This window comes from Actimicrobium antarcticum (assembly GCF_039536745.1).
Lineage (GTDB): Bacteria > Pseudomonadota > Gammaproteobacteria > Burkholderiales > Burkholderiaceae_D > Actimicrobium > Actimicrobium antarcticum.
Window position 1 is genome coordinate 385009 of record NZ_BAAAZE010000005.1, and the last position, 57671, is coordinate 442679.

A 57671-nucleotide genomic window follows, 5' to 3' on the forward strand; every position below is an offset into this window, starting at 1 on the left:
GGAACCAGCGAGATGGTCGTGCTCGCTTTGCGCGAGAAAACTTCCTCGTCGTGATCGACATCGAGTTCAAAACCAACGTCAAAACCAACATCAAAACCAACATCAAAACCAACATCAAAACCAACGTCAAAATCAAAACCTACAAAGCTTTTACAAGCCATCGCTCTCGCGCAAAGCGAGCCTGGCCTTGATCAAATAACCAAGGCTGGGTTTGGTTTTGACCTTGAATTCCGCATAAAAGGCCGCTGCCAAATACCGTGTCCGGGCAGGGGATAAGAGGGCCGCACTGTCTGAGCGTAGCGAGTTTGCGGCCCTCCCCCTGACCGGGCACGGTATTTGGGAACCCGCAGGGCAGCGGTCTAGCGGTCGCCTTTTTCTTGGTTACTGCTTTTTGGCGAAGCAAAAAGAAGTGACCGGCTGCCGGGCCGCACCCGGCTTGCCTCCACGGATCGCAACCCGTTTTAGCTACCGCAGCCCGCAGTCCGCAGCCCGCAGACAGCAGTCCGCGCGTCGTGGTGACTGGCAAAGCAACCTGACGCATGTTGGGCTTCGCAGCCCAACCTACGATTCTGGTGTTCGCACAGGACGGAGTTCGTAACCGGTGCGCACGTTGGGCGACGTACCCAACTGCGAATTCAGCGCACGAATGCTTCAACGTAGTAGTGCGATAACCCTTAAAATCTGGCCTTCAATTATTTTTATGCCACCACATCCGGCCCGCCCCATGAACTTTGCTCCCCGTTACACACGCACCGCCATTTTGCTGCACTGGCTCATCGCCCTGCTGATCATCGCCGGCTTCTGGCTTGGCCTGGTGATGACCGATATCCCCGGTTTGACAATGACGAAGCTGAAGTACTACTCGTGGCACAAGTGGATCGGCGTGACCGTCTTCATGCTGGCCATCGTACGGGTGGCGTGGCGCGCAACGCATACACCGCCGCCGACGCAGGCTCTGATGCCGGCCTGGCAGGAAAAAGCAGCGCACATCACGCACTGGTTACTGTACTTCCTGATTTTTGCGGTGCCGATCTCCGGCTACTTTTACAGCCTCGCCGCCGGCGTACCGGTGGTGTACTTCGGCGTGATTCCGCTGCCGGTGCTGATCGAAAAAAACGAGGCACTCAAGGAGGTGCTGGTGCTGGTGCATCTGACGTGCAATTACACGATGGCCGGGCTGGTTGGCCTGCATGCGCTGGCGGCCCTCAAGCATCAGTTTTTTGATCGCGATGGCACACTCGCGCGGATGCTGCCGTTTCTTAAATAATGTGCGATAGACTTCAACCAACCAGCGTCATCAACTTTCCGGGAATTTCCATGCGCGCAATTGAATCATCCGCAATCTTTCTTGCACTCGCCATGCTGTCGGCCTCGGCCATGGCCCAGGTCGATCTGGTCAAAAGCACCGTCTCGGCAACCGCCAAACAGATCGGTGTACCGATCGAAGGCAAGTTCAAGAAGATCAGCGCCACCATCAATTTCAACCCGGCGCAACTGGCCCAGTCCAGTGCCAGGGTCGATATCGATGTCGCCAGTTATGACATGGGTTCGCCCGAGTACAACAAGGAAGTCGTCGGCAAGGATTGGTTCAATGCCGCCCAGTTCCCGAAAGCCAGCTTTGTATCGGGCGCAATTACGACTGCCGGCACCGGCAAGTACAACGTCGCTGGCAAGCTGACCCTGAAGGGCAAGACCACCGATGTCGTGATTCCGTTCACGCTGAAAACCGAAGGCGCGGCGCAGGTGTTCGATGGCGTGCTGCCGATCAAGCGCACCGTCTTCAATATCGGCGACGGCGAATGGAAAGACACCTCGGTGGTCGCCGATGACGTGGTGATCAAGTTCCACATCGTGGCCGCATCTGCCAAATAATTGTTTTCTCGCTATGATGCGATTCCACCCATCAAAGGATGTTTCATGAAAATTTTTGCCCTCGCCGCCGTTTTGTCGCTGGTCGCCGCGTCCACCTTTGCCGCACCAGCCAACTACAATCTCGACCCGTCACATACCTACCCAAGTTTTGAAGCAGACCATTTCGGCGGACTGTCTAAATGGCGCGGCAAGATTTCAAAATCCAGCGGCAAGGTGATGCTGGATCGCGAAGCAAAAACCGGTACGCTCGAGGTCACGATGGACATGGACACCATCGATTTCGGCATGAAAAAAATGAACCAGCACGCCACCTCCGCCGAGATGTTCAACACCGAGAAATTTCCGACCGCGACCTACGTCGGCAAGTTCACCAGGTTTGATGGCGACAAGCCTACCGAAGTCGAGGGCCAGTTGACGCTGCACGGCGTGACCAAGCCCGTCAAGCTCACCATCAACGAATTCAAATGCATCATGCACCCGATGCTCAAGCGTGAAGTGTGCGGCGCCGACGCCTCGGCCTCGTTCAATCGCGCTGACTTCGGGGTCGACTACGGTGCCGCGATGGGCTTCAAACAGGACGTCAAGCTGGCGATCCAGGTTGAAGCGGTCAAAACGGAGTAGGTTGCCGGCAAGCCGGATCAGCTGTAGCGATCCGGCCTGACAGCATCGCCACCATGAGTGAACTGAGATACCTGAACGGGTATGCGGAAGAGATTTGTCTGCAGGTGCAGCACCTGATCAGCAACGACAAACTCGCCCCGCATCTGCAAAAAAAATACGCCGGTCCGCACGATATCCGTACCGACAAGGCGCTCTACCAGTATGTGCTGGACCTGAAAAACACCAGCCTGCGCAATGCTGATCCGATCGACAAGGTCGCCTTCGACAGCAAGATCCAGGTACTCAAACATGCGTTGGGTACCCATACGACGATTTCGCGCGTGCAAGGCGGCAAGCTCAAGGCCAAACGCGAGATTCGCGTCGCGACGCTGTTCAAGGAAGTGCCGATCGAATTTCTGCGGATGATTACCGTGCATGAACTGGCGCATGTCAAAGAGCGCGAGCATGACAAGGCTTTTTACAAGCTGTGCTGCCACATGGAGCCGAATTATCACCAGTACGAATTTGATTTGCGGCTGTACATGACCTATATGGATACTTCAGGTAATCGTCTCTGGTAAGTCTTCGGTAGTATTTTGATAATTCGTCACGATGCGCCGGCGTGGCTATTTAATGACTGTACTATTGAAGTGCCGTAAAGCTTGGCTTCACAATTTGTGGTTGAAATGACTGCACAACCAGTCGTTATGGCCATTCTTATCGTGCTACTGGAGATTGTCATGACTACCAGCACCCCCGGTTTTGAATTTAAACTTCCCGTCGAAGGTATCGACGTTACCTATCTGGTGAGCCCGGATATCGCCGATGATGGCAGCTTGCGCAAACTGACGATCTGGAATCATGCGTCCGCTGCGGACAGCATCGCCGATATCGCAATCAGCCCGGAAATATTCAAGCAGTTTGCGATGCCCAATGTCGAGACGGTGTGCCGGATTGCGATTGCACAGGCCGCCATCGAGGGTGCGTTCTCTCAGGTGGGCGCCGCCAATCTGATGCTGGATTTTGCGATCGAGCCCTGGGAGGGGGAGCTGGCACCCGTTTAAGGCGAGGGGCGGCAAACCCGCCCTTGATTATTGAACTTCAACCGGGCCGATTGCCGCCTGGCTGCGCGACACATGAGGTGGTTTGACCGACACGCTTATCCCTGGCGGACATGCTGCCTACTCACTGCGCAACCGTTGCGCGGCCAATTCCACACCATCCATGTTCAGCGTTTCTGCTGGCGGCATTTCCTGCAAACCAAACGAGACTTTCAACCCCGCTGTCGGCGTGTCCGGCACGATCGGGGCGAGCTCGCTCACCACTGCAGCAACAGTCGGTTTTTGCACCATCAGCGACCAGCCACCAACGCTGGCACACAGCATCAATCCGGCCACCACCACGCCGCGCGTACGGGCGCTGATGCTGCGACGCGTCGGTGCCAGCGGCGGTGCATCGGCGAGCAGGGCTTCAGCGCGGATGCGCCAGTCTTCCAGCCCGGTGCTTTCCTCGGACAGACGCGCCAGCAACGCGCGGGCGACCTGTTCCGATTCGAGATGATGGCGGGTGGCTGCCTGCTGCGCGACCCGGGCGTGTTTTTCTGCCGTAACCGCGCAGCGTTCTGCATCCAGAATCGCGTGTTGGGCGACATTGGTTTGCTGGCGTGCTGCAGACAGTTCCTGTGCGAATGCTGCGGCCTGCCGTGCCAATGCGGAATCGGCCTCCGCTTGCTGTTGCGTTAGCTCTTCGCGACGGATCTGCTCTTGCACAGCTTGCCGGGCTCGTTGACTGGCGAGTTCTTTTTGTTTGTCTTGCAGCGTCATTATGGCGAGCTGCTGTTCGGCGGCACTGGCCTGACGGAGTTCGCGTTCGACCTGCGCATGCAGGCGTGCCAGTTCCGCTTGTTCCAGCAAGATGGTGGCGCGGGTTTCGGCCTCGCTGCAGGCTTTTTGTTCGGCGTCGATCTGTTCTTGCGCTGCGTCGAGTGCCGCACGGGCAGCTGCGTGGCGGGATGACTCGAGTTGCTGCTTTTTTTGCAGGATGGCGTTGGCGTTCTGCTCCATGTCGGCCCGTTCGGACTCGATGCGGGCCAGTTCGGCAGCGGCGTCGGCCTGACTCCGGGCGCTGGCAGCGGCGGCAGACGTCAGTTCCAGAAAACGTTGTTGCGCATCGCGCGCTGCTTCGGCGGCGCTGCGTTCCTGTTGGCGCGCTTGCTGGTTGGCAGCGGCCAACTTGCCTTGTTCTTCTGCTGCCTGCAGGCACGCCTCGGTATCCGCGCAGGCAGCTTGCTCCGCTTCCCATTTTTGTCGGGACACGTCGAGCAAACGCTGGCTGGAGAGCTGGCGCTGGCTGGCGGCTTCCTGCTTGCGACGAATCAGAACCAGTGCCTGCTGTTCGGTCTCGGCACGCTGGCGTTCAATGGTTGTCAATGCAACGGCGTCACGCGCTTTTTGCAGCGCATATCGGGCGGTCAGGCGCTGCAGTTCGGTGCTGGTCGCCAGCTGTGCGGTGGCATGGCGGGTGGCGTTGGCTTCGGCATCCTTGGCTTGACGCAATTGACATTCTGCGTCGCTCTGTTCGCGCAGCAGCTCGGTATGTTGCTGTTCTGCTTGCAAGCGCATGCGTGCTGCGTTTTCTGCCTGCCGGGCCGCGATCATTTTCTGGCGGGTGACCTGCACCGTGTCGGCATTGACCTGCGCGCACGCGCGTTCAGACTCCAGTTTTTCTTGCACCAATGTCAGTGCCTGTTGTTCGATCTCCGTGCGCTCCTGCTGGAGCCGTGCCAGTTCCACGGCGTCACGCGCAGTAGCCAGCGCAGCCTCGGCAGCCTGGTTGCGCGAGTTCGCCTCGGCCATTGTTTGGGCCAGCGTTACCTGGCCGGCACGCAGTTCGGTTTCCTGCAGCTGTCGTGCGGTCATGCTTGCCTGTTGCAGCGCGCGCAGCATCTCTGTCTGCTGTTGCTCTGTCATGGCCAGCGCGTCCGCTTCGCACTGGGCGGCTTGCGCTGCTTCGCGCTTTATTTGCATGGCGCTGATGGCCTGGGACTCGGCCGATAGCCGGGCGTGCTCTGCCTGCGCGAGTTCGACTTCTTCCTGCGCTTTCAGGGCGGCGACGCGCGCTGCTTCGTGCTGTAGTCGGGCCTGTTCGGCTGCGGCGGCCAGTCGCTTTTCTTCGGCGTCATTCTGACGTGCCGCCATCGCGGTTGCAGCTTGTTCGGTCTCTGCCAGGCTGATCGCCAGCGCTGCGCCGCGCTGTTCTTCCGCGCCACGCGCGGCGGCTGCCTGCGTCGCCTGCTGGTCTGCGGCGGCGCGCTGGCGCGCTTCGTCGCTGGCCCGGGTTTCTTGCAGCAGACGGGTACGTGCCTCGGCGTCGGCCTGATGTTCGGCTTCGATGCGTTCGACTGCGGCGCTCTGGAGTGCGCGTTCGACTTCCAGGCGGCTTTCGGTCGCGGCATGGATCTGTTCTTCGGCATCGCGGCGGGCCCGGACCGAGACCAGCGCCATGTCTTCGGAATGCGCGCGGCGCACTGCGACGTCGTGCAGTTCCAGTTCGGCTTGCAGGCGCAACTGCAGCGACGCCAGCGCACGCTGTTCGGATTCGGCACGGGCCAGCGCGGCAGCATGCTGTTCCTGTTCGATCACCGTGCGCACGCGGGCTTCTTCGCGCGCCTGCACTTCCAGTGGTGCGCGACGCAGCATGGCGGCCAATTCGTCGGCTTCGGCCTGTTCGCGCTGGGTGGCCAGTTCGAGCACTTCGCTGCGCGCTGCCACCAGCATTTCGGAGGTCATGCGGGCGCTGTGCTCGCGCCGTTCCAGGTCGCGTGCGAGTTCGGTGATCCGGACATCGGCGCGGACCCGGCTCTCGGCTTCCAGTTGGGCGCTGTGCAGTGCGATCTGGCGTTCGGAGGACAGGTTACGCGTCTGGTCTGCGGTTTCGGCGAGTTTTTCGGCAGCGACGCGGGCCTGATTGGCGAGTTCGGTATCGGCGGCCAATTGCTCGACGGCGCGTTCGCGTGCTTCGCGCTCGGCACGGGTACGCGCTTCAGCGGCAATCGCGGCCTGGCTGTCGGCGTCGGCACGGGCGCGCAATGCACTGGCTTCGAGCAGGGCGGCGGCGGTGCTGGCGTCGCTGGCGAGGCGGGCGTCCCGTTCGGCCGCCAACAGGCTGTGACCGGCGGCGATGGCCAGTTCTGCGGAGCGGGCGCTGGCCTGGGCTTCGGCGCTGGCGGCGGCGTCGATACGGGCGCGGTCTTCGGCCATGGCGCGGGCGCGCAGTTCGGTACGAGCACGATTTTCGGCTGCCATGGTTGCGCTGGCTTCGGCTTCGATGCGATTGATCGCCTCGCGGATCGATTTCAGGTCGATGGCGGTGTTGCCGTTCATGGGGTCGGCCGAGCTCATCATGCTGTCTTGACGCCGATCGTCCCCGGAATAACCCGATTGCAAGGAAAGATCTTTTTGTGTCGACTGATTTGATTCCATGAATGACTCCCCGAGCTACCACGTTGGATTACCTGTACCCCGATTATTGCTGTTCGGGAGCGCTGGCAAGGGCCGGAGAAGAGGGTGTAAAGCCGGTCAGTTCGGGATACTGCGATCCTGCTCATGACAGTGCACGCGTGCAGTGCGGCCCGATGATGGCCGGATCGACGGGCTACTGGCATGATGCGCATACAGGCACCGCAACAGAGGTCACGATGACACGGCAAGAAAGTTCGAAACACGGGCTGGCCCGCCCCGGCATCGCCGCCGCACTCGGCGCGGCATTGCTGTTTGGCGCCGCGACGCCGGCCGCCAAATGGCTGCTCGGCAGCGTCGGCCCGTGGATGCTGGCGGGCCTGCTTTATCTCGGTTCCGGCCTCGGCCTGATGTTGTGGCGCCAGTTGGTGCGCGCGCCACGGGTGCACCTGCCGGCGGCCGAGCGGCGCTGGTTTGCCGGTGCCATTCTGGCCGGTGGCGTGATCGGCCCGGCCCTGCTGATGCTGGGGCTGACGCGCCTGCCGGGAGCGACGGTGTCGCTGATGCTCAATGCCGAAGCGGTATTCACCGCGCTGCTGGCCTGGTGCGTCTTCCGTGAAAACGTCGACCGCCGCATCGCCTTCGGCATGGTCGCCATCCTCGCCGGGGCGTTGCTGCTGAGCTGGTCCGGCACGACCGGCTTGCCCGACCTGTGGCCGGCGCTGGCGGTGCTGGGCGCGTGTCTGGCCTGGGGTATCGACAACAACCTGACGCGCAAGGTCTCGCTGACCGATGCGACCTGGATTGCCGGGGTGAAGGGACTGGTGGCCGGTCCGGTCAATCTCTGCATTGCCTTCGGGCTGGGTGCGTCGTTACCGGCGGTGTCGGTCTCGGCGGCGGCGATGCTGCTGGGGTTGCTGGCGTATGGCGTCAGCCTGAGCTGGTTCGTGGTGGCGCTGCGGCATCTGGGCAGTGCGCGTACGGGTGCGTATTTTTCGGTGGCACCGTTTTTTGGCGCGTTACTGGCGGTGCTGGGCGGCGAGGCAGTCACGCCGGTCTTGCTGGTTGCCAGTGTGCTGATGGCGATTGGCGTGGTGCTGCATCTGACCGAACGCCATGCTCATGCCCATCGACACGACGTGATGGCGCATGCGCATCGTCATACGCATGATGTGCATCATCAGCATGGGCATGCGCAGGGGGAGGTGGTCGGCGCGGATGGCAGTCATAGCCATCCGCATCGGCATGAGGAGCTACTGCATACCCATGCGCATTTTCCGGATGCGCATCATCGGCACGGGCATGAGTGAGGAGGGGGCGTGTCAGGGGATCGGTGCGCGGGCGGCAAGTTGTTCGACTGTTGAGCGGGCTGGTCGGATCGGGTTTTTTGCCATGTCCACTGCAAACTGCAATTCCCGCAATTGCGCCTCGGAGTGAACGAAGTGCCGACCCCGGTCACGCCGGCCCCGACTGATGATATTGGCTAGCGCAACATCGGTGTCGTCATCGGGTCTTGCCAGCGCCTCGCGGTAGGCAATCAGGGTGGCATTGCGGCCGATGCCAGCGTAGCTGATGGCCATCGGGTCGGGTTGGGTGTCGGGAAAGATCGGTGTTTGTTCCGGTTCTTTTGCCTGCAGTGCCATGGCCAATTCATGCTGTGTTTGTTTGTGGAAATCCATCAATGCGCTGGCACGCCGGATCTCTTTTCCTTTGAGTACGCTATTGGTGAATTGCAAACCAACTTGCGTGATCAGCATAGTTTTTATTTTGTTGGTTTTAAGGTCACGAGCGGTGAGCTGGTAGCAACAGTGGTCGCTGGGTTCAGCAGGACTTATTTTTCTTAGTTCGTGAATAAGGAAGCGGTCCGCCAGCATAAAATTTCCCGGACTGTCAGGCTTCCAGCCATTCAGTAGTTGATCGAGGATGCTGCGTTCTTTGGCGGGCTCCATGGCCGGATCGTTTGTATGGGCATGCGCTTTACGCGAAACAAATTGAAATAGACCATTGCCGGATTCGAGGCCTTGTATCAGGAATCTTTCACTAAATTCAAATTTCTGCGGTGATTGACCTGCAATAGCAATTCTTTTGAGTGGCTGTTCTTGTTTGTCGGCAGCTGACCGTGCCGGTTGGGGAGCAAATTCAATTTGATTGGCATGCATGTACTTTATGGGCTTATCACCTTCGCTGTCCGTCGTGTCTACATGAACAGCAGTGTTTTCCGGGCAATCGACGCCACTAACATTTTCACCGACGTTATCAAGAAACGTCTGTTTTGGAAGTCGTAACCCCCGTAATGTGTTCCATAAGTTAGCGCACCGTACAAGTAGCAAATTCCTGCCAGGGGAGTTTGGTTGGGAAGCAGTTTGGTCGTTTGACGCACGATGCGACCGGGGCGAAGTGGATGCGAGTCTGAACATAATAGTTTTCCGAGAAGAGTGTTGGGTAATTCGTTCCAATGTCGGTCCCGAGACGATCCTTCGTCGTGTACGGATTTGGGCAGATGGCGATTGTAGTGATCCTGCGATAGCCAAAGAACAGGCCAGTGCCTGAACTTGTCAATCACATCCTCGGGACGCAACGAGCGGCCCGAACCTTGTTGCAGGGCGTGGTCAATGTCATGTGCCAGTGCCGATCCATTTGCTGCGGCCATGCGCCGATGACCAGACACGACATGGCGAATGTATGAGCAGGATTGATCTGAACGAACCGGGATCGATTGCCGTGATCGCGGTCGCACTCCGGGTACGTTGCCTTGGCTATAGACATGTCGATTCCGGAACTTCCTCACCGCATTGGTCAGGAAATTATCGAAACTGTTCGTGAGTGCGCGTTTGTTCGTATCGGTTCCAAATTATTTTTTTACGTGTTGCAGGGGTCGCGGATTGGGCTTTTAGCAGGCCTTGCAATGACTCTTTATCAAATTATTTATGTGCTGTCCGAGCACGACATTGCTCGACGATTCCGATGCTTCTGCCAGATTGTCATGTTGCCCCGAGGCTGCCATTCGGTACTGCCCGCATAAGCACATGCCCTTTAAATGGTTGGTGATGTCACTGCATGTCTTTACACTCTGGCCCTCGCGAATACGTTCGCCATCGACTTCAAGGAAATTCATGCGCGCACCCTCCGTAAAAAAACTGGCTAGCCTGGCAGCAGCATTGCTGTTGTCCGGCCTGGCAATCCAGGCCAGTGCTGCAGACCTGCTGGCGACCGTGCAGGCACGCGGCACGTTGAAAGTAGCCGTCGAAGGCACTTATCCTCCGTTCAATTTCAAGGACACCAAAACCCGCGAACTGAGCGGTTTTGAAATTGATGTGGCGCGCCTGCTGGCGGCAAAGATGGGTCTCAAGCCCGAGTTTGTCAGCGTCGAATGGAGCGGCATTCTGGCCGGTCTGTCCGCCGGCAAGTACGACGTGATCCTGAATCAGGTCGGCATCACGCCGCAGCGTCAGGCCAGTTTCGATTTTTCCGAGCCGTACACCCGGTCGAGTGCGCAGCTGATCGTGCGCAAGGACGAGAAGCGGACCTTTGCCAGTCTCGATGACCTCAAGGGCAAGAAGCTCGGCGTCGGTCAGGGCACCAATTATGAAGAGCGCGCCAAGGCAGTCGCCGGGGTGGAGGTCAAGAGTTATCCGGGCGCTCCCGAGTATTTGCAGGACCTGGCCGCTGGCCGGGTTGATGCAGCGCTGAACGATAGTCTGATGGTGTCGTACCTGTTGAAGGCGTCGCCATTGCCGATCAAGGCCGGTGCGCCTATCGGCGAGGTCGCGCAGATGGGTATTCCGTTCGTCAAGGGCAATCCGCAATTCAAGGCCGCGCTGAACACGGCGCTGGCGGCGATCATTGCCGATGGCAGCTTTGCCAGGGCGTCGGTGCGATGGTTTGGCATCGATGTCAGCAAGGCACCGATCGCGAAGTAATTTGTTGTTGAAGCAGGTTGCAAGGCTCCCCGCACATCGCTGCGGGGATTTTTTTTATGGGCGACTGGCGTGGCCGGAGACATTATGAACCTGATCGAACTTCTGACCCTGGCTGCACCGGTCATGCTCAAGGGCGCGCTGTACACGGTGCTGTTTGCCGTGGCTTCGATGGTGGGTGGGCTGGTACTTGGCACGTTGCTGGCGGTCGCACGCCTGCTGCCGTGGCGCGTGCTGCAATGGCCTGCCGCGACGTATGTCAGCCTGATTCGCGGGACGCCGCTGCTGGTGCAGGTGTTCCTGATTTATTACGGATTGCCGGGTATCGGTGTCGAGTTTTCTCCGGTCAGTGCCGGCATTCTGGCATTGAGCCTCAATGCCGGCGCGTATCTGTCCGAGAGTCTGCGCGGAGCGATCCAGGGAGTCAGCAACGGCCAGTGGTCAGCCAGTTACAGCCTGGGCCTGACCTGGCAGCAGGCTCTGCGCTACGTGATTGCGCCGCAGGCATTGCGCATCGCGGTACCCTCGATGAGCAATACGCTGATCAGCCTGATCAAGGACACCTCGCTGGTGTCGGTGATCACGGTGACCGAGCTGATGCTGGCCACCAAGGAAGTCATCGCCACGACGTTTCGGCCGTTGCCGTTGTATGTTGCGGCAGCGCTGTTGTACTGGTGCTTGAGCCTGTGTTTTGAAGTGCTTCAGCGGCGCATCGAGAAGCGCTTGCAGCGGGCGCATGTCCAATAGCGCGAGCAGAGGCTCAAGTGTAAGCAGTTTTTTTAAAGCGGGATTGCCGAGCGGAACTAGGTATAGTGCAGTCACAGTCACATCAACCGGGAGCAACCAATGAAAAAAATACTTTGCGCCGCAGCCGCCATGCTGGCGATCAGTTCGGCGATGTACTTGCCGACACAGGCAATTGCTCAGGTCAGCGTCAATATCTTCCTCGGTGAAGCACCGCCGCCAGTGCGCTACGAACGGGTTCCTGCGCCACGTAATGGTTATCTGTGGGCGCCGGGCTACTGGAACTGGAATGGCAACCAGCATGTCTGGTCCAACGGTCACTGGGAACGCAATCGCGTCGACTACTTTTATTCGCAGCCGCAATGGCGCCAGGAAAATGATGGCTGGCGACTTGACCGCGGCGGATGGAAGCAGGACAAGAAGCGCTACAAGGAAGAGTACAAGCGCGAACACAAGAAAGACAAACACGATCACCACGATGACGACCGGGGTGATCGGGATGACAGGGACGGTCATGGTGACCGTGGTCACTGCCCACCGGGTCAAGCCAAGAAAGGCAACTGCTGACGTTGTTTCTTGCGGAAGGACGTCGCAATTTCGGCGACGTCTTGGCGACTTTCACCGTACCATTTCTCGCGTTATGTTCGGCAACGAACAGTTCTTCAGATTTCCGGCGAGCATAATATTTCCACAGCCACACGATCTGGCGTTCGCGAAATCAGACCCTGGCTCACGTGATTAAAACAGGTCGGGTTCACCATGTGGGTACCTTGACCTGAGTGCACGCAACCACCTGTCATTCACACCGATGCGAGTGGCAGATTCAATCGACAACAATTTAATTTTTCACAACTTACCAAAGAGGACTTCACCATGACATCCATTAAAAAAACGATCGCTGTTTCCTGCGCTGCTGCCATCCTGTTCTCGCTGGGTGGTTGTGCCGGTATGTCCAACCGTGACAAGAACACGGCAGCTGGCGCCGGCATCGGTGGCGTTGCTGGCGCGGTGCTGACCGGCGGTAGCGCAATCGGTACCGTTGGCGGCGCAGCAGTCGGCGGCGTGATCGGTAATCAAGTCGGCAAGTAAGTAAAAACTAACGGCCGGGGTCCGGTTTATTCCGGCTCCGGACCGCGATGATCAAAGCGCTTCAGCACGTCGAGTTTGACGATCTGGAGCGCTTTGTCATTGGTGCTCTCAAGGACGACCAGTGGCGCCATGCCAGCCTGGAACGCTTCTTTCCAGCGCAGCGCACAGAGACACCATTGATCGCCCGGCTTAAGTCCTGGAAAACGCCACTGCGGTTGCGGCGTCGAGAGGTCATTGCCACGCTCGCTGCTGAACGCCAGGAATTCGGCGGTCATGACCGCGCAGATGACATGGGTGCCGCTATCTTCATCATTGGTCTTGCAGCAGCCGTCACGGAAGTAACCGGTCAACGGGTTGAATGAACACGCTACCAGCGGTTCGCCAAGGACGTTGCGGGCAGGTGGTAAGACAGGAGTGGGCATGGTGTTTTTCCGGGTTGGACAATGTGCGTAAGGTCCACAGACTAACAGGTATGGCGATGCCGATTTGCGTCGGTCAGCTTTGCCCGATTCCTGTGCCGGACCAGGCCAGAGCTGGCACGTCGGCTGGATGATTCCTGATGGTCTGGCAAGCAGTGCATAATCGCCAGCTGCTTACCACTTTCATCGGAGTTGTCGATCATGTTCCACCGCGTTCTCCCCGTATTTCTGGTGCTGGGTGCCAGCCTCGGTATGAGTGTCGACCACGATGCCGCCGCCGCAGACGCCTTCAATCCACGCTGGAATCTCACCGACCTGTATCCGGCAGTGGGTGACTGGCAGGCCGATGTCGCGAAGGCCGACGCGCAGATCGCCGCGTTCGCCGGTTGTCGTGGCCACCTTGGCGACAACGTCCGCCGCTTTCGTCAGTGCCTCGATTTGCGTGCCGACCTGAACAAGCGGTATGACCGCCTCGCGCTGTATGCCGGAGAAACGCATGCCGAAGATACAGGTGCCACGACCGGTCTCGAACTGGTACAAAAAGCCGAGGTGCTGGGTTCCCGACTGGAAGAGGGCACGTCATTTTTCCGGGCCGAAATCCTGGCGATAGGCGCAAAAAAAATCGGTACTTTCCTGGCCGCCGACAAGACATTGAAGCAGTACCGGCAACCACTCGACAATTTGCTGCGCGCTGCACCCCATACACTCGATGCCAAAGGCGAAGCGCTGATCGCCAATTTCGGGCTGACCGGCAATACTGCGCAGTCGGTGTATTCGATCCTGTCGAACGCGGACATGCCGTGGCCGAAAGTGACGCTGTCGGATGGCAAGGAAGTCACGCTTGACCAGTCCGGTTACACGCGCTATCGCGCCGTCGGCAATCGCGACGATCGCAAGAAAGTATTCGATGCATTCTGGGGGAAATGGCACGAGTTCGAGCGCACTTTTGGCGTGACATTCTACGAGCAGCTGAAGAAGGATTCGGTCGATGCCAAGGTACGCAACTATCCCGATTCCATCACCAGAGCGCTCGATGCCAACAAGATTCCGGTAGCGGTCTACAACACGCTGATCGAACAGACCAATGCCAACCTGCCGACGCTGCATCGCTACTTCAGGCTGCGCGCGAAGATGTTGGGTCTGACCGAGATGCGCTACTACGATATCTATCCGCCGCTGATCAGCGGCGAGGCGACGTACCCGATCGAACAGGGCATTACGCTGATGCAGGATGCCGTCAAGCCGCTAGGCGCAGCCTACGGCGCGGCATTGGCGAAAGGCGTTGCCAGCCGCTGGATGGATGTCTATCCGCGACCGCGCAAACTGTCTGGCGCGCACATGGCCGGGGACGCCTATGACGTGCATCCGTTCATCCTGCTGAACTACAACAATGACTATGAAGCGGTGTCGACGCTGGCCCACGAATGGGGTCACGGCATGCACACCTGGCTGGCCAATGCGGCGCAGCCGTATGCCACGGCCGGCTATCCGATCTTCACCGCCGAGATTGCCTCGACCACCAATGAAAGCCTGTTGCTGGCGCACATGCTGGCAATCTCCAGAAGCGATGACGAGCGTCTGCTGTACCTCGGTTCTGCGCTGGAAGGTTTGCGCGGCACGTTCTTCCGGCAAGCAATGTTTGCCGAGTTCGAGCGTGACGTGCATGCCCGCGTCGACAAGGGTGAAGCGCTGACCGGCGAAGGCCTGACCAGAATTTATGGCGATATCCTGCGGCGCTACCATGGCGACAAGGAAGGCATCGTCCGCATCGACGAGGTGTATGCCACCGAATGGGCTTACATCCCGCATTTTTATAATGCGTTCTATGTGTTCCAGTACGCTACCTCGATTGCCGCAGGATCGCTGTTTGCCGATGCGATTCTCAAAGGCGAGCCGGGAGCGCGCGAGAGGTATCTCGATGTGCTCAAGGCCGGCAGTTCGGCGTATCCGTACGAACTGGTGAAAGCGGCCGGTGTCGACCTCGCCACGCCGGCACCGTATCAGGCGGTGGTGCTACGGATGAATCGCATCATGGATGAAATCGAAGCGATTCAGGCGCGCCGCGCCCGCTGATCCCTGTCGAGCAGGATGCAACCATGAAAAAAGCCGGTGCAGCGTATTGCTGTCCCGGCTTTTTTCATACCCCGCACAGTGCTTACAGCCGCGTCGGCAATTCAATCTTCACGGTCGTACCGCCAGCCGGATTGGTAAACACGCTGGCGCTGCCACCCAGAAACGAGGCCCGTTCGCTCAGGCCGCGTATGCCGTAAGTGGTCTGGTTATCCAGCCGTTCCGGCGGAATACCGATGCCATCGTCGCGCACCACCAGTGCTGCCTGATCTTCATCGACATCCAGAATCACCTCGACCCGGCTGGCTCTCGCATGCTTGGCGACGTTATTGAGCGCCTCCTGCAACATCCGGTACAGCGTGATTTCCAGCTTGTGCGGCAGTTGCACCTCCTCGTCCGGAAGGCTGGTCTTGCAGGTGATGCCGGTGCGCTGCTCGAACTCGTCCATCTGTTCGATGATGCCGGCTTTCAGGCCGAACAGGTCCAGCATGATGGGCCGCAAGCCGATCTGGATGCGCCGTGTGGTGGCCACCAGTGCCGCCACCAGCGTTTTGACGCGCGACGCCTTGTCGGTCCAGGCCGTTTCGTTCGGCAGCACTTTGTAGATGCTGTCGAGATGCATGTTCAGCGACGTGAGCGACGCGCCCATGTCATCGTGCAGCTCGCGGGCGATGGTGCGTTTTTCTTCCTCGCGGACGGTTTCCAGATGGTCGGCCAGCTTGCGCAGTGCGGTGGTGCGCAGGCTGACGGTCGCTTCAAGTTCGGCTTCGCGCTGCTTGAGCTGTTGCTCCATTTCCTTGCGCGTGGTGATATCGGTACTGATGCCGACCAGCCCGCGCAACTGTCCCAGGCTGTCGAACCAGGGCGTTTTGGTCGACGTGTAGGTGCGTACGCCACCGGGCAGGTGCAGGGTTTGTTCGATGGTTTCCGAGACACCGGTCTGCATGATGCGCTGGTCTTCGATGTCGATCTGGTCGGCTTCGGCGGTGTCCGGTATCAGCTCGCGGCTGCTGTGAGCCAGCGTTTCCTCACGGCTCTTGCCGATCCAGCGCAGCGTGGCCGGATTCGCAAAAATCATCTTGCCAGCGCGATCCTTGACGAAAATCGGATCGTCGGTGTTGTCGCTGACGGCAATGAGCAAGGAGCTCGCTTCGGCAAGTTCGCGGGCACTTTGCAGACGCGCCCGGTATTCGTTGTTGACGGTGGCGGCAGTGCGCCAGAAAATCATCAGGATGACGCCGCAACTGAGCAAGGTGAGGGTCGGCGCAACCATGGTCGGTTCGTAGAACCCGAGCAGTGCGCCGCGGTTGACCAGCCAGTGCAATATCACCAGCACCAGCAGCGTTAGCGGCAACGAGCGGCGCAGCATCTGTCCGCCCGGCACGTTGTCAGTGATGATGGCCATCATGCTGCGGCTAGGTTGCGACAACAGCACCCCGGCACCAATTGCAAGTGACACCACCGCCGGCAGGAACGGCACAGCAAGCGGATTGCCCAGCTTCGCCATTGCGCCAACCTGGTACGCCAGCCCGGCCAGCGGTACCAGATTCAGCGAGATCAGGCTCAGTGCCAGGAACTCGGCCGGTGCGTGCCGGTTACGGGTACGAAATTCTTGCAGCATCAGCGCGCATCCGCCTAACGCCGTCGAAAACGCGACCACAGGATGCGTCATGCTCGTATCCGATCCCGTAATGGCGAAGGATAGTTGCCCAAGCACTGCGTTGATGGCTTCGCCGAACAGCGACAGGCCCTGCGCGATCAAGGCCACGCCCAGCAGCGCCATGAGCGTCGCCGGTATCTGCGCCAGCAGCCCGCGCAGCCACGACCGCTTCAGTGGCAGGCACTGCAATGTCAGGCTCAGGCCGCCCAGCAGCATACCCAGTGCGACTATCGAGTTCATCAGGCGCAGCGTGGGTACGACGATGCTCGCCAGCGCGCCTGCACCCACCAGCATTACAGCCAGTCCGATGCCCAGCGCGATCCTGCGACAGCGCAATGCCAGCGCCGACTGACTGCCGGATTGCAGCTGCGTCAGTTCCTGATTCAGCAGTTGTTCCAGCCCGCTCAGGCTATTGGTTTGTAATGTCACTGAAGTCCTTCGAAGCAGAGGCTTCATCGTGCGTTGGATATCTCCGGATGTCCCTGTCGGGAATCAACGGTACGTGGTGAGGCGTTTGTTCAAGGGTTGGTCAACGGGTCGGGGGAGCGCGCCGGACAACGTCATGGTGCGCGCTCGGCGGCGTTGATGCTGGTCGCAAGCTGCCGGCTCAAGCTCGCTAGCGCACGGTCGTGTGCCGCCGCCAGGTCCTCGTAACCGGCACCTTGCACCGGTTCGCGCCACGCCATGCTGCCCGCTTGCAGTGACTTGCCATCACGCCGGATTCGCCAGCGGGCTTCCAGTTCAACCGCCTCGCCCAGTGTCGAATCGAAGCGCAGTATGTCTATCGCCACGCTGTACCGGGCCGGCGCGGTGGTGCCATCGAGGGTGCTGCTGACCTGCACATCCTGCCACTGCCGTTTCAGGTTACTGCCGATGACGCGCGGGATCGCGCTGCGCAAGGATTCTGCCCAGCGCCGCGCTTCCATCAGACGTACCTCGTTGGGGCCGGACCTTAGCACCAGTTGTGGCCGGTCGACCATTTCCGGCAAGTTCACCGGACCGAGCCGGATGCTCAGGGCGCTGTTGCCGGGCGCAGGCGGGCTGCCATGAGCAACCGCGTCGAGCGTATAAAAGTGTTCGGCGGGCGGGCTGGCACAGGCGCACAGCAGTGCGGTAGCAGTCAGCACGATGACGCGCACAGAGGTTTTCATGGGGCTTCCTTTTTCCCGCGCAGCAGCGACTCGGGATGGCGTTCCAGATAATCGGTCAGCGAGCGCAACGCCTGTGCCGCGCGGCTGATGTCGCGCAGGGTGGTGCGCAGATCTTGCTGCAGCGGTGCATCGCTGGCCAGCATCTGATCGGCGCTGGCGATGGTCTTGCGGACCTGCTCGAGTGTCGAACGTGCTTCGGGCGCCAGTTCGGTATCGAGCCGTCGTACCAGTGCATCGGTACTTTTCAGGGTGGTGTCGAGCGACTTCACTGCGGTCCTGACATCGGCGGCGATCTGCTCCATCGGTACCTTGTCGAGGCGGCGCGCAATCCGGCTGAGGATCGATTGCAGTTCTTCCAGCGTTCCAGGCACGGTGGGCAGCGTGATCGGTTCATTGCGCCAGTCGATTTTTGTTTTGGGCGCATCCGGGAAAAAATCCAGTGCCACGAATAACTGGCCGGTCAGCAGGTTGCCGGTTTTCAGTTGCGCGTGCAATCCATGCTTGATCAAAGCGTCGATGACCCGCGTAATATCCTCGGGCGCCGTACTGCTTGCGCCTTTTCGGTTACGCGATTGCAGGCGCTGCGGATAGAGATTGATCTCGACCGGAAAGCGGAACAGGCCGGTCGCCTTGTCATAGTCGAAGCTGATGGCAGTGACTTCGCCCACCGGTATCCCCCGAAAATCCACCGGTGCGCCCGGTGCCAGGCCGCGTACCGATTCGTCGAAATACAGCAGCGCCTTGCGCACCACGGTATCGGCATGCTTGAGTGCACTGTCGCGATTGCCATACAGCGTGAAGCGCGCATTGACGGCGGCTTCTGCAGTTGCCGCAACATCCTCCGGTGCGCCGAAGCTGACCCCGCCGGATAAAATCGACGCCAGCGACTCGGTGGCCAGCTTCACGCCATTGGCGTCCAGGCTGAGCTCGACGCCACTGGCTTGCCAGAACCGCGTGTTGGTCGTGACAAACTTGTCGTAGGGCGCATTCACGAAGACCTGCATGGTCACGCCAGCACCATCCTTGTCGAGTTCATAGGCGGCGATCTGTCCCACCTGGATATGCCGGAAAAAAATTGGCGCGCCGATGTCGAGCGAGCCGATCTGTTCGGCGTGCAGCACGAACTGTCGTCCCGCCAGCCCGGTCAGCACGAACGGCGGCACATCGAGTCCGGTGAATTCTTCCCGGCTGGTTTCCGACTTGCCGACATCGACGCCGATATACGAACCCGACAGCAAGGTACCCAGTCCCGAGATTCCACCGGCGCCGACGCGTGGCCGGACTATCCAGAAACGGGTATCGTCCAGCAGAAAACTGTCGGCGTTTTTCACCAGCTGGGCAGCGACGATGACTTCCTTGCGGTCGGGTGACAGCGTGATCCGGCCGACCGTGCCGATATCGACATCCTTGTACTTGATCTTGGTCTTGCCGGCTTCCAGTCCTTCGGCGCTCTTGAAATTGATCGTGATGCTCGGCCCGCGTTCCAGCAACGCCTGTACCAGTATCGTGCCACCAACCAGCGCGGCAACCAGCGGCACCAGCCAGATCAGCCAGGGTGACCAGTGCCAGCGCGGTGCCTGCACGGCCAGGGGTACCGCGGCCTTGTCGATGTCGTTGTCGTTGACGGGTTCAGTCATGCTTGGTCTCTGTCTCAGTGTTTGTTGTGTGTTCTGTGTCGATGTTGTCCCAGATCAGGCGCGGGTCGAAACTGCCTGCGGCCAGGATCGTCAAAACCACCACCGCACCGAACGCCGCCGCACCGGGGCCGGCCTCGATGCGCGCTAACGTCTGCATTTGCACTAACGCCGCCAGCAGCGCCACCACATAAATATCCAGCATCGACCAGCGTCCGATAGCCTCGACCAGCCGGTACAGCCAGGTCCGTTGCAGTGGTTGCCAGGTCGAGCGCAATTGCACCGATAAGGTCAGTAACGTTAGTGCGAGCAACTTGAACAACGGGATCACCACGCTCGCCAGAAACACCAGCATGGCCAGCATGCGGGAGCCCGAAACCCAAAGAAACACGACACCGCTCATGATGGTATCGGCCTGAACCGAAAAGAACGAGCGCGTTTCCATGATCGGCAGCAAGTTCGCGGGAATGTACAGGATATAAGCGGCAAGCAGGAAAGCCCAGGTGCGGGCAACGCTGAAACGGATCCGTGCATGCAATGGCGCCGCGCAGCGCGGGCAGTCGCCATCCTTGCGATGACGGGCCGGCCGGCACAGCAAACCGCAGGCGTGGCAGGACAGCAATCCTTGCGATGCAGCGGTCATGACCGTGCCGGATCGCGGATCAGCCATACGGTCGCAAGCCCAGCCACAGATCACGCGGATTAAAAAAATGCGCGGCGGCCGATAACGTGAACATCAGCGCCCCGAACGACCACAACGCGACGCCCGGAATGACCGTGGCAGAGGTTGCCAGTTTGACCACCGAGACCAGCAAGCCCAGCATGAACACCTCGACCATACCCCACGGACGGATCATCTGCACAAAACGGAAAGTCGCTGCCACACCCGGCACGTTCGCTCCCAGCTTGAGCGGCACCAGAATGTAGAGCATCGCCGCCATTTCCAGCGCAGGCACCAGAATCGTCGTGGCCAGCACCAGCAACGCGACCGAGATCAGCTCTTGCGACGCCAGCGCCGTGACCGCGCCAAACAGCGTGGTCGACCGGCTGCTGCCTTGCAGCTCCAGGCGCAGCAACGGAAACACATTGGCCAGCAAGAAAAACAGCACGCTGGCCAGCGTGAAGGCCAGCGTGTAATCGAGTCCGTGCAGGGTTTGCCGATACAGCTGTGCGCCGCATCGACTGCACAGGGCGATGGCATGGGGCGCAAGCGCAATCTCGTGCTGCAACTGATCGCATTCCGGACAGGCGATCAGAGTCTGCGCAGCCATGGTGCAAGCGTCGGATCGGGGGAATGGCGGGGATGGCGGGTCGGGAGGGAGCATGGGCAAGCCGCGGAGCAAGATTGCCAAATTATACTGAGGCACTGAAGTACGTCAATGCTCGCAAGCAGGGAGTCAGCGGGTGCTGCGTTTTATCTTGGTGCCGTCCGAGTTGGTATCGTCATGGCCATTTTCCTGTTCATGACTGGTGCTGCCCCGGCCAATCGACAGCACGCCGGCAGCCTCCGATGCGACCGGCGCGTTGAACTGGTCTCCGCGTCCCAGATTATGGATGCCCAGTGTTTTCAGTTTGTAGTACAGCACATGCGGCTCCACGCCCAGTTCCTTGGCCGCACGCGACACATTGCGCTTGCAGCGTTCCAGCGTTGCCACCAGCAAGGTGCGCTCGAACTGCTGCAGCATTTCCTTGAGCGAGCCATCGCGATGTTTCGCCATCTCGCTACCGATCACCGGAAAGCCCAGTGCATAGCGCTGCGCGGCGGCGCGCAGCTCGCGAATGTTGCCTTCCCAGCCATGCGCCAGGATTTGCGCCTCGATGCGCGGATTGACATCGGCGCCCGGTGGCATGTTGAACTGGCGCGCGGCATGGTCCACATAACGCCAGAACAGGTCCAGTGCGCGCTCGGGTTGCGAGCGCAGCACCGGCAATGCCAGCTCCACCACACTCAGCCGGTAATACAGGTCATTGCGGAATTTGCCTTCTTCCACCAGTTTTGCCAGCGGCACCTTGGTCGACACGATCACCCGAAAACTCAGTTGCCGGAATACCGTCGAACCAACGCGTTCAATGCCCCGATCCTGCAACACACGCAGCAACTTCGCCTGCAAGGTCAGCGACATGCTGTCGATTTCATCAAGGTAGAGCGTGCCGCCATTGGCCGATTCGATGCGCCCGGCCCGGCTCTTGGTGGCGCCGGTGTAGGCACCGGCATCCACGCCAAACAGTTCGGCTTCGGCCAGCGTCTCGGGAATGGCCGGGCAGTTGACCGCGATGAACGGGCCACGCGAGCCGGAATGATCATGGATGTAGTGCGCCATCCAATCCTTGCCGGTACCGGTTTCGCCGACCAGCACGATATCGACATCGGTACCGGCAATGCGACGAGCAGTGGCATAGACGGCGTGATTGACATCGGCGATCACGGGCGTGGCGTGCGACGACTGGTTGGCAAGGGCAGCCGGTGTGGCATGGACCGGTGACGGGCGCGGTGCAGTGGCAACCGGCTGGTAGTCTGCCATGCCCATGAGCTGCTCGTCCGGCTCCGACAGCGACGCAGAATTGAGTAACTGCTGCAGCACTTCTTGCAGTCTGGCATCGCTGGACGGAATGCTGATCGCCCGGCATACGCTGGCGGTCGCGACACAGGTTGCATAGTCGCTGCCATCGACCAGCCGCACCAGATTGGTCTGGGTCGGGGCGCCGATACGACCGCACTGGGCGATAATTTTTTCAAACTCGGCATCGTCCTGACAGATCAATATCCGTACATCGGGTCGCAGCGTGATTTCATGGGACACCTCGGCAACCGGAATTCTTCGCAGCTGCACCGACATTTCTCCTGCATTGCGCAGCAAACGATCCAGTAGCGACGGGGAAGCGATGCACAGCAACAGTGAGTTGTTGAAAAGCGCCATGAATTACTCTTTCGAATGCGGTGCCGGGTTAGGGTGTCAGTGCTGGTCGGCGCTTGGTTAGAGAACGTCGGCGTCGACTTGCGCAGGGGACGGGCAGCTCACGCTGCCCGATTACGCTGCCTGGTTTTCTTAGATTAACTTATGGTTACAATTCCGCAAAGCAATATGCTTGGGTTGTCACTGGGGTGTTGGTTTGCGGAGGTTTGGTGGGGGAATTGGGGCGGATCATCCTGACTGTATTGTTCGGACGATCCTGACTTGTCAGCCCCAGAAACCTTTGTTCGTCATGGTCGTTGCCTGAACTTTGCTGGTGCTTTGAAAGCTGCCTACAAAATTCATTTTTTTTCCTTCTTCGAATGAGCTTTTCTGAATACTGAACAAAAAGCGCTCGCTGTAGCTGTTCTTGTTATTCAAGAGTGATTCGGCCGCGGCATCGAAGACGGCTGCCTGATTTTGATGTGTGAGCTCAGCTACCTTGCGCGACATAATGGCTAAAGCGCGGTAACGATTGATTTGCTCGGTAATATCCGGCTTCATTTCCAGATATTCAATGTGATAAATATTTGGATCGGCATTGTCAGCGGCTTCCTTGAGCAGATCTCGAACGACTTCTCGCTGTTCGTTAACTACTTCGATCCGATCTGCAGCTGCACGGCCGGGTTCTTTCGTCTCGGGATTGTACTTGACTGGGTTCTTAATTTTTGCAAAAGCATGTGACCACCTGGTCAAATTTTCGGGCTGTTTTACTTTGTCGATAAAACTTTTAGCATTGGCATGACTAATCACCATATAGGTCCGGGGTTGCAGCACTCCGTTAAGTTCGACCGTTCGAATATCTGATGTAACACCTGCCCGGAAGACTTCCGCCTCAGCCGATACCAACTCGGCAGCCGTGAAGCCCACCTTGGCCAGTGCCGGATCGTTACCTATTTCCGTGTTTTGAAGGCCCAGCGTTGCAGAAGCCTGCAATGTGCCAACGACGCTATAACCAGTGCTGATAAATCGTGATCTCAATGCACCCGTGAGTTCCTCCTGATGCTGAGTCTTGACTGTTTGCGACGTACCCGCGGTACCGCTAAGTGCTGCCCCGCCGATTCCATCAGCATGGATACCGCCAATTCCGCTGATCTGTTCTGAGATCCCGGTCGTTCGTGTACCGCTATTTTTCTTGTCAATCCATGACACTGATAATGCGGTCCCGTCCTCACCTTCGAGTAGTTGCTCCAACAAGGTTGAATTGGAGTAATTCTCGAGCATGCCATCCGGAATTGCCGTGTCCCCGCTAGGAGAGCGGCGCCCCTTCATGACTTTTTCCACCAGTTCGCTGAGGTTCTTCGTCATGGCTGCATCTCCGGCGACGCCGGCCACCTGATCCACTCTGCCGGTAATGTCACCACCAAGACGATCCAGTCGCAAGCCCACACCCTCGAACTGGTCGGCATCTGCGATGGCTTTGACATCAGCTGCCGCACTCAATCCTGCCTTGAACCCCGCACTTTTTTTACCAATCCTCCAACCGATCGATCCTCCTCCGCCAGCGCGAGTGCGCTGATCCGTTTGCACACCGAACCGTGCGAAACCACCTACAGCATTTACGCCAATGTCCATTTCTGCCACTCGTCCGAATCTGCTACTGAAACTAGCCCGGCCAGAGGCGATCAGCGCCGTACCGGCTCGACTCAACGCCGAGAAGGTGCCTTGCAAACCAAAACCAAGTGCAGCTCCGTCTGTCATTTTTATCGACGAGCCCAGGCGCATGCGCTCAATCTGGGCCTTCATGTAGTTAATCGTTCCCTGTTTGGTGTAATTTACATGTGAAATATTTTCGTTATCCATGCCATTGATCAGATGGTCGAGGGCATCAAAAAAATTAGATGGATACTCACCTGCCGGCATGTCGTTGACCTCATCCGCAGTGGGAATTGGTCGATTCTCGTCCGTTACACGCGTCAGGTTGTTCAATAACTTTACCTTCTCTAACACCGGCCTTTTAAGTCCTGCCTCTGTTGCCCAATCCCCCAGTAGTTTGGGCGTTAAGCAACTTGGTGCAAGGGCTTTCAGTTCATCGCGAATCTGTTGAAAAAATTTGAGACTTCCCGGGGGCTTGGGTACGTCGTCGCTCATATCAACGTCGAACATGGCTCCAAGAAACTTCAATCCCTCGTCCTTGAAAATTTCCTCTGGAGAGAGTGAATAGCCAGAAATATTCTCGGACTGTGGCATACCTATCCATGATCTCAGCATCACTATTTTGGCTACATTGCTGGCTGTCATTTTATTGGCTTTCGCTTCCGTCGCAGTTAATGCGCCTTCGAATCGTGTAAAGTTGAAACCCGGGTCCGTATTATTTACTTTTTTAAAATGAAGTTCGGTAGTTGTTTCTTTTTTTACCTGATCGCCGACTCCACTGAGAAATTTTTCCAGCAGACGTGACGCAAGATGCATTTTTTCTCGTTGTATCAAAGCCCCATTAGTCGCAATGTCGAAAAACAAACTATTGTTGAATGCGGACTTCCGACTCAGCTTGGAAGGCTTGAGCCAGGGGCGCAAAAGTGTTTGCGAGTCGATTGCTGCAGCAGCCTCCTTGTCACGATCGTCAACTTCAATTCCTTTGGCTTGCAAGGCGCGAGTCAGTTGTATTGAAACTTTTTCAAGCCGCTTGTTTGCCTTGTCAAACTCGGATCCCGGAGCGTTGGTATCAAATCCGTTACGAAGGGCATTTACTGCCCACGTTGATTTTGATACATTTTTTAAAACTTTCTTTTTTTCTTCGGCAGCTTTAAAAATTGTATGATTGACACGAAGAGGATCGCGATCCCATTTAGAAATTTCATCATCCCATGCAGTTTTGTAGTTTTCCAAATCAGCTGCACCCGACTCTTCACGCATGGCGTATTGTAATCCTGGCAGTGCTTTGATCAATAATGTGTTCGAGATTTTTGTGTCACCACACGTTTTTTCCACGCAATATTTAATTAAAGAAGTCGGGTCAACGTATGATTGAGATACGTCTTCGTTTGCTGCCATTAATTTACTGGCACCCTGCATGAATAAGCGCATATTGGCATCTTGCCTGATTTTTTTTCTTGCGCTATTGGTTCTTTCCAGTTGCGACAAATTTTGAGGCGTATTGTCGACCGGTGTTGCTGTAATCAATTTTAGCAAGTCGAATCCCATCTGCGTTTCCGCCAGTTTATAGGCGATCCGCCATGCCAGATCAACGTGCTCCGTATTGCCAAAGGGCGCCTTTAGACTGGCCTCAGAAGTTGCAGCAGGTCTTATAATGCTATTTTCCAGCGATAATTCCTTCATGGCATCTAGTGCTTTTACACATCGTCCTACATAAAGAAGTTTTGATGAATCTCCCTTGTAGTTATTGTCCTCATCGATTGCAACAGAAATAATGGCGAGCGATAATATTTTCATATTTTCGTCCGGACTACCAGTCATTATATTTGGATCTGCATCTTTCAGGCATTTCAAGTGTTCAAGAATGCGCTTCTCACTTTCGGCAAGTGGGCCGTTATGCGTACTAGCCGTTGCTCCAGGGATATATCTTCCTTTTGTTTTTTTGATATCTGAAATGAAAATTTGATTATTTTCATTTATTGCTTCTTCTATTTCTGTTTTAATAGATTCGGGAAGGTGCACATGTTTTGGCGTTGGAGTCTTGAATTCTATTTCAAGTGGTTCGTTGAGACCCATCGCGGTCAGTTCTTTTTTCTTGATTTCAAGATCATGTTCACTCATTGCGTATGCAGCAAGCCTTACAACCGGTTTATCGATTGTGGCTGATTTGTAATCAAAGAAGCTCAGCGTGAAATTTGTTTTAAATCCAAGGATATTGGTGACCTTCGTACTCCGTTTTAATGAAACGAGCTTCGAAATGGATACCGTACCGTGGCCCCATCCAGCAATATTCAGTTTGTTATTGGTTTTTTCAATGGCTGATTTACTGTCTGTTATCCTGTTTTTTCCCCATTGCTTAAATCGTTCAAGACGACTTGTATTTCGGGGGATTTTTCCTTTTATTTTTGCGTCTGCGCTGTTTTTCTTTGCTTTGTCACTATCGTATTTTGTTGTGCGATATTGAGTCGCTTTAGCACTTACCTGGGTTGGCAGAAGCTGAGCTTCTTGATGCTTCGTAAGCACAGGGGCCGGCTCACTCTTCAAATAGGTAATAGCTCGATCAATAAACTTTGGAAAAAATCGCATGTCCTGCTCCAGATTGAATTAACTCAAGGATCCTCATCAACCAGGTTCAGCCTGCGTTATCCTGACGATCCAACTGCGTGTTATGTGGTGATGCATAACCGCCGGTTCCATCAAAACAGCTTTTTTGCACCAAAATCGCTCTCAAGGCCATCTGTTGACCAAGCCGCTCTCCCAACAGCCCGATCCACTGGGCCCCCTGAATAAAATGCGGCGTATCGCCACCGGCCTCTTGCTGCTGATGGCGCTGACGTTCGTGCTGGCGCGCTGGTTTGAACAGGTGCATCCAGCCATCGGTTTTGTCCGGGCATTCGCCGAGGCGGCTTTGGTCGGCGCGCTGGCCGATTGGTTTGCCGTGACTGCGCTGTTCCGGCATCCGCTGGGCCTGCCGATTCCTCATACGGCAATCATTCAGAAGAACAAGGACCGGATCGGCGCCAGCATCGCGGGGTTTTTGGAACACAACTTCATGACGCACGCGGTTATCAGCAGCGAATTTGCCCGCATCGACTTCGCTGGCGCTGCGGCGCGATGGCTGGCGCAGCCGGACAACAGCCGGGCCGTGGCGTTGCAGCTGGCGGGTGGACTACCTGCGGTATTGCGGCTGGTCGACGATGACGACATCAGCAACTTCATTCATGCCCGCTTCGACAGCGTGGTGGCCCACGTGCGCTTCGCACCGCTACTGGCCGACATGCTGACGGTGCTGGTGGCCGACCGTCGTCACCAGGAGCTGTTCGATCACTTGCTGGTGATGGTGGCCGGCGCACTGGAAAAGAATCAGCCTTTCATTCGCCAGAAAATCCACGACAACAGCCCGCGCTGGATGCCGCGTGCGTTCGATGACAAGTTCTTCGAACGCCTGCTTGAGGGGTTGAACAGCGTGCTGGAAGAGATGAAGCAGCCCGACAGCGAGTGGCGTACGCGTTTTCAGGAATCCGTGGAGGAGTTGGTTGCACGTCTGCGCAGCTCGGACGCGTACGAGGAGCGTATCGCCGGGCTGGTGCGCTCGGGTTTGCAGCATCCTGTTTTTCGGAGTTACGTCGATCAGGTCTGGCACGATCTGCGTCAGCGCTTGCTGGACGATGTCGCTTGCGCCGATTCACGCATTGCCGCTGGCCTGGTGCGGGTGATCATTGCCGGCAGCGTGGCGCTGGCGGACGACGTTGCCGTACGCACCAAGCTCAATGACTGGTTACGGCAATTTGCGACCGATGCCGTTGTGCAGCGGCGTGGCACGATTGCGGCGCTGGTGGAGCGGGTGATTCGGCAGTGGGATGGCGAAACGGTGGCGCGCAAGTTCGAGCTGTATGTCGGGCGGGATTTGCAGTTCATCCGGATCAACGGGACGGTGGTCGGCGGTCTGGTCGGGGTCCTGCTGCATCTGGTATCGATGGCGCTCTAGCGGACAAGCCGGGGCCTGAACGCAAAACCATCTGCCGTCAATCCGTCCAAATCACTTACCATAAGCGCCGTCCCAACTTCCGCCCCATTCATCGGCTCCCATCATGTCCAACCGCAACGCATCCAACCCGCTCTGGAACGCCGATCTCGAACCCACCACGCCGGCCCAGCGCACCTGGACAGCCACCCACTACGCGGCCCTCTGGGTCTCGATGGCGGTCTCGGTGCCCGCTTACATGCTGGCGTCAGGTCTGATGAGCGAGGGGATGAACTGGTGGCAGGCAGTGATGACGGTTTTTCTGGGCAACCTGATCGTGCTGGTGCCGATGGTACTGGTCGGGCATGCCGGCGCGAAGCATGGCATTCCGTATCCGGTATTGGCCCGGACGGCTTTTGGCGTGCGCGGCGCGCAATTGCCGGCGGTGCTGCGGGCGATCGTTGCCTGCGGCTGGTTTGGCATCCAAACCTGGCTGGGCGGGCAGGCGATTTATACCATTTTGAATGTGGTGACCGGCAATGCGCTGCAGGGCAGTGCGCTGCCGTTGCTGGGCATTAGTGGCGGCCAGCTGTTCTGCTTTTTGCTGTTCTGGGCGCTGCATATTTACTTCATTGCCAAGGGCACCGATTCGATCCGCTGGATGGAAACCGTCGCCGCGCCACTGCTGCTGCTGTCGAGCATTGCGCTGGTCTGGTGGGCGTATGCCAAGGCGGGCGGATTCGGTCCGATGCTGACCACGCCATCGCAGTTTGATGAAGGCGGCAAACGGGCAGGGCAGTTCTGGATCGTGTTCTGGCCGTCGCTGACCGCGATGGTCGGTTACTGGGCCACGCTGGCATTGAATATCCCGGACTTCACGCGTTTTGCACGCAGCCAGCGCGATCAGATGCTGGGGCAGGCGATCGGCTTGCCGGTGCCGATGGGGTTGCTGGCGCTGGTGGCGGTGCTGGTGACGTCAGCCACGGTGGTGATTTATGGCGAGGCGATCTGGGACCCGGTGGTGTTGACCGGCAAAATGGGCGGCATCTCGGTGGTACTGGCGCTGATCGCGTTGATCATTGCGACGATCACGACCAATCTGGCGGCCAACGTGGTGTCGCCGGCGTATGACTTTTCGAATCTGGCGCCAAGCAAGATCTCGTTCAAGATGGGAGGCTACATCACGGCGGCAATCGGGCTGGCGATGTTCCCTTGGAAGATACTGGAAACCACCAAGGGCTATATTTTCACCTGGCTGATTGGCTACGGTGGTTTGCTCGGACCAGTGGCCGGGATCATGCTGGTGGATTATTTCGTGATCCGCCGTACCGAGCTGGACCACGATGCGCTTTTCGACGCCAAGGGCATCTACAGTTACCACAATGGCTGGAACTGGCGTGCGGTGATGGCGCTGGTGGCGGGCGTGCTGCCCAACCTGCCGGGCTTTCTGAAAGCGGCCGGATTCATTGCCAGTACCGCACCGGTCTTCGAGACGCTCTATACCTACGCCTGGTTCGTCGGCCTGACCATTTCTGCCGTGGTGTACTTTGCGCTGATGCGCGCAAATCCGCCTGCGGCATCACACTGAACGGAGCATTCCATGAACACCAAGGACCCGCGTTTTCCGAACCTGCATGTGCTGACCCATCCGCTGATCCAGCACAAGCTCAGCCACATGCGCGAGAAGGATACGTCGACCCGCACCTTCCGCGAATTGCTGCGCGAAATCACGCTGTTGATGGGCTATGAAATTACCCGCGACCTGCCATTGACCACGCGCACCATTGAAACACCGCTGCAGACCATGGATGCGCCAGTCATCGCCGGCCGCAAGCTGGCCGTGGTGCCGGTGCTGCGTGCCGGCATTGGCATGAGCGATGGCTTGCTGGAGTTGATCCCGTCGGCACGCGTCGGTCACATTGGTGTGTATCGCGATCCCGAGACGCTGGAGCCGGTGGAATACATGGTGCGCCTACCCGACCTGGCAGAGCGCACGTTCATTCTGTGCGATCCGATGGTCGCCACCGGAAACTCCGCAGTGCATGCCGTGAATGTGCTGAAAAAGCGCGGTGTTGCCGATGCGCAGATCCTGTTCCTCGCGCTGGTCGCTGCGCCGGAAGGCGTGCAGGTATTCCAGGATGCGCATCCGGAGGTGAAGTTGTACGTGGCATCGCTGGATTCGCATCTCAATGAGCATGCGTACATCGTGCCGGGACTGGGCGATGCGGGGGACCGGATTTTCGGGACCAAATAAGCCAGCTCGCTGCGGGTCGTGAATCAGGTACTGGTGTGTGCCGTCGTACCCTGATCGCGCCAGACGCAAATTCAAGCGCCATGCAGGGATTCGTCTCTTTCAAGCGTGGGCACCCCGGCAGCTTGCGTATGGCTTGCCTTATTTCGTAATCAGCTCCGGCGCCATGACCGCCCGCAGAAAATTGCCTGATGCGTCCTCACCCTCGCGCTGCGCAATCCACCAGACATTGCCCTTGCGGATGGCCCAGTCCTGTTCGACGCCGCTGATGAGCAACGCGGCCAGTTGTCCCAGCGATGGCTGGTGGCCAACCAGTACCACGGGTTCCCGATTGTCCGGCCAGTTGGCCGCTGCCAGCAGACTGGCCGGCGTCGCGTCCTGCGCCAATCCCTGGTGCACTTTGAATTTACGGTCCAGCGCCCGTGCGGTTTGCAGCGTACGGATCGCCGGGCTGACCAGGATCTTGCAGCCATTCGGCAGATTCTGGTCCAGCCAGCGCGCCATTCGGGATGCCTGCTTGTGTCCCTTTTGGGTTAGCACGCGATCGTCGTCGGGTTCGTCGGGTGCGCCTGCTTCGGCTTCTGCGTGACGCCACAGGATCAGGTCCATGGTCCTTACTCCCGTTCCGGTGTGCCGACCGTCTTCATCAGGTATTGCTGTGCGCTGAAACTGGCCTGCTTCGCGCGCACTTTGCGCTTGTGGTACACGCCGTCGCCATTGAGTTCCCAGGAGTGCGTGTTGTCCTTCAGGTAGGGATTGAGTCCCTCGGCAATCACCCGTTTTTTCATGGCGCGATCGAGGATGGGGAACGCCACTTCGATGCGGCGAAACAGGTTGCGATTCATCCAGTCGGCGCTCGACAGGAAGACGTCATGCGCCAGGTCGTTGCGGAAATAAAAGATCCGGCTGTGCTCCAGAAAGCGTCCGACGATCGATCGCACCCGGATGTTTTCCGACAGTCCGGCCACGCCGGGACGCAACGCACAGGCACCGCGCACGATCAGGTCGATCTTGACGCCATCGGCCGACGCCGCATACAGCGCGCGGATCACTGATTCATCCAGCAATGCATTCATCTTGGCGATGATCCGGCCAGGCCGGCCGGCGCGGGCAATTGCCGCTTCGTTGCGGATGGCGCGGATGAATTCCTTGTGCAGCGCGAACGGTGCCAGCCACAGGTGGGTCAGCTTCTTGGGTTTGGTCAGGCTGGTCAGATGGATGAAGATTTCATTGACCTCCATGGCGATCGCCGTGTTGGCAGTCAGCAGGCCGAAATCGGTATAGAGCTTGGTGGTGGTCGGGTGGTAATTGCCGGTGCCCAGATGCGCGTAGTAGCGAATCTGCCCGTCTTCGCGACGCAATACCAGCGCCAGCTTGGCGTGGGTTTTCAGGCCGACGACACCATAGACCACTTGCGCACCGGCGCGTTCGAGCCGGTCGGCCCAGTTGATATTGGCTTCTTCATCGAAGCGTGCCATCAGCTCGACGATTACGGTGACTTCCTTGCCCTGACGTGCCGCCAGGATCAGCGACTCCATCAGGTCGGAATTCATGCCGGTCCGATAAATCGTCTGTTTGATCGCCAGTACGTTTTTATCGAGTGCTGCAGTGCGGATGAATTCGACGACCGGCTGGAACGACTGGAACGGGTGATGCAGCAGCACATCCTGTTTTTTCAGATAAGCGAACAGGTCGCCGCTGGCAAGCTGTGGCGGGAAGCTGGGCGTGAATGCCGGAAAACGCAGTTCGGGAAAATTAACCAGGTCGAGCAATTCTGACAGCCGGACCATGTTCACCGGACCATCGACTGCGTACAGGCGATTTTTATCGATCCTGAATTGATCGAGCAGCAATTGCGCCAGATGCTGCGGACAATTCTTCGCCACTTCCAGACGGACGGCAACGCCGAACTGACGCACCTGCAATTCACCCTGCAGCGCCTGGCGCAGGTTCTTGACCTCTTCTTCATCGACCCACAGGTCGCTGTCCCGCGTGACGCGAAACTGCGAATACGCAATCACTTCACGGCCGGTGAACAGGTCGGTAATGTGCGCGTGGATCACCGATGACAACAGACAGAACGACGCACCGCCATTGTCCGACAACTCGTCGGGTAGCCGGATCACGCGCGGCAGTACACGGGGCGCGCGCAAGATCGCGATGGCCGTACCGCGGCCGAACGCATCTTTGCCGGACAGCTCGACAATGAAATTCAGGCTCTTGTTGACGACTTGCGGAAACGGGTGCGCCGGATCAAGTCCGATCGGCGTCAGCAGTGGCCGCACTTCACGGTCGAAGTACGCCTTGACCCAGGCGCGTTGTCGCTCGTTGCGATCCTGATCGCGCAGCAGATGGATGCCGTGTTTTGATAGTTGGGGTAGTACCTGCTGGTTCAGTACTTCGTACTGACGCTCGACGATCGCGTGGCACTCGGTGCTGGTCAGTGCCAGTGCGGCGGTGAGTGCAGGCGGCTCCTTGATGTCGCCGTCGAGGCGGCTCTTGGCCAGCAGGCTGGCGATCCGGACCTCGAAGAATTCATCGAGGTTGCTGCTGGCGATGCACAGATAGCGCAGTCGCTCCAGCAAGGGGATATGTCTGTCTTCGGCCTGCGCCAGTACGCGGCGGTTGAAGGCCAATTGTGACAATTCCCTGTTCAGCAGAATCGGACCAACTACCGGAACAGTGCTTGAAGTCGCCGCAAGTGCGGGGGAAAGTACTGGAATGGTATCGATCTTGTTGGCCTGAAGTGGAAGTGATGTCATTGATTCTATGTTGTTATTCGTGAATTTGACAGAGTGTAAAGTCGGCACGTGACAACTTAATGACATGGCCGCCGGGTCCAGATTTCTTTATGACATGCGATTTTGACGCTGTCATAAAGCTGTCACATTGGCTGGTTAGAGTTCGGGTTGTCGTTTTTGCCAACCTAGGAGTTATTCATGCAGCTGAACAAAATCCTTAAATCGATCGTTGTCGCCTCGGGCACAATACTCATCCTGTCGAACGCTGTTGCTGCAGACATGACCGGAGCCGGCGCAACCTTCCCGTATCCAATTTATTCGAAGTGGGCCGAGTCCTACAAAAAGACCACCGGCAATGGACTGAACTATCAGTCGATCGGTTCGGGTGGCGGTATCAAGCAAATCAAAGCCAAGACCGTGGACTTCGGTGCCTCCGACATGCCTCTGAAGGCCGAGGAACTCGCTACCGAAGGCCTGGTGCAATTTCCGGTCATCATGGGTGGCGTGGTTCCTATCATTAACCTCGAAGGCGTCGCCCCGGGTCAAATGAAGCTGACCGGCGATGTCCTCGCTGGCATCTATCTGGGCAAAATCACCAAATGGAACGCTCCTGAAATCGCGGCACTGAACCCTGGTGTCAAGCTTCCAGCCGAAGAAATCACGGTGATACATCGTGCAGACGGCTCGGGTACGTCATTCCTGTTCACCGACTACCTCTCGAAAGTCAATGCCGATTTCAAAACCACGGTTGGCGCAGGTACGGCAGTCAAATGGCCGCTTGGTGTCGGTGGCAAGGGCAATGAAGGCGTTGCCGCCAATGTCCAGCGTATCAAGAACTCGATTGGTTATGTCGAGTACGCCTACGCCAAGAAAAACAAGATGTCGTACACCCAGCTGAAGAACAAGGACGGCCAGTTTGTTGCGCCGGACGATGACAACTTCAAGGCGGCTGCAGCCGGTGCCGAGTGGGCCAAAACACCAGGTTTTGCCGTGGTACTGACTGACCAGGCAGGTAAGCTGAGCTGGCCGATCACGGGTGCCTCGTTCATCCTGATGCACAAGTCGCAAGCTGACGCTGTCAAAGGCAAAGAAGTCCTGAAGTTCTTTGACTATGCGTACAAGAGCGGTGGTGCCATGGCTGCGGAGCTGGACTATGTCGCCATGCCGGCGGAAGTGGTCAAGCTGGTTGAAGAATCGTGGAAGTCGCAATTGAAAGACGCCTCCGGCAAAGCAATCTGGTAAGACTGGCTTGCAGGTAGCCACATCAGTTGTAATGTCCTGACTTTCGCGTAACACGCTGCTCCCGAAGGCACTCCATCGTGCCTGTCGGGAGTTCGCATATCGAGTACTTCATCCATGAGCGCACATATTTCTTCCATGACGATACCTGTCTCCGAGCCGGATCAGAACAGCGCCGAAGCAGCGTTGGCAACAAAGCGGATGGCTTCCACGATGCGCAAGCAACGATGGCAGGATTTTCTGTTTCACAAAATTACGCTCGGCTTCGCATTCAGCGTCTTGCTGGTGCTGGTTGGCATCATCATTTCACTGGTCATCGGCGCCTGGCCGGCTTTCAAGGAATTCGGGCCGGCGTTCATTACCACGGTCGAATGGGACCCGGTGAATGACAAATACGGCGCCTTGATCGCCATCGTCGGTACCTTGTCGACGTCGTTCATTGCACTGCTGATCGCGTTTCCGTTGAGTTTCGGAATCGCCTTGTTCCTTACCGAAATTTGTCCGTCGTGGTTGCGCGGACCGCTGGGCTCGGCAGTCGAACTGCTGGCTGGCGTGCCCAGCATCATTTACGGCATGTGGGGTTTGTTTGTGTTTGCCCCGCTGTTTGCCGACTACATTCAACCTGCGCTGGCCGCAACACTGGGCAATGTGCCGGTGCTCGGTGCCCTGTTCAAAGGGCCGCAAATGGGTATCGGTATTCTGGCTGCGGGTTTGATCCTTGCCGTGATGATCATTCCGTTCATTGCCTCGGTCATGCGCGATGTATTCGAAGTGGTGCCGGCGGTTCTGAAAGAATCCGCCTACGCCCTCGGTTGTACCAAATGGGAAGTGGTCCGCAAGGTCGTGCTGCCTTACACCAAGACCGGTGTCGTCGGTGGCGTGATGCTGGGTCTGGGACGCGCACTCGGCGAGACGATGGCGGTGACCTTCGTGATCGGCAATGCGCACCACTTGTCCTGGTCGCTTTTTGCGGCAGGCAACAGTATCGCGTCGACGCTGGCCAATGAATTCGCCGAAGCCGAATCGACGTTGCATGTCTCGTCGCTGTTCGCGCTGGGACTGATCCTGTTCATGATTACGTTCGTGGTGCTGGGTGCCGCCAAGCTGATGCTGGCCAGCATGGAAAGAAAAGAGGGCAGCAAATGAGTACGTCCAATAACGCCAAGGCGATCCCTGTGCCGATGAACCCGGTATACCGCAAGCGTCTGCTGATGCATCGGGTAGGCATCGCGCTGTCGTTCCTCGCGATGGCGGTTGGTTTGTTCTTTTTGATGTGGATTCTGATCACGCTCATCATCAAGGGCTTCGGCGCGCTCAGCTTGTCGATGTTCACAGAAACCACACCGGCACCGGGTAGCGAAGGCGGCGGCCTGCTGAATCCGATTGTAGGCAGCCTGATGATGGTCGGTATTTCCACCGCGATCAGTACACCGATCGGCATTCTTGCAGGGATTTACCTGGCCGAATATGGTGAGCGCAGCTGGTTTGCCCAGGTCACGCGCTTCGTGACTGACATCATGCTGTCAGCGCCATCGATCGTGATTGGCCTGTTCATTTATGCGATCTACGTCGCCAATGTGAAGCATTTTTCAGGCTGGGCCGGGACGTTTGCCATTTCACTGATCGCGGTGCCGGTGATCGTTCGCACCACCGATAACATGCTCAAACTGGTTCCGAACAGTCTGCTCGAAGCCGCGTTTGCACTCGGCGCACCACGCTGGAAAGTAGCTACCTTCGTGCGTTTGCGTGCGGTCAAGGCGGGCGTCATGACTGGCGCCTTGCTGGCACTGGCCCGGATCGCCGGAGAGACCGCACCGCTGCTGTTTACCGCATTGAACAACCAGTTCTTCAGCGCCAACATGAACGCACCGATGGCCAATTTGCCGGTCGTGATCTACCAGTTTGCGATGAGCCCGTATGACAACTGGCGCTCGCTGGCATGGGGTGGCGCGCTGCTGGTGACCTTCACCGTGCTGGGCCTGAACATCCTGTCGCGTACCGTATTCAATCAAAAAATCAAGAGCTGAACTCCATGACCAATTCCAATTCTGCCGACAAGAAGCCGACCATCGCGATCTCGAACCTGAACTTTTTTTACGGGGCGTTCCAGGGCTTGAAAGACATCAACCTGAACATCCACGAGAAAAAAGTCACCGCATTCATCGGCCCGTCCGGTTGCGGCAAATCGACCCTGCTGCGCACGCTGAACCGCATGTACGACCTGTATCCCGGTCAGCGCGCCGAGGGCACGATCATGTATCGTGACAAGAACATTCTCGAGCCGGGTCAGGACGTCAACATGTTGCGCGCCAAGGTCGGCATGGTGTTCCAGAAACCAACCCCGTTCCCGATGTCGATCTACGACAACATCGCCTTCGGTGTGCGGCTGTACGAAAACCTGCCAAAAGGCGAGATGGACGAGCGCGTCGAATGGGCGCTCAACAAGGCGGCTTTGTGGGGCGAGGTCAAGGACAAGCTCAACAAGAGCGGCCTGAGTCTGTCCGGCGGCCAGCAGCAGCGGCTGTGTATTGCCCGCGGCGTGGCAGTTAAACCTGACGTGTTGTTGCTGGACGAACCGACCTCGGCGCTCGATCCGATTTCAACAGCGAAGATTGAAGAGCTCATCAGTGAACTCAAGGGCGAGTACACGATCACGATCGTGACCCACAACATGCAACAGGCGGCGCGTTGCTCGGATTTCACCGCGTACATGTACCTGGGCGAACTGGTAGAGTTTGGTGAAACGGACCAGATTTTCGTCAATCCGTCACGCAAGGAAACGCAGGATTACATCACGGGCCGCTTCGGCTGACCCTCCTCGCGCAATCCACCACGCAAACAACAACGCAAACAAGATCAGGAGATTTTTGATGACCGGCGAACACTCTTCAAAACAATACGACCTGGACCTCGAATCGATCCGTTCGAAAGTCCTGCTCATGGGCGGACTGGTCGAGAGCCAGCTACGCGATGCCATGGTGGCTTTTCGGACTGGCAATATCGAGATGTCATTCTCGGTCATCAAGTCCGACGAAAACGTCAACAAACTCGAAGTCCAGCTCGACGAAACCTGCAGCCATCTGATCGTCCGGCGCCAGCCGACGGCCAATGATTTGCGCACCGTGATGGCGACCATCAAGGTCATTACCGATCTTGAACGCATCGGCGACGAAGCCACCAAGATTGCCCGCACCGCTGCCAATTTGCACGAACGCGGCGCGCTGGTCATCAACCATTTCGAGACCGTGCGCGTCATCGCCAACAGCGCAGCCGACATGCTGCATGACGCGCTCGATGCCTTTGCGCGGCTCGATGCCAAACAGGCCACCCGCCTGATTGCGCAGGATGCGGTGATTGACCACGAGTTCCGTTCGATCATGCGCAGCCTGATCACGTTCATGATGGAAGATCCGCGCACGATCTCGTCGGCACTCGACACGCTGTGGGTTGCCAAGGCCATTGAGCGCATTGGCGACCATGCCAAGAACATTGCCGAGTACGTGATTTATATCGTCGAAGGCAAGGACATCCGCCACACCGATTACGCGGCTGCGGCCAAGCTCGATGAGTAAACAGCATGGCCGTTGATTTCACCACCATCCTGATCGTCGAAGACGAGCCGGCCATTGTCGAACTGGTGACGTTTGCGTTGCGCGGAGCCGGCTGGAACACGGTTGCGGTGAGCACGACCGCTGCCGCATGGGACTTCATTCAGCACCGCACGCCGCAATTGATTCTGCTCGACTGGATGTTGCCGGACCAGAGCGGATTGCGCCTGTTGTCGCGCATCCGCAATGACCGGCAAATGCAGGAAATCCCGGTCATCATGCTGACCGCCAAAACCATGGAAGAGGACAAGATTGCCGGCCTCGACAATGGTGCCGACGATTACGTGACCAAGCCATTTTCGCCGCGCGAATTGACGGCGCGGATCAAGGCACTGCTGCGCCGCAAGAGTCCGGAACATGCGCAAAGTTTGATGAAGGCCGGTGATGTGACACTGGACCCGATCAGTTGCAGCGTCAGCTTGTCCGACCAGAAAATCGAGATCGGTCATGCCGAATTCAAGCTGCTGAAATTTTTCCTGGCGCATCCCGACCGGGTCTTCAGCCGCACCCAATTGCTCGACAAGGTATGGGGTGACCATGTCGTGATCGAGGAGCGTACCGTCGATGTGCACGTGCTGCGCTTACGCAAGGCGCTGAAGGAAGCGGAGCACCTGATCCGTACCGTCCGTAGTGTAGGCTACATGCTTTCCGAGAAATAAAGCCCGTCCATGAATCCACAGTTGTTGTTCTGGGTGCCTGCGTTATTGCGCATCGGTGCGGTCTTTCTGGTGTCGGGCGTGATTGGATATTTTTTTGGCGCAGTCATTGGCCTGATGGCCAGTGCTGCGGCGCTGGTGTTTCTGGTATTGACGCAGCTAGGGTATCTGCATCGCCTCAATTCCTGGCTCGATCATCCGGATAGCGCCAAGCTGCCTGATGGTTTCGGCGCCTGGACAGATGTGTTCTCGCGTTTGTACCGCTTGCGTCGCGATGATGAAAAGAACCAGGCTGAACTGACCGAATGGCTGGCGCGGTTTCGCCAGGCCATGACCTTGCTGCCGGACGGCGTGGTCATCATGGACGATGTGCTGTTCCTGGAATGGTGCAATCCTGCTGCTGAAAAACACCTGGGATTGCGCCAGGATCGCGACAAGGGCATGCGCGTCACCAACCTGATTCGCAATCCGGATTTCATGGACTACATCATTTTGGGGCGCTATGAAAAGCCGCTGACGCTGACGTTGAAAGACCGCAAGCTGATCATGCAAATCATCCCGTTCGAGAATCGCCGCCAGATTCTGGTCACGCATGATGCGACCGAATCCGAGCGCATCGAAATGATGCGGCGCGATTTCATTGCCAATGCATCGCATGAGCTGCGCACTCCTCTGACGGTGATCAATGGTTTCCTGGAGATCGCCTTGCTGCAACCGAATCTGGAAGCGCAAACCCGTATTTCGCATCTGAAGCTGATGACCGAGCAAGGCCAGCGCATGCAGAACCTGGTCGAGGACATGCTGACACTAACCCGGCTTGAATCGATCGACTATCCGATGCGGCCGGAGCATGTGATGATCCCGGTGTTGCTGGAACAGATACGTGAAGAAGCCGAGGCGCTATCGGCCGGAAAACATGCGATTACGCTGAAGGTTGATGGCCCCGATATTCGTGGCAGCGTCGATGAACTGCGTAGCGCGTTTGGCAATCTGGTGTCGAATGCGGTGCGCTATACGCCAGCAGAAGGCACCATTCAGATCAGCTGGAACATGGGTGCCGGCGGCCCCGTATTTGCAGTGCGCGATAGCGGTATTGGCATACGTCCCGAGAATATTTCCCGGCTGACCGAGCGGTTTTACCGGGTCGACAAAAGCCGCTCGCGCGAGACCAAAGGGACGGGCCTCGGTTTGGCTATCGTCAAGCACGTGCTGCTGCGTCATGCAGCAACACTGGTGATTGAATCGGCGCAAGGGGAGGGCAGCCTGTTCAAGGTTAAATTCCCGATGGCGGCGGTGTATTCGGCCAACGAACACTGACCGGTTTCGGCAGCCACTGCCCGTTATCCGTTCTAGTTGTCGTGGTCCAGTTGCAGTGCTTCCAGGAACCGGGACACCATGTTGTAAGCCGCAATCGTTGCCGTCAGTTCGACCATTTCGCGATCGCTGAAGTGCGCCTTGACGGCATCGAACAATGCTTTCGGTACGCGGATGTCGAGTGTCATTGCATCGGTATAGTCGATCACCTGCAAATCCAGCGCATCGAAATAGTCCCGGTACTCGGCCGTTTTCAGTGCGGCCAATTGTTGCTTTGTATAGCCTTCCTTCAATGCAAACGGCACATGCTGGGCGAATTCGTAATCGGCTTCGTTGAGCACCGCGATGCGCATGATGGCGAGCTCGCGGTACTTGGCCGACAACAGGCATTGCTGGCGGATTGCCGTCAGCAACTGACGCCAGCCGTCCGCCACCGGCGGGCTTTGCAATAGCATCTTGTACAGGTTGATGACACTGCCGCCACGCTCGGCGGCGATCTGTGCGGCCTGCTCGGCGATCTCGGGATTGCTGGGGTCTGCGTAGGGGATGCGTGCCATGGTCGGTCTCTGGGGATTGAAGAAGCCGCAGATTGTGACATTGTTTGCTGAAAGTAAGGACCTTCGTGCTTTGCCGGTATCATCAGGCGCTTGGTTAACTCATCTGTCTGCCCACTTCATGCCCTCCGTACTGTTATGCCGCTCGTTGTTCGTGTCGGTCGTTGTTTTTCTCGGTGCCTGCAGTTCTGCACCTGTCCTGCCAGTTACGCCATCAGCACCGCTAGCCCAGCCACGACTGGACAAACCGATCCGGATCGGACTGGCACTCGGCGGCGGTGCTGCGCGCGGGTTTTCGCATATCGGCGTGATCAAGGCGCTGGAGGCGCAGGGAATTTTCCCGGACATCGTGGTGGGCACCAGCGCCGGCAGTCTGGTGGGTGCGCTGTATGCGGCGGGTAACAACGGCTATGCGCTGCAAAAAATGGCGCTGGACATGGACGAAGCTGCGATTTCCGATTGGAGTGTGCCGCTGTTCGCCAAGGCCAGCGGTGTGATCAAAGGCGAGGCACTGCAAAACTACGTCAATAAATCGGTCGGCAATCTACCGATCGAAAAATTCAGGATTCCGTTTGGTGCCGTGGCGGCCGATCTCAATAGCGGCTTGCCGATACTGTTCCGCAGAGGCAATGCCGGTCTTGCGGTACGGGCTTCGTCTGCCGTGCCTGGCGTGTTCCAGCCGGTACGCATAGGCAACCACTCGTACGTGGACGGCGGTCTGGTATCACCAGTGCCGGTGCGCTTCGCCCGCGAGATGGGCGCTGACTTCGTCATCGCCGTAAATATTTCGACACAGCCCGATGTGCAGGCCGCATCGAGTTCGGTGGATGTGGTCTTGCAGACTTTTGCCATCATGGGGCAGAGCATTAACCGGGCAGAGTTGAAGGATGCGGACATCGTGATACGTCCCAACCTGGGCACCATGAAGGGGAGCGATTTTGCCGGACGTAATCTGGCGATCCTGGCTGGTGAGCAGGCGACTACCAGTGTGCTGGGCGAATTACGGCAAAAATTGAAAGCCCGGCGCGAGCAATAAAAAAGCCGCATCGGTGAATCCGATGCGGCTTGTTCAGGTAGCCAATGAAACAGCTAATCGATTACGGGTGATCCGGATCGCTTATGCGGCGCGCGCCATTGAAGCGGCTTTTCCAGTAGCCGATATCCATGCTCTCGATCCGAACCTGGCCGCCTGTTGATGGTGAATGGATGAACTTGTTATCGCCAAGATAAATGCCGACGTGCGAGAAACCGCGTCGCAAGGTGTTATAGAACACCAGGTCTCCCGGCTGCAGCTCGTGGGTGTCGACTTTTTGACCGACCTGGCTGATCTCTTCGGCGGTGCGGGGTAGCGTTGCACCCCAGGCTTGCTGAAACACGAGTCGTACCAGACCGCTGCAATCCAGCCCATTCTCTGCCGTATTGCCGCCCATCTTGTAGCGAATACCGATCAGGCCCAGCGCATTCAATGCCAGCTCGGATGCCCGATTGCTCAAGGTTTGCAATTTCACCATGGCTGCCGTCATCGGCTGGTCCGTGATGTCTGCGCTCGAAGCGACGGTAGGCAATGCACACACGACGGCGAGCAGTATCGTAGTAACGCTGCGGCGAAGGTGACGACGGAATGGTTGTCTTATTATCAAAATTGAGGAATCCTTTTGAGAAAAGCCAAGGTAACCGAATCATCAAACCCTGTCAAAAGTTATTCCTGTCTGAACGGACCGGCGCGTCTATCGTACAATCGGCATTCATTTTTTTTCCGGAGTTGTGATGCTATCCAAGCCTGTGTTGTCCCTCGTTGATGTAAAAAAAATCGCTGCCGCAGCCGAAGCCGAAGCAGTCGCCAATAACTGGGCAGTCGCCATCGCGATTGTCGATGACGGCGGACATTTGCTGTGGCTGCAGCGTCTCGACGGCACTGCGCCAATTTCCGCCGATATCGCTCCTGCCAAAGCGCGTACCGCTGCACTGGGCCGCCGTGAAAGCAAGATCTACGAAGACATGATCAACAACGGTCGTGCCTCGTTCATTACCGCGCCGAAGCTCGAAGGCATGCTCGAAGGCGGCGTACCGATGATGGTTGACGGTCATTGCGTTGGTGCGGTCGGGGTATCGGGCGTCAAGTCGTCCGAGGATGCACAAATTGCCAAAGCAGGTATCGCAGCACTGCTGGGCTGATCAAGTCATCCGGTATGTCGAGAATTTCTTTCTAGACATACCGTTTCCGGTTTGCCCGGAGCCTGCCTTTCAAGCTATAATCCGGCGGTTTAGCCCATTTTATTCCGCCGTAGCGCAACTCTCTTTTAGCCCCTTGATGCCAACGCAAATTTATCCGCGCCACATGCTGCGGAAAGACGCGCGCGGTCATTTTTCAGGCATAGCGCGGCGGTAACCACATCAGGAGTTACCCCTTGCCGCCATTCTTTACTGGCCCCTCAGTCCCAGCCATCCTGGCGCTTGCAGACGGGTCGATATTTCAGGGATTTTCGATCGGCGCTGCCGGCACCACTATCGGTGAAGTCGTGTTCAACACGGCCATGACCGGTTACCAGGAAATCCTGACTGACCCAAGCTACAGCCGCCAGATCGTCACACTGACTTACCCGCATATTGGCAATACCGGCATCAATGCCGAAGATATCGAATCCTTCAAGGTGCACGCAGCCGGCCTGATCATTCGCGACCTGCCGTTGATGACCTCCAATTTTCGCTCTACCCAGACCCTGGCCGATTACCTCAAGCAGGAAAACGTGGTCGCGATTGCTGGCATCGATACCCGCAAGCTGACCCGCATCCTGCGTGAAAAGGGTGCCCAGAGCGGTGCGATCGTCGCCGGCGTCGATGTCACTGCCGAGCAGGCGCTGGCGTTGGCCAAATCCTTCACGGGACTGGCAGGGATGGATCTTGCCAAGGTCGTCTCCACGCCAACGGCATACGAGTGGACCGAGACCGAGTGGAAGCTGGGCCGCGGTTATGGCAAGCAAACTGCACCGGACTTCCATGTCGTGGCGTTTGACTACGGAGTCAAATTCAATATTCTGCGCATGCTGGCGCAACGTGGCTGCAAGGTCACCGTGTTGCCGGCGCAGGCGTCTGCTGCCGACGTGCTGGCGCTCGCTCCGGACGGCGTTTTCCTGTCGAACGGTCCCGGCGATCCCGAGCCGTGCGACTACGCAATCGCTGCCGCGCGTGAATTGATCGATCGGGGCATTCCGACCTTCGGTATCTGCCTTGGTCACCAGATCATGGCGCTGGCATCCGGCGCAAAAACCCTGAAAATGAAATTCGGCCACCACGGTGCCAACCATCCTGTGCAGGATGTCGATTCCGGCCAGGTCATGATCACGTCGCAAAACCACGGTTTTGCCGTCGACCCTGAATCCCTGCCTGCCAATTGCCGCGTCACCCACGTGTCACTGTTCGATGGCTCGCTGCAAGGTTTCGCACGTACCGACAAACCGGCTTTCTGCTTCCAGGGGCATCCCGAAGCATCGCCCGGCCCGCATGACATTGCACCCCTGTTCGACCGCTTCATCGAGTTGATGACCGGCGTCCGGAATCAATCAGGCACGGCAAGAACCGCAGGAATGGAAAAAGAATAATGGCAAAGCGTACTGACATCAAAACCATCCTGATCATCGGCGCTGGTCCGATCATTATCGGCCAGGCCTGTGAATTCGATTACTCCGGCGCACAGGCTTGCAAGGCACTGCGTGAAGAAGGCTATCGCGTAATCCTGGTCAACAGCAATCCGGCGACCATCATGACCGACCCTGAAATGGCCGATGTGACCTACATCGAGCCGATCACGTGGCAAGTCGTCGAGAGCATCATTGCCAAGGAGCGCCCGGATGCGATCCTGCCAACGATGGGCGGTCAGACCGCGCTCAATTGCGCACTCGACCTGCATCACAATGGTGTGCTGACCAAATACAATTGCGAGCTGATCGGCGCCTCACCAGAAGCCATCGACATGGCCGAAGACCGTTCCAAGTTCAAAGAAGCAATGACGCGCATCGGCCTGGGCTCGGCCCGTTCCGGCGTGGCGCATTCGATTGATGAAGCATGGGTCGTGCAAAAGACACTAGGCTTTCCGACCATCATCCGGCCATCGTTCACGATGGGCGGCAGCGGCGGCGGTATTGCGTACAACTCCGAAGAATTCGAAACCATCTGCAAACGCGGCCTCGAAGCCTCGCCGACCACCGAATTGCTGATTGAAGAATCGCTGCTCGGCTGGAAAGAATTCGAAATGGAAGTCGTGCGCGACAAGGCCGACAACTGCATCATCGTCTGTTCGATCGAAAACCTCGATCCAATGGGTGTGCATACCGGCGATTCGATCACGGTCGCGCCAGCGCAGACTCTGACCGACAAGGAATACCAGGTCATGCGTAACGCGTCGCTTGCGGTGTTGCGTGAAATCGGCGTGGATACTGGCGGCTCGAATGTGCAGTTCTCGATCAATCCTGCAGATGGCAGGATGATCGTCATTGAAATGAATCCACGCGTGTCGCGTTCATCGGCACTGGCCTCAAAAGCGACCGGTTTCCCGATCGCCAAAATCGCTGCCAAGCTCGCGGTTGGTTTTACGCTCGACGAGTTACGCAACGAAATTACCGGTGGCGCTACGCCGGCCTCGTTCGAACCGAGCATCGATTATGTTGTCACCAAGATTCCGCGTTTTGCGTTTGAAAAATTCCCGCAAGCCGACGACCATCTGACCACGCAAATGAAATCGGTCGGCGAAGTCATGGCCATTGGTCGCACCTTCCAGGAATCATTCCAGAAAGCCCTGCGCGGACTGGAAGTCGGCGTCGATGGCATGAATGAAAAAACCACCGATCGCGAGACCATCGAAGAAGAGCTCGGCGAGCCGGGTCCGGACCGGATCTGGTATGTGGGTGATGCTTTCGCCCAGGGTTTCACGATGGAAGAAGTGCATGACCTCACGCACATTGATCCGTGGTTCCTGATCCAGATCAAAGAGATTGTTGATCTTGAGCTGTGGCTTGAGACCAAATCACTGGATGACCTCGACAAGGACACGCTGTTCAAGCTCAAGCAAAAAGGTTTCGCGGATCGGCGCCTCGCCAAGTTGCTCAAGACGACAGATAAAATCGTCCGCGAAAAACGCCATGCACTCAATATCCGTCCGGTCTACAAACGCGTCGATACCTGCGCCGGTGAATTTTCGACCGATACTGCCTACATGTATTCGACGTACGAAGAAGAATGCGAATCGGCGCCCACCAACAAGAAAAAAATCATGGTGCTGGGCGGCGGACCCAACCGCATTGGTCAGGGCATCGAATTCGACTATTGCTGCGTTCACGCCGCGCTCGCGATGCGCGAAGACGGCTATGAAACCATCATGGTCAACTGCAATCCGGAAACCGTGTCGACCGACTACGACACCTCGGACCGCCTGTACTTCGAGCCGTTGACACTGGAAGACGTGCTGGAAATCGTCGACAAGGAAAAGCCCTACGGCGTCATCGTGCAATACGGCGGTCAGACGCCGCTGAAGCTTGCGCTGGACCTTGAGGCGAACGGCGTACCGATCGTCGGCACATCACCAGACATGATCGATGCGGCCGAAGACCGCGAGCGTTTTTCGCAATTGCTGAAAGATCTAGACCTGCGTCAGCCGCCTAATCGCACTGCCCGCACCGAAGAAGATGCCTTGCGTCTGGCGCAGGAAATTGGTTATCCGCTGGTGGTCCGCCCATCGTACGTGCTGGGTGGCCGCGCCATGGAAATCGTGCATGAACAGCGCGATCTGGAACGCTACATGCGCGAGGCAGTCAAGGTGTCGCATGATTCGCCGGTGTTGCTCGATCGCTTCCTGAACGACGCAATCGAGGTCGATGTCGATTGCCTGTCCGATGGCACGCGCACCTTCATCGGCGGCGTGATGGAACACATCGAACAGGCTGGCGTGCATTCGGGCGATTCGGCCTGTTCTCTGCCGCCGTATTCATTGTCGCAAGCGACCATCGATGAAATCAAACGCCAGACTTCGCTGATGGCCAAAGGGCTCAATGTCGTTGGTCTGATGAATGTACAGTTTGCGATTCAGCAGCAGGAAATCGACGGCGCGATGCAGGATGTGGTCTTCGTGCTGGAAGTCAATCCGCGTGCATCGCGTACTGTGCCGTTCGTCTCGAAAGCCACCGGCTTGCAGCTCGCCAAGATCGCTGCGCGTTGCATGGTTGGGCAATCGCTCGATAGCCAGGGAATTTTTGACGAAGTCGTGCCGGGCTATTTCAGCGTCAAGGAAGCCGTCTTCCCGTTCGTGAAATTTCCGGGCGTCGATACCATCCTTGGGCCGGAAATGAAATCCACCGGTGAAGTCATGGGCGTTGGCAAGACCTTCGGCGAAGCCTTCGTGAAATCGCAACTGGGTGCCGGCGTGAAGTTGCCGACATCGGGTCAGGTATTCCTGAGCGTCAAGGGTGGCGACAAGCCACGTGCCGTGAAGGTTGCGCGCGCGCTGGTCGACATTGGGTTCTCGGTGGTCGCGACCAAAGGTACCGCAGCGGCGATTCGTGAAGCGGGTATCGCGGTGACGACCGTCAACAAGGTCGTGGAAGGCCGCCCGCATGTCGTCGACATGATCAAGAATAACGAGATCGCGCTGGTCATCAACACCGTGGAAGAAAAGCGCAATGCGATCACGGATTCGCGGGCAATTCGTACCTCGGCACTGGCAGCCCGGGTCACGACCTACACGACGATTGCCGGCGCCGAAGCTGCCGTCGCGGGGATGGCGCATCTGGATCAGTTGCATGTCTATGATTTACAGGGCCTGCATAAATCCTTACACTAGGCCTGTCGATTTATCGTACCAACTACAATTGCAGAGGTCACAGAGGGTGTCCGGTTTTCCAGGCACCCTCTGTGACCTCTGTAGTTTTTAATCTGATTAAAAGAGACTTATGAGTACTGTACCGATCACCAAACATGGCGCGCAACTTCTGAAAGAAGAGCTGCACCGCCTCAAAACCAAAGAACGTCCATCCATTATCAATGCCATTTCCGAGGCGCGCGCGCAGGGCGACTTGTCCGAAAACGCAGAATACGATGCTGCCAAGGAACGCCAGAGTTTTATTGAAGGCCGTATCGCCGACCTCGAAGGCAAGCTCGGCTCTGCACAGATCATCGATCCGCTGACGCTGGAAGCCGATGGCCGTATCGTTTTCGGATCGACGGTCCATCTGGAAGACCTGGAGTCGGGTGACAAGGTGACTTACCAGATCGTCGGCACCGATGAAGCGGACCTGAAAGAGCTGAAGGTCTCGATCACATCACCGATCGCGCGTGCACTGATCGGCAAATTTGCCGGTGACGTTGTGGGCGTCCAGGCGCCTGCCGGCATCCGCGAATATGAAGTGCTGGAAGTACGTTACATTTAATTCATGAACATAGCTCCGCGCATTCGATTGCTGTTGATAGTCCTTTGGGTGGGCAGCTTGTGGACTATCGGCTACCTGGTTGCCCCGACCTTGTTCGCGACGTTGAACGATCGGGTGCTGGCGGGCATGGTGGCGGGCAAGCTGTTTCGGATAGAAGCGTGGCTGTCCGTGTTCATGGCGCTGTCGTTGCTGATTCTGATGGCCACCACGGTGGCGCAGGGCAGAGTGCGCAAGTGGATGTTTCGGCTTGTCGTTGCAATGCTGGCATGTACGCTGATTGGTTATTTTGGTCTGCAGCCGATGATGGCCTCACTGCGCGAAGCCGCACCCGATGGCGTGCTGTCCGGCGACGCGAAAAGCCAGTTCGGTATGCTGCATGGCGCGGCAAGCGTGTTTTACATGATCCAGAGTGTGTTGGGCGTGTTCCTGATTTTCAGGAACGATCAATCCGGTGCGCTTTCGGAAACGAAGTAGCAAATATCGGTGAGGCGGGATTGAGCAGTGACGGAATCGGGTGGTATTCAATGCAACACGAGGTCGCATTGAATGAACCGAGGTAATTATTGACCCAGTGAGGACTTCTTTGCGCTGGTCTGGCGCGGCTTGGCTCGCTTGATGGAGCCGCCTTGTGTAACCCGCTCATTGCCCTTGACCATCACTTTGGTAACGGAAGGTCGTTTGGTGCCGCTCGGGCTAGGCTTGACGATCGTTACCTCGCGCATGCCGCGGCCCTTCTTGTCGCTGCGAAGTTCTTTGACAGTTTCCTTCTTCTCGCGATACACAACCAGGAGTTTCCCGATATGCTGTACGGGTGCGGCGCCGAGTCTGTCGCAAATAGTCTCATACATGCCGATGCGCGCTTCGCGATCATCGCCAAATACGCGGACCTTGATCAAACCATGTGCATCAAGGCCGTTGTCAATTTCCTTGAGGACCGGTTCAGTCAGTCCCGCCTCACCGATAATGACGATCGGGTTCAGCGCATGCGCTTCGGCACGAAGCGCACTGCGCTCCGATGGTGTGAGTTTCAACATTAAAAATCCCTTAAAAGCAGTATTCTACGCGAATGGCAAAGAACAAATTAAACAAAAACTGGCTGCACGATCACATCAATGATCCTTACGTCAAGCTGGCGCAAAAAGAGGGTTACCGTGCCCGCGCCGTGTACAAGCTCAAGGAAATCGATGAGAACGAAAAGCTGATCAAGCCCGGTCAGGTGATCGTCGACCTTGGTTCTACCCCGGGAAGCTGGTCGCAATATGTCCGCAATAAATTGTCTGGCAAGGTCGGCGGTGGTATTGAAGGCACGATCATCGGGCTGGACATGCTGCAGATGGATCCGATTGCGGACGTGCACTTCATCCTTGGCGACTTTCGCGACCACAAGATATTGCGACAGCTGGAGGTGATTCTGGCGGGTCGTAAAGTGGATCTGGTGCTGTCCGACATGGCACCCAACCTGTCAGGCATCGCCAGTGCCGATGCGGCACGCATGGAGCACATCATCGACCTGGCGGTAGAATTTGCGCAAGGCCATCTGAAACCTTCCGGCGCTTTGCTCGTCAAATGTTTTAATGGTTCCGGATATAGTCAGATCGTCGAAAAGTTTCGTGACGAATTCAAAACCGTGTCGCCAAAGAAACCGAAAGCAAGCAAAGATAAATCTTCCGAGATATTCTTGCTTGGTCGAGGCGTGAAAAATCCGATATCGTTGCAAAAAGTCTTGTCGGACTCTTGATTTCAACGATCTTTAGCCCAATGTCATGCTCAGCATGCACTCTTTAATACGAGTAAAATCAGGTTTGCACATCAGGCATATGGCGCTACGCGCGTCCAAGGAGTTCTAGTGAATAATATGTTTTCCAAGGCTGCCATTTGGGTAGTCATTGCCATGGTTCTCTTCATGGTGTTCAAGCAGTTCGACAGCCGTGGCCTGTCGGGCGGCGCGACGTCCGTGCCCTACTCCGATTTTCTGGATGAAGTAAAAGCCAAGCGCATCAAGGAAGCCACGATCGAAGATCGTACTTTGCTTGCGACGACGACCGATGGCAAAAAGATCAAGACGGCAATTACCTATCTTGATCGTGGCCTGATTGGTGATCTGGTCAACAACGGCGTCAAGTTCGATGTCAAGCAGCCAGAAGAGCAATCGTTCCTGTCCCAGATATTCATCTCCTGGTTCCCGATGTTGTTACTGATTGGCGTATGGGTATTTTTCATGCGGCAAATGCAGGGCGGTGGCAAGGGCGGTGCATTTTCTTTCGGTAAATCGAAGGCGAAGATGCTCGACGAAACCGCGAACGCGGTGACGTTTGCCGATGTGGCGGGTTGCGACGAGGCCAAAGACGAAGTGCAGGAGCTGGTTGACTTCCTGCGTGACCCGACCAAATTTCAGAAACTTGGAGGCCGTATGCCCCGAGGTGTCCTGATGGTGGGTCCGCCAGGAACTGGTAAGACCCTGCTGGCCCGTGCCATTGCGGGCGAAGCGAAGGTTCCTTTCTTTACGATTTCCGGATCCGACTTTGTCGAAATGTTTGTCGGCGTGGGTGCATCCCGTGTGCGTGACATGTTCGAAAACGCCAAAAAGCAATCGCCTTGCATCATTTTTATCGACGAAATTGATGCGGTAGGCCGTCATCGCGGCGCCGGTATGGGCGGTGGTAACGACGAGCGCGAACAGACCTTGAACCAGTTGCTGGTCGAGATGGATGGTTTCGAAGCGAATGCCGGTGTGATCGTGATTGCAGCAACCAACCGTGCCGACGTGCTCGACAAGGCGCTGTTGCGTCCGGGCCGCTTTGACCGTCAGGTTGTGGTGGGCCTGCCCGACATCCGTGGTCGCGAGCAAATTCTTTACGTTCACATGCGCAAGGTACCGATTGCTCCCGATGTCAAAGCAGACATTCTCGCTCGCGGTACACCAGGTTTCTCTGGTGCCGACCTGGCGAACCTGATCAATGAGGCAGCATTGTTCGCAGCCCGTCGCAACAAACGTCTGGTGGAGATGCAGGACTTCGAGGATGCCAAGGACAAGATCGTCATGGGTCCTGAGCGCAAGTCAGCAGTGATGCGCGAGGAAGAGCGCCGCAATACGGCGTTCCATGAGTCGGGCCATGCAGTTGTTGCCAAACTGTTGCCGAAAGCCGATCCGGTGCACAAGGTCACGATTATGCCGCGGGGCTTTGCCCTGGGCCTGACATGGCAACTGCCGGAACATGACCGAGTGAATTTGTACAAGGACAAAATGCTCGAAGAGATTGCCATCCTGTTTGGCGGTCGCATCGCCGAAGAGATCTTCATGCATCAAATGTCGACAGGCGCTTCGAATGACTTCGAGCGTGCCACCAAACTTGCCCGCGCAATGGTGACTCGCTATGGCATGTCGGAGAGCCTTGGCACGATGGTCTACGAAGACACCGAGCAAGATGCCTATTTCGGTCGTTCGTCTGCGAAGACGGTTTCCGAAGCGACGCAGCAAAAAGTGGATCTGGAAATCCGCAGCATTCTTGATGGCCAGTACGCGTTGTCTCGTCGCCTGCTGGAAGAGAATCGCGAGAAGGTGGAAATGATGGCAAAGACCTTGCTTGACTGGGAAACCATCGACGCAGATCAAATTAACGACATCATGGAAGGGCTGGAACCACGTTTGCCGAAAGCGGGCATACCGCCGAAGCGTAAAAATTCCGATAGCAGTTCAGGCGGCGTAACACCTACTGCGACCGCACCTGCCTAATTAGTTATCCTGTTTGTTCGAGGGGCGAGACGAAATTCTCGCCCCTTTTTATTTTTCTGAATCCAATGAATCCAACTCACTTGCAGTGCGGCCGGTATCGGCTGCCAATAGCGGCTGGCGTGGCGCCCTTGGTCATGGGTATCCTGAATGTCACGCCCGATTCTTTTTCCGATGGAGGGCGGTTTCATTCGCTGGAGTCAGCGCTGTCACGCGCTGAAGAAATGATCGATGCGGGTGTCGACATCATCGACATCGGTGGAGAATCGACCCGTCCGGGTGCCGTGCCTTTGTCGCTGGAAGAGGAGTTGCGACGTGTTTTGCCGGTGGTGTTTGCGCTGCGCGATTGTGGCAAGCCGCTATCCATCGACACCTACAAACCGCGCGTGATGATCGAAGCTCTGGCCGCCGGTGCCGACATGATTAACGACGTCTCCGGTTTTCGCCAGCCCGAAGCATTGATTGCCATCAAGCACAGTGATTGTGCGCTTTGTATCATGCACATGAGCACCGATCCGCAGTCGATGCAAAGGCGTCCGGCGTATCAGGATGTTGTTAAAGAAGTAAATCAATTTTTGCTGGAACGGATCAGTGAACTCGACGCCTGTGGCGTGGCGCGTGCGAGGCTGTGTATCGATCCCGGTTTTGGTTTTGGTAAAACACTGGAGCACAACATCGCCTTACTGAAAAATCTCCGGTCGATAGCTGCTGCCGCGGAGCTGCCTTTGCTGGCAGGCCTGTCGCGCAAGTCCATGATTGGTGACATCACTGGAAAAACAGTCGACCGCAGGCTCGCCGGAAGCATCGCAGCGGCAATTGCTGCAACGGCGAATGGCGCTGCAATTTTGCGTGTTCATGATGTTCCGGAAACGATTGATGCACTGAAAGTCTGGCGCGCGGCAATATAATAAACAATCACAACAAGGGTTCTCAATGTCGCGAAAATATTTTGGAACGGATGGTATCAGGGGCAGGGTGGGTGTCACGCCTATTACGCCGGAGTTTGTCATGCGGCTCGGCTATGCCGCCGGAAAAGTGCTGACCGCTACAGCAACCGGCAAGCCGACGGTGCTGATTGGCAAGGACACCCGGATTTCTGGCTACATGCTTGAGGCTGCACTGGAAGCTGGCTTTGCCGCGGCTGGCGTGGATGTGATGCTGGCGGGACCGATGCCGACACCTGCGGTTGCCTATCTGACGCGTGCACTGCGGCTGGCCGCTGGCGTCGTCATCTCTGCATCGCACAATCCGTTTCACGACAATGGCATCAAGTTCTTCTCTTCCCAGGGCAACAAGCTGCCTGACGCGGTAGAGCTGGAAATTGAAGCGCAGCTGGAGCTGCCGATCGGGTGTGTGGTGTCTGAAAAGCTCGGCAAAGCACATCGTCTGGATGACGCTCAAGGTCGATATATCGAGTTTTGCAAAAGTACCTTTCCAAACGAGCTGGATTTGCGGGGCCTGACCATCGTTGTTGACTGCGCTCATGGCGCGGCTTACCACGTTGCGCCCCACGTGTTTCACGAACTCGGCGCAGAAGTGATTGCGATCGGCAATCAGCCCAACGGGGTCAACATCAATGACGATGTGGGCGCGACCGCGCCAGCTGCATTGGCCCGTGCTGTCCAGGCCAACAAGGCAGATCTCGGTATCGCCCTTGACGGAGATGCCGACAGGCTGGTGATGGTCGATGCGGACGGTCGAATATTCAATGGGGATGAGCTGTTATACATCATGGTCAAGGACCGGATGACGACACAGACCGTGCCCGGCGCGGTCGGTACGTTGATGACCAACATGGCACTTGAGGTCGCATTCAAAAAGCTGGGGGTCGGTTTCGCGCGGGCCAAGGTCGGAGACCGTTACGTGCTGGAAGTGCTGCAGGAACGTGGCTGGACTCTCGGTGGTGAAGGCTCCGGTCATTTGCTGTTCCTGGACAAGCACACGACCGGTGACGGCATTGTCTCTGCATTGCAGGTCCTGTCTGCGCTCAAGCGCAGCGGCAAGACCCTGGCGCAATGTACCGACGACATCACGATGTATCCACAATCCCTGATCAACGTCCGTGTCGATCCTGGTTTCAACTGGACCACCAATCTGGCCATGGTGTCGGAAAAAGAAATGGTCGAAGCTGAACTGGGTGATGCCGGTCGGGTTTTGATAAGGGCCTCCGGCACCGAGCCATTGATCCGTGTGATGGTTGAAGCAAAAACTGCCGAATTGGCAGAAAAGATGGCGCGTCGAATCGCTAACAAGGCAACTTCCGCCTGAGCCAGTCAGCGCAAGCTGTTGTCGGTGTGACACCGCCAACAGCTTGCGCACGATGCAATTGCACGCAAGTTAATTTCGCGAGCTTTCGTTCTTCTTTCAGTAAAAATTCGGGGGCCGTCGATTGCGCTTTGGAGCCATGGTTCGCGCCAGTCCGGACCATCATTAACAGACACCGATTCCGCTCCTGCCTGCAAATCAAGCAACCTTTCAGCCGTACCCGCACCATCCTCGATTACACTTGCGAGCAATCGACTAACAGACTACGCCGCCCGCAAAAATGCCCAAACCCTCGTATCAAGTCCTGATCGTTGAAGACGAGCCCGGTATCGCGGAACTGGTGCAATTCACACTGTCCGATGCAGGCTTTTCATCCAGAAGTGCGATGACGGTACAGAGTGCCCAACTCGCTGTGGCCGACGAATTGCCCGAGGTCGTTCTGCTTGACTGGATGCTGCCCGATGGGTCCGGCCTGACGCTCTTGAAGGAGTGGCGCAAGACAGAGCGACTGGCCGTGCTGCCGGTGATCATGCTGACTGCCAACGGCATGGACGAAGACAAGGTACGTGGGCTCAATGCCGGCGCCGACGATTTCATTACCAAGCCGTTTTCCCCACGAGAACTCGTCGCCCGCATTCATGCCCTCTTGCGTCGCAATAAGAGCGATGCTGCACGTTCTGCAGATTGCTGCGGCCTCATCACGATCGACGTGAAGCGCCATCAGGTGGCGGTTGCTGACCAGCCGATCAAACTTGATCAGGCCGAATTCCGGCTTCTGCAGTTTCTGGTTGCCCATCCCGAACGCGTTTTTTCACGCTCGCAGTTGCTCGACAAGGTATGGGGCGATGAGGCGTATCTCGATGAGCGCACTGTCGATGTTCACATCATGCGATTGCGCAAATCGCTTGGGCCCGCCGCCAACTACATCAAGACTGTGCGCAGTGTCGGATATATGCTGGATGCCTCGTCAGAATGAATACGGCGATCTGCAAGTTTAAGCGGCCCGGTCATTGACGAAAATGGCTACGCCCGCTATGATTCTGTCTATCGGAGTGTAGCGCAGCCCGGTAGCGCACCTGGTTTGGGACCAGGGGGTCCAAGGTTCGAATCCTTGTACTCCGACCAGAAAAGTAAAGCGGGTTGTCGAAAGACAACCCGCTTTTTTTCGTTTTGCGATAAGTTGGGTTTCGCAGCTAGCTTGTCAGTACAAATCAGTTCTTTGCGGTGCTCCGTATTGACTATCCAGCCCCGCTGGTTTTCGTTGCAACGACTTGCAGCCAACCATTTTATTCCGCTTATCTGCCCTTAGCTCAACTGGATAGAGCAATGCCCTTCTAAGGCATAGGTTACTGGTTCGATTCCAGTAGGGCAGACCAGTCACTCTTCATTCGCCGATAGCTCGGCACTCCACACACTTTTCACTGACACCACACGTCTGCATGTCAGGGCCGAAATGCAGAGTTGGTTCTGCCGAATCGACTGGCGGGATACCTGCCGGTGACGCTCGATCTCCGATGTCAACGCGCCTTCGATAACGGCTGATGCGCATTCGCGGCAGATTAACAAAGTCCTTGCAAGTTAATGTAAATAAAGATAATTTCAAGGTTACTGGCAAGTATCACTGAACGATAAAAAGTGAACGCCAGAAGCAGCGCCTCGATGCGCTGACGATAAAAAACGAAGGAGACGGCAGTGAAGCCAATGGCACAGTCCATTCTGGAAGTCCGCGGGGTCACGCTCGCGTTCGGCGGTGTGAAGGCGTTGAATGACGTCAGCTTTTCTGTCGAGGAAGGTTCGATCACTTCGGTCATCGGGCCCAACGGCGCCGGTAAAACCTCCGTATTCAACACCATCTCAGGTTTCTACACGCCAGCTTCCGGCGATATCCGTTTCTGTGAGCAAAGCCTGGCTGGCGTCAAGCCACCTCGGCGTGCCGCGCTAGGCATGGCACGCAGCTTCCAGAATATTGCGCTATTTCGCGGCATGAGCGTACTGGACAACATCAAGCTCGGTCGCCATTGCCACCTCAAAACCGGTCCCCTGTCTGCCTTGTTTTATACCCGTTCAGCGCGGCGCGAAGAAGAGGCGCTGCGGCAGGAAATCGAAGAGCGCATCATCGATTTTCTTGAGATCGATCACATCCGCAAAGCGCCTGTCGCGTCACTCTCGTATGGCTTGCAAAAGCGGGTGGAACTGGCCCGTGCGCTGGCCATGAAGCCAAAAATCCTGTTGCTCGATGAACCGGTCGCCGGCATGAACCGTGAAGAAACCGAAGACATGGCGCGCTTCATACTCGAAGTGCGACGCGAGTGGGGTGTCACCATCCTGATGGTCGAGCATGACATGGGTATGGTGATGGATTTGTCTGACCATGTCATCGTCCTCAACTTCGGTCAGGTCATCGCGGACGGGAAACCAGCCGAGGTGCAAGCCAATCCCGAGGTGATCAAAGCCTATCTCGGCTCCGGTGACGTGATGGCATTGCGCGCCCGTTACAAGGATGCAGCGATGGCGCGCGCGCGGAGCGCCGCATGAATATCGACTGGCTTTTTTTCTTCGAGATTTCTCTCGCCGGACTCGGTACCGGCGGCCTGTATGCGCTCACCGCACTGGCCTTCGTCATCATCTACAAAGCCACCCGCGTGGTGAACCTCGCCATCGGCGACATGCTGATGATCGGCGCCTATCTGTTCTTTGCTTTTTCGGCCGGCATGGGTTTGCCGTTGTGGATCGCGATTCCGGCGGCGCTGTTGTCGATGGGCGTTGTCGGTGCGGTGGTCGAACGCACCATCATTCGGCCCATGCTCGGTGAATCGCCGATTTCCTCGTTCATGGTGACGGTCGGGCTGTCGTCAATTCTGGTCGGCCTGGTCGAGCTGATCTGGACGGCGGACCAGCGTCGCTTGCCCGAATTCCTGCCGACCAAACCGATCCGGATTGGTGAAGCATTCCTCGCACCTAAAATCTTCTACGGCTTCTGGGTGGCGGTCGTGCTGATCGTCGTTGTCCTGCTGATATTTCGATTCTGGCGCGGCGGCGTCGCGCTGCGCGCCACGGCGTCCGACCAGGGTGCGGCCTACTCGATGGGGATCAATGTACCGCGCGTGTTTTCGTTGTCGTGGTCGCTGGCGGCAGTCATTGCCGGCGTCGCCGGTATCGTGGTCGGGACGATAGGGGGCATCTCGTCGTCGATGGGCGTGTTCGGTTTGTCGGTGCTGGTGGTGGTGATCTTTGGCGGGCTCGACAGCGTGCTGGGCGCACTGGTCGGCGGTTTGATGATCGGACTGATCGAGGCATGGACCGGCACCTATCTCGGTGGTGAATACAAGTTGCTCGCCACCTTCAGCCTGCTGGTGCTGATATTGCTGATCCGGCCGTATGGCTTGTTCGGCACCCATGACATAGAGAGGCTGTAATGCGCATCGGCTCCGCGAAACAAAGTTATCTGGCCGATCAGGCGCTGTTCGACAGCGTGCCGCAGCGGGCGTGGTTCGGCGCGCTGCTGCTGGCGCTGGCCGGATTTCCGTTCATGGCCAATGAATATTGGCTGTACCTGGCCTGTCTGGTTGGCCTGAATATCGTCAGCACCACCGGCCTCAATTTGCTCACTGGCTACACCGGTCTGGTCAGCCTCGGCCAGGCAGCATTCATGGGACTCGGCGCTTACACGGTTGCCATCCTGCAGGTGCGGTACGGCTCGCCGTTTCTGTTGAATCTGCTGGCCGGCGGGTTCGTGGCGATGCTGGGCGGTATCCTGGTCGGACTGCCTTCGCT

The 57671-nt window shown here is 57.3% G+C and carries 51 protein-coding genes and 2 tRNA genes (1 of these 53 running past the window's edge); 38 read left to right on the top strand and 15 right to left on the bottom strand.

The genetic code is table 11. From position 1 onward, the window contains the following. Nucleotides 1-724: 724 nt before the first annotated feature. From ABD720_RS04520 to ABD720_RS04540, 5 genes are all read left to right on the top strand, one after another. Entirely contained in the window at nt 725-1267 is a 543-nt protein-coding gene (locus ABD720_RS04520) for a cytochrome b (protein WP_344762041.1), read from the top strand. A 50-nt stretch (nt 1268-1317) separates the two neighbouring features. Beyond that, nucleotides 1318-1872, top strand: coding sequence for a YceI family protein (locus tag ABD720_RS04525; protein ID WP_344762042.1), 555 nt, complete (start codon nt 1318-1320; stop codon nt 1870-1872). Nucleotides 1873-1917: 45 nt separating this feature from the next. Further along, a complete protein-coding gene (locus ABD720_RS04530; RefSeq protein WP_344762043.1) occupies nt 1918-2493 on the top strand; it encodes a YceI family protein in 576 nt (191 codons plus the stop codon). Between the two features lie 53 nt (nt 2494-2546). Then, complete coding sequence (locus ABD720_RS04535; protein ID WP_344762044.1) at nt 2547-3053, top strand: YgjP-like metallopeptidase domain-containing protein; 507 nt, start codon at nt 2547-2549, stop codon at nt 3051-3053. Between the two features lie 159 nt (nt 3054-3212). Then, nucleotides 3213-3536 carry a hypothetical protein gene (locus ABD720_RS04540; protein ID WP_344762045.1) on the top strand — a complete coding sequence of 108 codons (324 nt, stop codon included), beginning with the start codon at nt 3213-3215 and terminating at the stop codon, nt 3534-3536. A 117-nt stretch (nt 3537-3653) separates the two neighbouring features. Here the strand turns inward: ABD720_RS04540 and ABD720_RS04545 are convergent, their stop codons facing one another. Beyond that, the gene (locus ABD720_RS04545; protein WP_344762046.1) at nt 3654-6953 is read right to left on the bottom strand and encodes a hypothetical protein; all 3300 of its coding nucleotides are present in this window, start codon (nt 6951-6953) and stop codon (nt 3654-3656) included. A gap of 215 nt (nt 6954-7168) precedes the next feature. Between ABD720_RS04545 and ABD720_RS04550 the strand changes: the two genes are divergently transcribed. Continuing rightward, the gene (locus ABD720_RS04550) at nt 7169-8239 is read left to right on the top strand and encodes a DMT family transporter (RefSeq protein ID WP_344762047.1); all 1071 of its coding nucleotides are present in this window, start codon (nt 7169-7171) and stop codon (nt 8237-8239) included. Between the two features lie 12 nt (nt 8240-8251). On the opposite strand, the gene ABD720_RS04555 is transcribed toward ABD720_RS04550, so the two are convergent. Next, complete coding sequence (locus ABD720_RS04555) at nt 8252-9088, bottom strand: hypothetical protein (RefSeq protein WP_344762048.1); 837 nt, start codon at nt 9086-9088, stop codon at nt 8252-8254. A gap of 593 nt (nt 9089-9681) precedes the next feature. Between ABD720_RS04555 and ABD720_RS04560 the strand changes: the two genes are divergently transcribed. The 5 genes from ABD720_RS04560 (at nt 9682) to ABD720_RS04580 (ending at nt 12679) form a co-directional block, all read left to right on the top strand. Beyond that, complete coding sequence (locus ABD720_RS04560) at nt 9682-9951, top strand: hypothetical protein (RefSeq protein ID WP_344762049.1); 270 nt, start codon at nt 9682-9684, stop codon at nt 9949-9951. A 91-nt stretch (nt 9952-10042) separates the two neighbouring features. Continuing rightward, nucleotides 10043-10849 (top strand): transporter substrate-binding domain-containing protein, encoded by an 807-nt coding sequence (locus ABD720_RS04565; protein ID WP_344762050.1) that lies wholly within the window; start codon nt 10043-10045, stop codon nt 10847-10849. An 84-nt stretch (nt 10850-10933) separates the two neighbouring features. Further along, on the top strand, nt 10934-11593 hold the full coding sequence (locus ABD720_RS04570; RefSeq protein ID WP_344762051.1) for an amino acid ABC transporter permease: 660 nt from the start codon (nt 10934-10936) through the stop codon (nt 11591-11593). Nucleotides 11594-11692: 99 nt separating this feature from the next. Then, on the top strand, nt 11693-12157 hold the full coding sequence (locus tag ABD720_RS04575) for a YXWGXW repeat-containing protein (RefSeq protein ID WP_344762052.1): 465 nt from the start codon (nt 11693-11695) through the stop codon (nt 12155-12157). A gap of 306 nt (nt 12158-12463) precedes the next feature. Next, nucleotides 12464-12679: a glycine zipper 2TM domain-containing protein gene (locus ABD720_RS04580; RefSeq protein ID WP_344762053.1), complete on the top strand. Its 216-nt coding sequence runs from the start codon at nt 12464-12466 to the stop codon at nt 12677-12679. 26 nt (nt 12680-12705) lie between these two features. Here ABD720_RS04580 and ABD720_RS04585 read toward each other — a convergent pair whose 3' ends face one another. Next, a complete protein-coding gene (locus ABD720_RS04585) occupies nt 12706-13101 on the bottom strand; it encodes a DUF2237 family protein (protein WP_344762054.1) in 396 nt (131 codons plus the stop codon). Nucleotides 13102-13299: 198 nt separating this feature from the next. Here ABD720_RS04585 and pepF point away from each other — a divergent pair, with 198 nt between their 5' ends. Beyond that, entirely contained in the window at nt 13300-15171 is a 1872-nt protein-coding gene (gene pepF / locus ABD720_RS04590) for an oligoendopeptidase F (protein WP_344762055.1), read from the top strand. Nucleotides 15172-15253: 82 nt separating this feature from the next. On the opposite strand, the gene ABD720_RS04595 is transcribed toward pepF, so the two are convergent. From ABD720_RS04595 to ABD720_RS04625, 7 genes are all read right to left on the bottom strand, one after another. Continuing rightward, a complete protein-coding gene (locus ABD720_RS04595; protein ID WP_344762056.1) occupies nt 15254-17257 on the bottom strand; it encodes a PAS domain-containing protein in 2004 nt (667 codons plus the stop codon). Nucleotides 17258-17388: 131 nt separating this feature from the next. Then, the gene (locus ABD720_RS04600; protein ID WP_344762057.1) at nt 17389-17979 is read right to left on the bottom strand and encodes a PqiC family protein; all 591 of its coding nucleotides are present in this window, start codon (nt 17977-17979) and stop codon (nt 17389-17391) included. After that, entirely contained in the window at nt 17976-19616 is a 1641-nt protein-coding gene (locus ABD720_RS04605; RefSeq protein ID WP_344762058.1) for a PqiB family protein, read from the bottom strand. The genes ABD720_RS04600 and ABD720_RS04605 overlap by 4 nt, the downstream gene beginning before the upstream one ends. Next, nucleotides 19609-20283 carry a paraquat-inducible protein A gene (locus ABD720_RS04610; protein ID WP_344762059.1) on the bottom strand — a complete coding sequence of 225 codons (675 nt, stop codon included), beginning with the start codon at nt 20281-20283 and terminating at the stop codon, nt 19609-19611. The genes ABD720_RS04605 and ABD720_RS04610 overlap by 8 nt, the downstream gene beginning before the upstream one ends. After that, on the bottom strand, nt 20276-20884 hold the full coding sequence (locus ABD720_RS04615) for a paraquat-inducible protein A (protein ID WP_344762060.1): 609 nt from the start codon (nt 20882-20884) through the stop codon (nt 20276-20278). Before ABD720_RS04615 ends, ABD720_RS04610 begins: the two co-directional genes overlap by 8 nt. A 126-nt stretch (nt 20885-21010) precedes the next feature. After that, nucleotides 21011-22531: a sigma 54-interacting transcriptional regulator gene (locus tag ABD720_RS04620; protein WP_344762061.1), complete on the bottom strand. Its 1521-nt coding sequence runs from the start codon at nt 22529-22531 to the stop codon at nt 21011-21013. 261 nt (nt 22532-22792) lie between these two features. After that, on the bottom strand, nt 22793-26746 hold the full coding sequence (locus ABD720_RS04625; RefSeq protein ID WP_344762062.1) for a hypothetical protein: 3954 nt from the start codon (nt 26744-26746) through the stop codon (nt 22793-22795). A gap of 154 nt (nt 26747-26900) precedes the next feature. On the opposite strand from ABD720_RS04625, the gene ABD720_RS04630 reads away from it, so the two are divergent. From ABD720_RS04630 to upp, 3 genes are all read left to right on the top strand, one after another. Then, nucleotides 26901-28148, top strand: a complete 1248-nt coding sequence (locus tag ABD720_RS04630) for a DUF445 domain-containing protein (RefSeq protein ID WP_344762063.1) — start codon at nt 26901-26903, stop codon at nt 28146-28148. A 103-nt stretch (nt 28149-28251) separates the two neighbouring features. Next, nucleotides 28252-29712, top strand: coding sequence for an NCS1 family nucleobase:cation symporter-1 (locus tag ABD720_RS04635; RefSeq protein ID WP_344762064.1), 1461 nt, complete (start codon nt 28252-28254; stop codon nt 29710-29712). Nucleotides 29713-29724: 12 nt separating this feature from the next. Continuing rightward, nucleotides 29725-30378: a uracil phosphoribosyltransferase gene (gene upp / locus ABD720_RS04640; RefSeq protein ID WP_344762065.1), complete on the top strand. Its 654-nt coding sequence runs from the start codon at nt 29725-29727 to the stop codon at nt 30376-30378. A gap of 138 nt (nt 30379-30516) precedes the next feature. Here upp and ABD720_RS04645 read toward each other — a convergent pair whose 3' ends face one another. Next, nucleotides 30517-30984 carry a SixA phosphatase family protein gene (locus ABD720_RS04645; protein ID WP_344762066.1) on the bottom strand — a complete coding sequence of 156 codons (468 nt, stop codon included), beginning with the start codon at nt 30982-30984 and terminating at the stop codon, nt 30517-30519. Nucleotides 30985-30989: 5 nt separating this feature from the next. Continuing rightward, entirely contained in the window at nt 30990-33137 is a 2148-nt protein-coding gene (gene ppk1, locus ABD720_RS04650) for a polyphosphate kinase 1 (protein ID WP_344762067.1), read from the bottom strand. Nucleotides 33138-33314: 177 nt separating this feature from the next. On the opposite strand from ppk1, the gene pstS reads away from it, so the two are divergent. From pstS to phoR, 7 genes are all read left to right on the top strand, one after another. After that, nucleotides 33315-34358 (top strand): phosphate ABC transporter substrate-binding protein PstS, encoded by a 1044-nt coding sequence (gene pstS / locus ABD720_RS04655; RefSeq protein WP_344762068.1) that lies wholly within the window; start codon nt 33315-33317, stop codon nt 34356-34358. Between the two features lie 198 nt (nt 34359-34556). Further along, a complete protein-coding gene (gene pstC, locus ABD720_RS04660; protein ID WP_425547920.1) occupies nt 34557-35501 on the top strand; it encodes a phosphate ABC transporter permease subunit PstC in 945 nt (314 codons plus the stop codon). Beyond that, nucleotides 35498-36382, top strand: coding sequence for a phosphate ABC transporter permease PstA (gene pstA / locus ABD720_RS04665; protein ID WP_344762070.1), 885 nt, complete (start codon nt 35498-35500; stop codon nt 36380-36382). The genes pstC and pstA overlap by 4 nt, the downstream gene beginning before the upstream one ends. 5 nt (nt 36383-36387) lie before the next feature. After that, nucleotides 36388-37167 (top strand): phosphate ABC transporter ATP-binding protein PstB, encoded by a 780-nt coding sequence (gene pstB, locus ABD720_RS04670; protein WP_344762071.1) that lies wholly within the window; start codon nt 36388-36390, stop codon nt 37165-37167. Between the two features lie 58 nt (nt 37168-37225). Next, nucleotides 37226-37927, top strand: a complete 702-nt coding sequence (gene phoU, locus ABD720_RS04675) for a phosphate signaling complex protein PhoU (RefSeq protein ID WP_344762072.1) — start codon at nt 37226-37228, stop codon at nt 37925-37927. Between the two features lie 5 nt (nt 37928-37932). Next, nucleotides 37933-38622, top strand: a complete 690-nt coding sequence (gene phoB / locus ABD720_RS04680; RefSeq protein WP_344762074.1) for a phosphate regulon transcriptional regulator PhoB — start codon at nt 37933-37935, stop codon at nt 38620-38622. Nucleotides 38623-38631: 9 nt separating this feature from the next. Beyond that, nucleotides 38632-39936, top strand: a complete 1305-nt coding sequence (gene phoR / locus ABD720_RS04685; protein ID WP_344762075.1) for a phosphate regulon sensor histidine kinase PhoR — start codon at nt 38632-38634, stop codon at nt 39934-39936. Nucleotides 39937-39968: 32 nt separating this feature from the next. Here the strand turns inward: phoR and ABD720_RS04690 are convergent, their stop codons facing one another. Then, on the bottom strand, nt 39969-40490 hold the full coding sequence (locus tag ABD720_RS04690) for a carboxymuconolactone decarboxylase family protein (protein ID WP_344762078.1): 522 nt from the start codon (nt 40488-40490) through the stop codon (nt 39969-39971). A 118-nt stretch (nt 40491-40608) separates the two neighbouring features. Here ABD720_RS04690 and ABD720_RS04695 point away from each other — a divergent pair, with 118 nt between their 5' ends. Beyond that, nucleotides 40609-41523, top strand: coding sequence for a patatin-like phospholipase family protein (locus ABD720_RS04695; RefSeq protein ID WP_344762080.1), 915 nt, complete (start codon nt 40609-40611; stop codon nt 41521-41523). 61 nt (nt 41524-41584) lie between these two features. Here the strand turns inward: ABD720_RS04695 and ABD720_RS04700 are convergent, their stop codons facing one another. Next, on the bottom strand, nt 41585-42061 hold the full coding sequence (locus tag ABD720_RS04700) for a C40 family peptidase (RefSeq protein ID WP_425547908.1): 477 nt from the start codon (nt 42059-42061) through the stop codon (nt 41585-41587). Between the two features lie 193 nt (nt 42062-42254). Between ABD720_RS04700 and ABD720_RS04705 the strand changes: the two genes are divergently transcribed. From ABD720_RS04705 to ABD720_RS04725, 5 genes are all read left to right on the top strand, one after another. Then, nucleotides 42255-42662 carry a GlcG/HbpS family heme-binding protein gene (locus ABD720_RS04705; protein WP_344762081.1) on the top strand — a complete coding sequence of 136 codons (408 nt, stop codon included), beginning with the start codon at nt 42255-42257 and terminating at the stop codon, nt 42660-42662. Nucleotides 42663-42895: 233 nt separating this feature from the next. After that, the gene (gene carA / locus ABD720_RS04710; RefSeq protein WP_344762082.1) at nt 42896-44086 is read left to right on the top strand and encodes a glutamine-hydrolyzing carbamoyl-phosphate synthase small subunit; all 1191 of its coding nucleotides are present in this window, start codon (nt 42896-42898) and stop codon (nt 44084-44086) included. Then, nucleotides 44086-47316 carry a carbamoyl-phosphate synthase large subunit gene (carB, locus tag ABD720_RS04715; RefSeq protein WP_344762083.1) on the top strand — a complete coding sequence of 1077 codons (3231 nt, stop codon included), beginning with the start codon at nt 44086-44088 and terminating at the stop codon, nt 47314-47316. The genes carA and carB overlap by 1 nt, the downstream gene beginning before the upstream one ends. 109 nt (nt 47317-47425) lie before the next feature. After that, a complete protein-coding gene (greA, locus tag ABD720_RS04720) occupies nt 47426-47902 on the top strand; it encodes a transcription elongation factor GreA (protein WP_344762084.1) in 477 nt (158 codons plus the stop codon). A 3-nt stretch (nt 47903-47905) separates the two neighbouring features. Continuing rightward, nucleotides 47906-48376 (top strand): DUF4149 domain-containing protein, encoded by a 471-nt coding sequence (locus tag ABD720_RS04725; RefSeq protein WP_344762085.1) that lies wholly within the window; start codon nt 47906-47908, stop codon nt 48374-48376. Nucleotides 48377-48462: 86 nt separating this feature from the next. On the opposite strand, the gene ABD720_RS04730 is transcribed toward ABD720_RS04725, so the two are convergent. Further along, on the bottom strand, nt 48463-48936 hold the full coding sequence (locus ABD720_RS04730; protein WP_344762086.1) for a YhbY family RNA-binding protein: 474 nt from the start codon (nt 48934-48936) through the stop codon (nt 48463-48465). 32 nt (nt 48937-48968) lie between these two features. Here ABD720_RS04730 and ABD720_RS04735 point away from each other — a divergent pair, with 32 nt between their 5' ends. The 10 genes from ABD720_RS04735 to ABD720_RS04780 all read left to right on the top strand — a co-directional run. After that, a complete protein-coding gene (locus ABD720_RS04735) occupies nt 48969-49640 on the top strand; it encodes an RlmE family RNA methyltransferase (RefSeq protein ID WP_344762087.1) in 672 nt (223 codons plus the stop codon). 108 nt (nt 49641-49748) lie between these two features. Beyond that, nucleotides 49749-51635 carry an ATP-dependent zinc metalloprotease FtsH gene (gene ftsH, locus ABD720_RS04740; protein WP_344762088.1) on the top strand — a complete coding sequence of 629 codons (1887 nt, stop codon included), beginning with the start codon at nt 49749-49751 and terminating at the stop codon, nt 51633-51635. A gap of 65 nt (nt 51636-51700) precedes the next feature. Continuing rightward, on the top strand, nt 51701-52540 hold the full coding sequence (folP, locus tag ABD720_RS04745; protein WP_344762089.1) for a dihydropteroate synthase: 840 nt from the start codon (nt 51701-51703) through the stop codon (nt 52538-52540). Nucleotides 52541-52565: 25 nt separating this feature from the next. Continuing rightward, a complete protein-coding gene (gene glmM, locus ABD720_RS04750; RefSeq protein WP_344762090.1) occupies nt 52566-53900 on the top strand; it encodes a phosphoglucosamine mutase in 1335 nt (444 codons plus the stop codon). Between the two features lie 277 nt (nt 53901-54177). Continuing rightward, nucleotides 54178-54873 (top strand): winged helix-turn-helix domain-containing protein, encoded by a 696-nt coding sequence (locus ABD720_RS04755; protein WP_344762091.1) that lies wholly within the window; start codon nt 54178-54180, stop codon nt 54871-54873. 72 nt (nt 54874-54945) lie between these two features. Then, nucleotides 54946-55022: transfer RNA gene (locus ABD720_RS04760), tRNA-Pro, on the top strand. Between the two features lie 174 nt (nt 55023-55196). Then, nucleotides 55197-55273 (top strand) — tRNA-Arg (locus ABD720_RS04765). 325 nt (nt 55274-55598) lie between these two features. Continuing rightward, nucleotides 55599-56432 carry an ABC transporter ATP-binding protein gene (locus tag ABD720_RS04770; protein WP_344762092.1) on the top strand — a complete coding sequence of 278 codons (834 nt, stop codon included), beginning with the start codon at nt 55599-55601 and terminating at the stop codon, nt 56430-56432. A gap of 2 nt (nt 56433-56434) precedes the next feature. After that, nucleotides 56435-57313 (top strand): branched-chain amino acid ABC transporter permease, encoded by an 879-nt coding sequence (locus tag ABD720_RS04775; protein WP_344762323.1) that lies wholly within the window; start codon nt 56435-56437, stop codon nt 57311-57313. Next, a protein-coding gene (locus ABD720_RS04780) for a branched-chain amino acid ABC transporter permease (RefSeq protein ID WP_344762093.1) crosses the window boundary here: on the top strand, nt 57313-57671 show its beginning. Its footprint extends 682 nt past the window's final position; the window shows 359 of its 1041 coding nt (coding positions 1-359); its start codon is at nt 57313-57315; its stop codon lies beyond the right edge, outside the window. The genes ABD720_RS04775 and ABD720_RS04780 overlap by 1 nt, the downstream gene beginning before the upstream one ends.

Excerpts from the sequence above, each read along its gene's own strand:
- ABD720_RS04520 (WP_344762041.1), top strand. The coding sequence starts at position 725 with ATGAACTTTGCTCCCCGTTACACACGCACCGCCATTTTGCTGCACTGG.
- ABD720_RS04525 (WP_344762042.1), top strand. The coding sequence starts at position 1,318 with ATGCGCGCAATTGAATCATCCGCAATCTTTCTTGCACTCGCCATGCTG.
- ABD720_RS04530 (WP_344762043.1), top strand. The coding sequence starts at position 1,918 with ATGAAAATTTTTGCCCTCGCCGCCGTTTTGTCGCTGGTCGCCGCGTCC.
- ABD720_RS04535 (WP_344762044.1), top strand. The coding sequence starts at position 2,547 with ATGAGTGAACTGAGATACCTGAACGGGTATGCGGAAGAGATTTGTCTG.
- ABD720_RS04540 (WP_344762045.1), top strand. The coding sequence starts at position 3,213 with ATGACTACCAGCACCCCCGGTTTTGAATTTAAACTTCCCGTCGAAGGT.
- ABD720_RS04545 (WP_344762046.1), bottom strand. The coding sequence starts at position 6,953 with ATGGAATCAAATCAGTCGACACAAAAAGATCTTTCCTTGCAATCGGGT.
- ABD720_RS04550 (WP_344762047.1), top strand. The coding sequence starts at position 7,169 with ATGACACGGCAAGAAAGTTCGAAACACGGGCTGGCCCGCCCCGGCATC.
- ABD720_RS04555 (WP_344762048.1), bottom strand. The coding sequence starts at position 9,088 with ATGCATGCCAATCAAATTGAATTTGCTCCCCAACCGGCACGGTCAGCT.
- ABD720_RS04565 (WP_344762050.1), top strand. The coding sequence starts at position 10,043 with ATGCGCGCACCCTCCGTAAAAAAACTGGCTAGCCTGGCAGCAGCATTG.
- ABD720_RS04570 (WP_344762051.1), top strand. The coding sequence starts at position 10,934 with ATGAACCTGATCGAACTTCTGACCCTGGCTGCACCGGTCATGCTCAAG.
- ABD720_RS04575 (WP_344762052.1), top strand. The coding sequence starts at position 11,693 with ATGAAAAAAATACTTTGCGCCGCAGCCGCCATGCTGGCGATCAGTTCG.
- ABD720_RS04580 (WP_344762053.1), top strand. The coding sequence starts at position 12,464 with ATGACATCCATTAAAAAAACGATCGCTGTTTCCTGCGCTGCTGCCATC.
- ABD720_RS04585 (WP_344762054.1), bottom strand. The coding sequence starts at position 13,101 with ATGCCCACTCCTGTCTTACCACCTGCCCGCAACGTCCTTGGCGAACCG.
- pepF (WP_344762055.1), top strand. The coding sequence starts at position 13,300 with ATGTTCCACCGCGTTCTCCCCGTATTTCTGGTGCTGGGTGCCAGCCTC.
- ABD720_RS04600 (WP_344762057.1), bottom strand. The coding sequence starts at position 17,979 with ATGAAAACCTCTGTGCGCGTCATCGTGCTGACTGCTACCGCACTGCTG.
- ABD720_RS04605 (WP_344762058.1), bottom strand. The coding sequence starts at position 19,616 with ATGACTGAACCCGTCAACGACAACGACATCGACAAGGCCGCGGTACCC.
- ABD720_RS04610 (WP_344762059.1), bottom strand. The coding sequence starts at position 20,283 with ATGGCTGATCCGCGATCCGGCACGGTCATGACCGCTGCATCGCAAGGA.
- ABD720_RS04615 (WP_344762060.1), bottom strand. The coding sequence starts at position 20,884 with ATGGCTGCGCAGACTCTGATCGCCTGTCCGGAATGCGATCAGTTGCAG.
- ABD720_RS04620 (WP_344762061.1), bottom strand. The coding sequence starts at position 22,531 with ATGGCGCTTTTCAACAACTCACTGTTGCTGTGCATCGCTTCCCCGTCG.
- ABD720_RS04625 (WP_344762062.1), bottom strand. The coding sequence starts at position 26,746 with ATGCGATTTTTTCCAAAGTTTATTGATCGAGCTATTACCTATTTGAAG.
- ABD720_RS04635 (WP_344762064.1), top strand. The coding sequence starts at position 28,252 with ATGTCCAACCGCAACGCATCCAACCCGCTCTGGAACGCCGATCTCGAA.
- upp (WP_344762065.1), top strand. The coding sequence starts at position 29,725 with ATGAACACCAAGGACCCGCGTTTTCCGAACCTGCATGTGCTGACCCAT.
- ABD720_RS04645 (WP_344762066.1), bottom strand. The coding sequence starts at position 30,984 with ATGGACCTGATCCTGTGGCGTCACGCAGAAGCCGAAGCAGGCGCACCC.
- ppk1 (WP_344762067.1), bottom strand. The coding sequence starts at position 33,137 with ATGACATCACTTCCACTTCAGGCCAACAAGATCGATACCATTCCAGTA.
- pstS (WP_344762068.1), top strand. The coding sequence starts at position 33,315 with ATGCAGCTGAACAAAATCCTTAAATCGATCGTTGTCGCCTCGGGCACA.
- pstC (WP_425547920.1), top strand. The coding sequence starts at position 34,557 with ATGGCTTCCACGATGCGCAAGCAACGATGGCAGGATTTTCTGTTTCAC.
- pstA (WP_344762070.1), top strand. The coding sequence starts at position 35,498 with ATGAGTACGTCCAATAACGCCAAGGCGATCCCTGTGCCGATGAACCCG.
- pstB (WP_344762071.1), top strand. The coding sequence starts at position 36,388 with ATGACCAATTCCAATTCTGCCGACAAGAAGCCGACCATCGCGATCTCG.
- phoU (WP_344762072.1), top strand. The coding sequence starts at position 37,226 with ATGACCGGCGAACACTCTTCAAAACAATACGACCTGGACCTCGAATCG.
- phoB (WP_344762074.1), top strand. The coding sequence starts at position 37,933 with ATGGCCGTTGATTTCACCACCATCCTGATCGTCGAAGACGAGCCGGCC.
- phoR (WP_344762075.1), top strand. The coding sequence starts at position 38,632 with ATGAATCCACAGTTGTTGTTCTGGGTGCCTGCGTTATTGCGCATCGGT.
- ABD720_RS04690 (WP_344762078.1), bottom strand. The coding sequence starts at position 40,490 with ATGGCACGCATCCCCTACGCAGACCCCAGCAATCCCGAGATCGCCGAG.
- ABD720_RS04695 (WP_344762080.1), top strand. The coding sequence starts at position 40,609 with ATGCCCTCCGTACTGTTATGCCGCTCGTTGTTCGTGTCGGTCGTTGTT.
- ABD720_RS04705 (WP_344762081.1), top strand. The coding sequence starts at position 42,255 with ATGCTATCCAAGCCTGTGTTGTCCCTCGTTGATGTAAAAAAAATCGCT.
- carB (WP_344762083.1), top strand. The coding sequence starts at position 44,086 with ATGGCAAAGCGTACTGACATCAAAACCATCCTGATCATCGGCGCTGGT.
- greA (WP_344762084.1), top strand. The coding sequence starts at position 47,426 with ATGAGTACTGTACCGATCACCAAACATGGCGCGCAACTTCTGAAAGAA.
- ABD720_RS04725 (WP_344762085.1), top strand. The coding sequence starts at position 47,906 with ATGAACATAGCTCCGCGCATTCGATTGCTGTTGATAGTCCTTTGGGTG.
- ABD720_RS04730 (WP_344762086.1), bottom strand. The coding sequence starts at position 48,936 with ATGTTGAAACTCACACCATCGGAGCGCAGTGCGCTTCGTGCCGAAGCG.
- ABD720_RS04735 (WP_344762087.1), top strand. The coding sequence starts at position 48,969 with ATGGCAAAGAACAAATTAAACAAAAACTGGCTGCACGATCACATCAAT.
- folP (WP_344762089.1), top strand. The coding sequence starts at position 51,701 with ATGAATCCAACTCACTTGCAGTGCGGCCGGTATCGGCTGCCAATAGCG.
- glmM (WP_344762090.1), top strand. The coding sequence starts at position 52,566 with ATGTCGCGAAAATATTTTGGAACGGATGGTATCAGGGGCAGGGTGGGT.
- ABD720_RS04755 (WP_344762091.1), top strand. The coding sequence starts at position 54,178 with ATGCCCAAACCCTCGTATCAAGTCCTGATCGTTGAAGACGAGCCCGGT.
- ABD720_RS04770 (WP_344762092.1), top strand. The coding sequence starts at position 55,599 with ATGGCACAGTCCATTCTGGAAGTCCGCGGGGTCACGCTCGCGTTCGGC.